This window comes from Ornithinibacillus xuwenensis (assembly GCF_039614845.1).
Taxonomy (GTDB): Bacteria; Bacillota; Bacilli; order Bacillales; family Amphibacillaceae; genus Ornithinibacillus; species Ornithinibacillus xuwenensis.
Map to the genome: position 1 here is coordinate 115,344 of NZ_JBDIML010000005.1, position 57,671 is coordinate 173,014.

Sequence of the window (57,671 nt, forward strand, 5' to 3'; positions counted from 1 at the left end):
TTTACGTATGCCTGCATATTTCCTTCTTCGTCAGTTAGTTTTATTAATTCATCAGCCAAATTGGAATCTCCTTGTTTAATCCTTAACTCCTTTTTCTCTATTAGCCCTTGGTATTCTACCTCACTGTTTATGACAGCACTTATTTTATTTTTCACTTCTTGAATCGATGTATGAATATCATCAAGTGTTTTATTAGCTTCTTCTAGCTGTAATTGAACCGTTATTACCTCTTGATTTTCTTTATCTAGTTTTTCGTATTTCGTACCTGTAATCGTGGAAAAAAAGTTATGGATACTGATTCCTTCCAATTTTTCCACATCAGCTTTTTCCTCCTTTAATTGTTTTCTTAATTTATCGATCACTATTAATAGTTCAGCTTTTTCGTTTTGATAATCTTCCAATTGCCTGTTTAGCTTCTTTTTCCTGCGAATATCACCTTTAACTTGTATGAGTTGTTCATTTAATTCATGTAACATACTACTCCCCCTTTGTCTCCTAACTATCCATACGTAAATACGATAAATAAGTTTCACATAGAAGTGAACATAAGTAAAAGCGCTATTCTATTAAAGAAATAGAATAGCGCTTTATTTATCATGTATCGTTATTGGATTTCTTCCAATAGCAAGTCATGTCTTTCCTTCGATAAATCCACTTTATCGATGGTAACGCCAAGTGATTGAAAAGCGGCGACAACATCCTCATATCCTCGTTCAATATGTTCCACACCAGTTATATAGGTTTGTCCCTTTGCAACCATGCCTGCTAGTATCAAGGATATTCCAGCACGAATATCGGATGCACTAACGACTGCTCCCTTTAACTCTGTTGCGCCTTTTATAAAGGCCACACCAGAACGTACTTTAATATCTGCCCCCATTTTTCGTAATTGCCCTACATGGTTAAAACGATTGGGGTACACTTTCTCGCTGACGATACTCTTACCTTGTGCTTGTGTAAATAATGTGGTCATTGGTTGCTGTAAATCGGTTGGGAAAGCTGGATACATGCCCGTTCTAATTCTTGATGCCTTTAAGGGTCCATTAGATGATGCTGTAACACTGCTATCACTTATGTCGATTTGAATGCCAACTTCCCTCATTTTTGCTATACAGGATTTAAGATGCTCTGGAATGACATCAGTTACGGTAACCTTGCCTCCAGTCACTCCAGCTGCAATTAGAAATGCACCTGCGATTAATCGATCGGGAATTACCTGGTGTGTACAGCCATTTAATCGTTCAACACCTGAAATTCGTATTGTATCTGTTCCTGCGCCAGTTACTTTCGCACCCATTTTATTAAGTAAAATAGCTGTATCAATTACTTCAGGGTCTCTTGCTGCATTAAGCAAAACAGTCATACCCTTTGCTCTTACTGCTGCTAACATCGCGTTTATTGTGCCACCAGATGTAATCTTATCAAAATAGATGGTTGCTCCCTTTAATTCGTTTGCTTCCACCGTATAATAATTTTCGTAAAATGAAAAGGATGCCCCTAACATTTCCAGTGCCTTTATATGCTGATCAATTGGGCGACTTACAAAATCGTCTCCACCAGGATAACCAACCGTCACTTTACCATACTTTGCAATTAGTGCTCCGACAAAGTAGTAAGCCGTACGGAATGACGATGACTTAATCGGGTCAAATTCAGTTGAATGAATATCTTCAGGGTTAACATAAACAATTCCTGATATATCACGATTAATCTTTAGACCAATATCTTCACCCATTTTACAGATAACACGAAAATCAGCGATATTTGGTATACCTGTTAATGTTACAGCCTCATCTGTAAGACAAGCTGCTGCTAACAATGCAAGGGCACTATTTTTCGAACCTGGAACTTGTATAGTACCATTGATTTGCTGGGAAAAATCCACACGAATAGCTTCCATTTTTTCACCCCTAATTCGTAATTATGCATCAGCAAAAATGATGTCTACGTTTCTTTTTTCTATTTCATTTACTATTTTTTCAGATGCTGCTTGATCTGTAATGATGATGTCAATTTGCTCCAATGGAACAGAAGTGATAAACATTTTCTGTCCGAGCTTTTCATGAGGTGCTAAACATACACTTTTTCCTGATATCTCAGCTACCTTTCGAGAAAACGCTGCTCCTTCAGGGGTTGCTGTACAAATTCCATTTTCAGTAATCCCCCCACCTGTAATAAAGCCAAAGTCTAATGTAAATTGACTTAGCATTTCAAGTGCAAGAGTATCAATCATGCTACCCGCTGAATCGGTTCTTAGTTTTCCACCAATTAAATAGGTGGTAATATTCGCTTGCTTTCGCACGGAATCGGCAATCTTCATCGAATTTGTCACAAGTGTAAATGAGAAATCAGTAGGCAAATATTTAAGCATTCCAAACTGAATGCCTGCTCCCCCTATAAAAATGGTGTCATGTTCTTTAATAAAACTAGAAGCTAATTTTGAAATGGAATCTTGATGCGATTCAGGTTCACCGTATCTACTTGCTTCAGGAAGTGGAAGGGTTCTAACTTTTCTTAGTGGACTAAGCAACATTGCGCCACCATAAGTCTTTTGCAGTAATCCTTGCTTTTCCATAATCGTTAAATCTCTTCGTACGGAATCAATAGAGATATTAAATTGTTCCGATAAATCCTTTGCAATTACGCGACCTTCCTGTTGTATCATTTCAAGTATTTGTTGCCTTCGTTCCTCGGCCAACATGACATACACCTCTTACTATGTAATAAACCTATAGTATGCTTTTTGTCTCATCTTTGTCAATCTTATATTCGTCTTTTTTCATGTTCATTCATTTTTATGCATTATCTTTCGATGAAGCACCCTGAACAGAAAATAAAAACGAAAGGATCGCTAAGAAAGTTGACCTCAGCAATCCCTATAGTTATTTAAAATGATACTATTAAAAGCTTATAACCATGCTGCTCCTACAATAATTAATAGAATAAACAACACAACAATTAAAGCGAAACCTCCGCCGTAACCTGCTCCTTCACTCATGCCACACACCTCCAAAAATCATTTGATAATAACATATGTGAATGAACTAATTCTGTTATGGGTGTTCATCTATTTTTACCTATAAATCTAACCTTAAGACCAGTAAGTTCCGATGTTTTCCATACATAACATGAAATATAAACGAACACCCTGATATATCTGTCCTTTATATCTTTTGTACCTACGCATATGATGTCATATGGCTTTATCATGCATGATGGGGGTGAACAAATGTCAGTTGGTCACTATTACGATTTATGCTGCCGACATAAAGGCAAAGCTGTCCAAATTAGAACACATGATGGAAGAATGCATAGAGGTATTATCCGCAATGTGAGTAACAATCGAGTATATTTACAGCCATTAGGGCCGAATAGAAACCTAGGTGGTTTTGGTTACGGGCTTGGCTATGGATATGGATATCGCGGATTTGGAGCTGGTATCGCACTTGGCGCAATTGCTACATTAGCGTTAATTCCATTTTTCTTATGGTAATCTAGTCATAGTGGATGAACAGATGGAGAACTTCCATCTGTTTTTTCATGTGCGATTTCTCTAGAAGAGTGCACCAGTAACTCGCTAGTACTAATGTTATTCGTTTCTAAATATCTAGTAACTAGATAATATCCGACACAATAACCTATCATCTTAGGATATTTGTTACTTCCAAATAGGAGTTCCTGATGTTTATAGTCATTCTTTCGTACATTTTGATTTGGATAAATGATTGTTTTCCATAGCTTTTCCAGCTCTACTTCAACATAGGCAGAAATCCAATTTGCCTGATAATTTCCTCCATATCTTTCCTTAACAGCATATTCTGCTAGCCCTTCCAAAATAATGGTATCTAATAATGTATAATCTTCTTCTTTTTTTCGATACTTCTCCAACCGGCACACATGATTGTATTCATGTGTGAATAATGCCCTTATCTCCAACTCACTATTCTCCTTCGAAAGAAACAAAAACAATTTATCCCGAAAAGCTAGACCAGATTTTCCTCCAGTATGCATTGTTAATTCCGAATCACTATCATTAAATGGAAAAATAAAAATGGGAATATCCGGTCCTCCCCATAATTCTTGTAGTGTATGGTATTCATCCTGTATCACCTTCCAGGGATTTGCTTTTAGTAAAGGTTTAAGGTGATTCATTCCATTATTCACAGGATGATACATTCCATGTACATATAAATAATCATAGATTTCCAACGCCGTTGCTTGAAAATAGTCTTCTAGTTTTTCACATACATGAAGTGGACTTTCATAATGCTCTAATAGCCACTTATCAGTTCGAATGATCCCCATCAACAACACTCCATTTTCAACCTTTTTCTTTATCCTATGTATCTATAACTAACGATTGCAACGATTTCCTTATATTTATTTGAATAGTAATCACCTATCCCTTATCAGGACAAATACCCTCGCTTTATGTATCCAATTAGAATAGTATGCAGTAGAATTCAATTAATGGAGGTGTAGGTATGTTTCCAGAAAGACCAAGACGACCAATGCCACTCTTACCAACTCGATCACAACGACCACCACAAAAGGCACAAAAGTCCATTTCAGGATTCATTGGAAACTTTCAGGATGCGGAAGGGAATCTTGATATTAGTAAATTAACGACTACAGGTAAACAAATCATGGATTTGTATAACCAGGTTAGTCCACTAATGACTAGGTTTATTAAAAAATAAGATATTCCTAACAATTACTGATTGCTTTTCATACAATGCAATATCACGTTTCACATGGGGGCAGGAGTTAAGTTGACTTATTCGTATCTTGATTGTCTAGCATATTTAGGTGTTGGTGGTGCCCATCCTGGAGGACTACTCCTTACCGAAAATATCTTATTAAAGGAAGAAATAGATGAAACAAAGTCATTACTAGATGTTGGATGTGGTACTGGGCAAACCGCCTATTTCATTGCCCAACAATATGGAAGTTCTATAACTGGTATCGATAATAATGAAATTATGATTGAGAAGGCCCGGAAAAGATGTATTTCCTCACAGGTGCCAATTTCCATCAAGCAAGGAGCTGCAGAAGCACTGCCCTTTCCTGATGAAGCATTCGATTATGTCTTATTAGAATCCGTCTTATCTTTTACAGATATGAAAACCGCAATTCTAGAGTCAAAAAGAGTTCTAAAGCCACATGGGGTCCTCTTGGCGATCGAGATGACAAAAGAAAATAATTTACCTAAAGAAGATGTTGATTTCATTATGGGTTTTTATGGGGTCTCACAGCTTTTAACCGAATCTGAGTGGAGGAACGCCTTTCAAGAAATAGGGTTCTCCTCAATAGACATTCTGAAGCAAGAAGTTATATTTGATCCACACGACCTGGAGCATGCTACTGACTTTATTATCTCTGAAAATTTAGATCAGGAATACGTTCAACTTCTAAATCAACATGAACAGGTAACCGAACACTATCGGAATAGCTTAGGATTTCGTATTATTCGTTGTGTAAAATAAGAATGTATGTAACAGTATTTCAAGCTAATCGTTATTCATGAAGAAGTGCTACCCTAAAAAAGGAGTAGCACTTCTTCCGTTTAATTTACATTTTCAATCGCTTCCAACAAACGACTCATTGCATCCATTTCTGTAGACTGATGCCATTTTGCTAATTCAGCTTGTTCCCCATTAAAATACATTTCCAATACCTGATTAAGCTCTTGTTGATACATACTAAATTCTGTACTTTCCGCAATTAATTGACTAACCATTGAAGACCAATCTGGATTATTTTCCCCGTAAGACCGCTCTGGATTTTCTTTTGCAATTTCTCTCGTCTTATCCGATATACCATTCCAATACAGTTCATTGGCAATCCAGTTCCCTACAAAGCGATGACTAGGGTCTTTCTTCATTGCCTCTTTAAATTGTTCATCAGCATCTTTAAACTTCCCTTGTTTCATTAAAGCACTAGCATAAATGGAATGAACATAGTCATTTAACTCTCCATTCCGGTCTACATATCTAGCAAACCATTCGTTAAAGTCTTCCCATTTTTGGAGTTCATAATAGTATTGTACAACATCAAAGACAGATTCTGCTGAAGTAGATTTTAGTGCAAAATCCTCCATATAGGGTAGAGCTAATTCACTACGTTTTTCAGTTGAGCCATCACCATTTAGTCCAATCAATCTGACAACCATCCGCAAGCTATGAACATCCTCTGGATTAGTAGTATAGTTTGTTTGATACAATTCTAATGCTTCCTCCGTTTTGCCTTCTAATAAAAGTCGGTCAGCTTTTGTAAGTTCTCTCTCCTTCAAGTAAAAGAATGGCAAATTCCCAATCGTATTATCATCTAAACGGTAGCCATTACTTTGCGTCATTAGTTCTCCAGAATCATTATAAGCAGATACATTCCAAAATAAACGATTTTCTGGGTTCGTATAAGCTAAAATAGAGTTCGGATCTACTGTATTATTTTGGTCAAACATGATTCCACTGCTGTGGTTATATATTTCTTCAATTGGAACATCCAGTTGGTTATCTGTTATTTTCGTTTTAAAAACGGAAGTGACGGATCCCCCTTCTATTTCATAGCCCAAGCTTAAGTTATAATACGATGCATCTTCCACCTCTTCCCATTTAAAATGGACAACATCCTCTGCTATTTCTTTCTGGTTAACAGGAGATTCAATTTCGATTAATTCATGCAGTGTAACGTCATAATGAATGTCCTTTTTACCAGTAACATCAATCCACTCATTTAAATCATTAGGCCAGGTCCAACCATCAATTTGGTCATAATAAAATCCTAGAAACAGTTGATAGCTACTTGGCAAAACACCCCGAAATTCAAATTTCCCTTCCTCGTCCGTTAAGACTTGATAAGGTTCATCCTCCATGACACTATGGTTCACATTACTTTCATCACGAAGAAATACACCAACGTTTTCCACTGGGGTTCCATCACTCCGAGTAACTTTACCAGTAACCGTCACGACATTACCTCCATGGTTCTCCTTCGCTTCATTTAAATATCGTTCTAATGTTAATAACTGGCTATATGCCATATTATAGTCTATTATTTCCTGATGATTGGAATTCCCTTCTTCGTCCTCTTCCCAATTTTCCTGCTCATTTGAGAAGCCTTCCTCATATTCGCTTATTGCTTGCGACACTTTCGTATAAGCCTCCTGAAAATCTCCTTGCTGCAAGATTATTTCAACCTTTAACTGTGCAAGTGCAGCTCTTAATTGGTAATTATCCTTTTCCATATCATCTAGTAAGCTTTCAATATATTGATCAGCTTCTTCTAGTTCACCATGATTCTTCGCAATTCTTATCCGTTCTAGAAGGAGCTCTTCTTTATTATAGGATTGGGTTGGAATAAAACGACTTGATGCATCATATAGTACATTCTTTGCATTCTCTAATTCTCCTTCTCTCTCATAATAAGAAGCTAATAATAATGCAGTAGTAACTAAATAACCATCTACAGGGCCCTCTTTCGCATAGGCTTGAATATAGGGAAGCTTTTCTTCCCAAGTAAAGTAGTTCTCTTGGGGTTCCTGTCCCCACTGCGTGAATGACGGTCCAATGTAAACATCAAACTGGGTGGTTAATCCATCTCCAATCATATAATCCCGAATAAGCTCCCATTTCTTCGTATCTAACGGAGTCGAATCTATTAATTCTAATATTTCCTCTTTATCTTCTACCTTTTCAGCGTTTAGTTTTTTCTCAGCAAGATATATCTCTACTCGAGGAATTATCATATAGGTGAACAGAGGGACTAGCAAAAATATTCCTACCAATGTCATGATTAGGTGTTTCACCTTCACCTTAATTTTCATGTTTTAACAACGCCCTTTCAAATTCATCTTCCCAATAATAATTTCCTGCAATATCTACTAGAACACGTTCTTTGTTATGTTCATCAATTGAATCTGTAGGACTATTTTCAAGGGAACCAACTGAAACCATTACTAATACAAATAATGCAGTAATAGGAATAATCGGTATCTGGATTTCTTTATTCCAAAGGGTAACTATTTTTTGTTTCCAAGTATGTGGATATACTCTTTTCAATACATCCTGCTGTTTCGTAAAGTGAGTGTGCTTTAATTCATTGTTGAGATGTGCCTTTATTCGTTCTTTCTCGTTTATCAATAACAGCATCTCCCTTCTGCAATAATTCCTTTAACATAAACCTCGCTCTTTTTAATCGAGATTTTATCGTACTTTCCTTAGATTTTGTATACAACGCGATTTCATTAATTTTTAATTCATTAAAGTAATAAAGTGTAATTACTTCACGATACTTGTAATCTAATTTTTGAATGGCTTCACTTAGATTCTGATTCCATACAAAATCAATTAATGCTTCTTCTGGTGTAAGCATTGACTCATCGACTTGTTCTTTGTCAACATTATCAAGATGGAGTAAGACGTTTTTCCAGCTCCATTTTCGCATACGTGAACGGCAACAATTTACCGTAATGGAAGTTAGCCAGCTTTTCAACTTAGTTGGATCTTCTAATTGCTTCATTTTTTCAAAAGCAATAACAAATGTATCCTGTACTACCTCTTCTGCAGTTTGATAATCTTTCAACAGTAATAGGGCGGTTCGCACTAAATAATCGCCATACTGATTCATGAGCTGAATAAGTGCGTTTTCCTCTTTATCTTTTAATCTATCCACTAGATGCAAGCTAGCTCCACCCCCTTCTGAATACTAAGATGCAATGTAACGTAAGAAAGTTGCATAAATGAGTAAAAAAATTCAATATGGATTCAATAAAAAAGCACGATCATTTCTGAAAGTGCATGAATCAATCATTGTATTATTAAACTTCTATAGCAGTTATTTACTTGATTTCCTTTAACTGCTCATCGCATATATTGATGAATATTTTCCAATATAGTCCGTAATTCAGCAATCGGAATTTGTCCAGGAGCCGAAGCCGAAACGCCTGATGCGAATGTAGCTGAAGATCCAGCTAACTCACCTGCTAGTCTACTAAATATCCCCATCTTAGCCATGGACATCGTAATGAGTGGCCTTTCTGCATATTTAGTTTTCATCATATTGGTGGCCTGTAATAATGTTAGTACATCCGCTTCACTATTTGGCATAACTGCAATCTTTAAAATGTCCGCATCGAACTCCTGCATTCTTTGAAGTCTTGCTATAATTTCTTCTCTTGATGGTGTTGCCTTAAAATCATGATTAGACATGATAACTGTTATACCGAATAACTTCGCCTTACCTATTAAATAGGAAAGAATATTATTAGTTGTAAACAATTCAAGATCAATTAAATCGACAAGTTGTGATTGAACTGCAAATTCATTTAACTCTTTATAATAGCTACTTGTTATTTTCTTTTTTCCACCTTCTTGATAGCTTCGAAAAGTAAAAAGTAACGGAATATCTTTAATTTCATTTCTTAATGTTTTTAGAATATTATGTACTGCCTGCATGTCATCAACATGACTATACTGATCAACACGCCACTCGATAATGTCCGGCCTTAACGCTATCACAGCACGCACTTCATCCATTAGCTCCAAATCTGAAATTCCAACTAATGGTACAATGATTTTTGGCATGCCTTCTCCTATTATCGTATTGCGAACCTGTACAGGCTTCATCTAATTCATCCTCACTTGCCACTCAAATTATTATTAAATATATTTTATCATACATTCGATTCGAAGCATTACGTGCTATATTCTTTAAATCAAAAGAATAGAAGCTGTTTTCCAGCTCCTACTCTGCTTTTGAATGCTCTTTTAATTTGTTTTTTTCTTCTTCAATACTGCTCAAATCAATTCTCTCAAACAACGGTTTCACATGTCTGACTTCCTTAGGAACTACTTTAACCATTTCCCATTTAAGTTGATCTAGTTGTAACATTTTCGCGACAGTATGACTAGAAAAAGGAAGAAAAGGATTCAGTAATTGAGCTAGATTTGCAATAATGAATACACAAGTAGTCATTGTATCCATACAATCGGATTTTGCATCTTTAATTTGAATCCATGGCTTTCTCTCATCAAAGAATTTATTAGATTCTCGTATAAAAGCAAAGATTTCCTCTATTCCTTTTTTGAACGTTGCATTTGAAACATAGTCACCAACAGTTTCATAAAGTAGTGAAATCCGCTTCAAAAACCTGGGTTCAATTTCCCCTTCAGGGATTTTGCCTTCGTAATATTTATCAATAAATTTTAAAGTCCTGTTTACAAAGTTCCCATAGGTCCCTAGTAATTCACTATTATGACTATAGATAAACTCACGCCAAGAAAAATCGGCATCCCTGTTCTCTGGTGCGTTCACTGTCATGAAATAGCGAATGGAATCAGGATGATATCGCTTTAAAATGTCTGGAACCCATATTGCCCAGTTTCTACTTGTTGATAGCTTTTTTTGTTCGATTGTTAAATATTCATTGGAGACGATATGGGTAGGAAGTGGTGTTTTTTTAATACCTTTGAGAATGGCTGGCCATATAATGGTATGAAAAGGTATGTTATCTTTACCATGTACATAATAAGAAATTGTATCTTCGTTCCAAAAATCAAAAGTCTCTCTTTTGTTTTCGATTGCCCATTTTTCACTTGCAGAATAATAACCGGCAACGGCTTCAATCCACACATAGATCTTCTTCTCCTCAAATCCAACAACTGGAACAGGCACACCAATCGGAAGATCTCGAGTGACAGCTCGGTCTACCAGTCCCTCCCTTAAATATCTCTCTGATAACTGAATGGCATTCTCTCTCCATAGCCCCTTTGATTTAGCATTGGATACATATTCTTCTAGGTCCTTTTGAAACAAGCTTAATTGAAAATAATAATGCTCGGTCGACTTAACGACCGGTTTATCCCCACAGCTTCTACAGATTCTATTGATTAATTCCAGAGGATTTAATAAGTTAGAGCAATAATCACATTGATCTCCTCTTGCTTGTGCATCACAATGAGGACATATTCCTTCTACAAAACGGTCAGGCAAAAACTGCTCACAGGTCTTGCAGTAACATTGTTCTTCTTCTTTTGTATATAGCCTTCCAGATTCAAGTAATCGCAAGAAAACCGCTTGAACAATTTCATGGTGTAAAGAAGTGTCGGTCCGCGTATAACAATCATACGTAAACCCTAATTGTCGAAAGCATTGTTGAAACTCTTCGTGATATCGATTCGCAATATCTTTCGCTTCCACCCCCTCCTGCTTTGCTTTAATTACAATTGGTGTACCATTACAATCACTACCAGATACATATAGTACCTCCTTTCCATTTAAGCGAAAGTATCTAGCTAAAATATCACCTGGTAACAGACTAGATAAATGCCCGAGATGTAGTGAACCATTCGCATATGGCCATGCACCACCAATAAATACACGCATAAATAATTCCTCCTTCATAATATATAAAAAACCTCGCCCTAAGACCGAAGTCAAAGGACGAGGTTCATATCTCGTGTTACCACCTTTATTCACTAATAACTCACATTATTAGCCTCATGAAGTACGGAGTGACAATCACCCTTATACTCTGACATTTATAACAAGTGCCAAATCTCGTCAAAGTCTAATCAATGAAGTCGACTTTGAAGCTCAAAGGCCATTTTCAATCAACAATTCTCTGCTTCTTCTCAGCTACCGAAGCTCTCTGGGAGAAAATTCTGTTCATCTACTTTCCTTATCATCGCTTTTATTAAATATTTCACTTATTATTGCATAATTGTGGAGAAAATAAAAGGAGTATCACTCATTTTTTGCTAACATCTAGCAATATTTTACCAATACTTCTTCTGGATTCAATCAATTCATGTGCTTTGTAAGCTTCTTCTAATGGGAACTCTGCTCCAACCATTATCTGTAGTTTGTTTTCTTTTAAATAGTCCATTATGCGTAAACTTGCATCGGCTAATAAATCTGGTCTTTCATTCCTAGTTGTCCCTAAGCTAAAACCTAATATGGATCTACAGCTTGTATGAAGTTGTTCCGTATTAAAGAAACCTATTTCTCCACTTGCATTTCCGAACTGGACTAATCTACCAAACTTTGCTAAACAATTTATGCTTTGCTCAGTTATTTTACCTGCGACTGCATCTAAAATTACATTTACACCTCGACCATTAGTTATTGAATTAACATTATCTGCAAAATTATTGTATAGCATGACATGACTTGCTCCAGCTTCTATTACTGTTTGAAATTTAGACTTATGACTTACAGTACCAATTATTGTTTTTGCCCCCATTAGTTTTGCTAGTTGAATAGCTGTGGTTCCAACACCACCTGCTGCAGCATGTACTAGTATAGTTTCATCTTTTTGAAATCTCGCAACATCTGTTAATAATTTTAAAGAAAGAAACGATACCGTAGGACAAGCAGCTGCAGTTTCGAAGCTAATGTCATCTGGAAGAGGAAAAGATAATGTATCATTAGCAACGACAAATTCAGCATAAGAACCATATTTGGGAAATGCAATTACACGCTGCCCAATATAGAGATTCTTAACTGAATCACCTATCTCTACTATTGTTCCTGCTGCATCTAAACCCAGTTCCATTGGAAAACTGCTTTTTCCTTTACGACCAGTTCTCTTCTTAATATCGGCATAATTAACACTAGTTTTCTCAACTTTAATTAATACTTCATTTCCTTTTACTAAAGGTATCTTCTCTTCAATTACTTTAAGTACTTCTGGTCCACCGAACCTTGTAATTACAATCTTCTTCAAATTTACCCCTCCCTAATATATTGTAATACAACAAAAAAGTAATTAATAATTGTATAAATTTATACAATTCAATAAGGAAAAGTTATGAACGTAAAAATAAAAAGTACATATTCGTTACAAATATGTACTTTAACTAGCTATAAAATTTTAATTAGCCTCCTCAACAATACCATCATCAAAATGAATACCAAATACCTCTGGTGACAAATCATTTGCTTTTGGTAATGTTCTTAATCTTGGGTGTAGGATCCAAACAATCGAAACAAATACAAGTCCAAGCCCAGTAAGAGCAAATATTAACGTACTACTTGATACAGTTGCAAAGTACCCACCTGCGAGAGAACCAATTGGCATGGCCATTGTCCCCATACTACTTGATACTGAATTTACTCGACCTAGGACTTTATTCGGAACAACCGTTTGGACAGCAGAGGCAAAAAGGACATTGGTACCACCAATCGGGATCCAGGCTAACCCAAATAGTAAAATACCTACGATTGACCAAGGTACTAGCGCAGCAATTATCCAACAAATCGCCGAGCCAAAAAATGAAATGATACTAAAATAACCTAATTTAAATTTGCCCATCCAAGGTGACAATACTGCCCCGATTAAGGCACCAGTAGACATTGCAGCAAGATAAAACCCATAAATCTCCGATCCTCCATTTTGATCAGCAAAGGCTGGAAGAACAGCCAATGCTCCCCCTATTGCAAAATTTGCTACGACAGAACCAAATAAGAAAGTACCCATAATCGAGCCAAATACAATTGAAAATCCTTCCTTTAATTCCGAAAAATAAGTAACAAGCCCACTCTTTATCCCTTTTTTTCGCTGGACTGCTATTTCTTTAGAAGTCGGTAGCTATAATAAACTAAAGCAAATTGCTGCCAACGCAAAGGTAAAGGAATCAACTAAATACAACGTGACAGCACCAAAGAAAGCTACGAGAATTCCTGAAAGTGCATTAAATACTAAATCAATCCCTTGATAAGCAAAAGAAAAATAAGCGTTTCCTTTTACTAATTCCTCTTTCTTTACTATTAATGGTAGTGCCTTTGATTGCGATGGATACGCAAATTGCTCAATAAAAGAAACAATTGGCATCACGATAAGCACGATATGAACGGTTAATACATCCATATAATATGCAATCGGAATGATGATAATTAGCCCAGCTTGTAAGATTTGAGTAATTAGAAGTGTGCGTTTAATCGGCCAGCGATCGACGAATGGTCCCGTGATAAATCGCAAAGCTGCTGGGAGTAGTGTGAGAAAACCTGCTAAACCTGAATAAAAGGCATTACCACCTAAACTATATACGAGCCACATGGCAGCAACATAATAGATACTATCCCCTATATTCGTTACAATTCTACCAATGAGTAGAAAGAAAAAGTTTTTATTCTTCAGTATTCCCATGTTTTCCCCTCCGTAAGGATTATGAATTTTTTTTATTATCCTAACAATAGCAATTAGGCCAGTCTTGAACAACCATCTTTAGAATGAAACAATCTACATTTCTGGACCTACTCAAAAATGAATGAAGAAATCATAGCTTCATTCCATCTAGTAAATACTAAAACGAAAGGAGGGGATATCAAAAAATGAATAAAAAAAAGACAAAAACAGAAGAAGCAAATATCAAGCTTAATAATACCTTTTATGGTGAAGAAGAAAACACTCAAGATTTAGACCGACTCGTTAACAACAACAACAACATTTCACTAGTTCTTCAAAACAGCAAGTATGACGATAAAGATAATGAAGATATGTAGACCTACTCCCTACTTTTATAGTAGGGATATTTTTCGCTTTCAATGACAGTTTTTGATAGATTTTAAATGTTTTTGAATGATTTTGATTGACATTAAATGTGTAATCAACTAAAATAAAAACATGAAAGCGCTTCATAGGAGGTAGTTATGTTAGAGGCAGACCGTCATAAATTAATTTTAGAAGCATTAAAGGAACAAAACACGATAAAAATACAGGACCTAATCAAGTTAACAAACGCTTCTGAGTCTACTATCCGACGTGATTTAACACAGCTTGAAAAGGGTAAATTTCTAAAAAGAGTACATGGTGGCGCAGCCAGATTACAAGGAAAGCTAGTAGAACCAACCATGGATGAAAAATCATCCATAAACACGCAAACAAAACGTCAAATCGCTCAATTTGCTTCAAATCTTATTGAAGAAGGTGATTGTATTTATTTAGATGCGGGTTCGACTATTTTTCAAATGATTGACCAGCTTCCATCCAATATCGTTGTTGTAACCAATGGACTTATGCATATGAATCATCTTCTAGAAAGAAACATTGAAACCTATCTGATAGGTGGATTTGTTAAACCAACAACAAAGGCTCTTATTGGTAGAGGAGCAATGGAAAGCTTGGAGCAGTACAGATTTGATAAAAGCTTTATCGGAGTAAATGGAATCCATCCACAATTTGGCTATACCACGCCAGATCCAGAGGAGGCCATGATTAAGAACTTAGCGATATCGTTATCTAGAGAAGCCTATGTGTTAGCGGATGATTCGAAATTTCTAGAAACAGCCTTTGCAAAAATATCTGACATAGGTGCAGCAACCATTCTAACGAATAAATTGAACACAGATACAGAAGAGCACTTTCAAAATCATACAAATATAAAGGTAGTGACATCATGATTTACACACTAACATTAAACCCCTCCCTCGACTATATTGTCGAACTAGATAAGTTTCATGTTGGAGAATTAAACCGAACAAGAGCAGAGTCAAAGTTTCCAGGTGGGAAAGGAATTAATGTTTCACAAGTATTAAAAAGACTTGATGTTGATAGTCACGCACTTGGATTTACAGGTGGATTCACCGGAAACTATATTGAAGAATTTCTTCACCAGCAACAGATTCACACAGACTTTGTAAGTGTACAAGAAGATAGCAGGATTAACGTCAAGCTTCGAGCAGCAGAGGAAACAGAAGTTAATTCGAGTGGGCCAACGATAACAAATACTGATTTTGAACAATTAAAGAATAAAATAGCCAAGCTGACAAGTGATGATTTACTTGTCTTAGCAGGAAGCATTCCCACTACATTGCCTGCAAGTACGTATGAGGAGTTAGTAAGTATTTGTATCCAAAATGGCACAAAGTTTGTTGTAGATGCTGAAGGAGATTTATTGAGAAAAGTAGTTCCATTAAAACCATTTTTAATAAAGCCAAATCATCATGAACTTGGAGATTTATTCAATACGAAACTAACATCCTGTGAAGAGGTAATTCCATATGGGGAAGAACTTATCGGCATGGGGGCACAAAACGTCATTGTTTCACTTGCAGGTAAAGGGGCTGTGCTTGTTAATCAACATATGGCCTATATCGCATCGGTTCCAAAGGGAGAACTAAAAAGCTCTGTTGGTGCTGGTGATTCCATGGTAGCCGGATTTATCGCGGTTTATGAAAAAACAAAGAATATCGAAGAGGCTTTCCGCTTCAGTGTTGCAGCAGGTAGTGCAACTGCCTTTTCAATGGGATTATGCACAAAAGAAAAAGTAGAAGAATTACTTCCTCAGGTTACGATAGAAAGAAAAATTATAAAGGGGAGAAATTAACATGAAAATCACAAAATTGCTTACAAGTAAGACGATTAATCTATCTTTAACAAGCCATGCAAAAGAAGATACGATTGATCAGCTTGTCAATGTATTAGATAACGCAGGCATACTATCAGATAGAACTGTCTTTAAACAAGCTATTCTAAATCGCGAAGAGCAAAGCACAACTGGTGTTGGTGATGGTATTGCCATCCCTCATGCGAAAACAAACGCAGTAAAGCAGCCAGCCATTGCATTTGGTAAATCGATTGACGGAGTTGAGTATGAATCATTAGATGGTCAGCCTGCACACCTATTCTTCATGATTGCAGTACCAGATGGTGAGAATAACACACATTTAGAAGCATTAGCACGATTATCGTCTATGCTAATGAAAGAAGAAGTACGTAAAGAGCTTCTTAATGCTACATCTGAGGAAGAAGTTATTCAAATAATCGATAGTCATGATCAAGATGATGATGAAGAAGAACAGTCCATGGCTGGTAAGAATCAATTTATCGTTGCTGTTACGGCATGTCCAACTGGAATTGCACACACATACATGTCAGCTGATTCCTTAAAGGCAAAAGCAGCAGAGATGGGTGTCGACATTAAAGTTGAAACAAATGGTTCAGGTGGAGCAAAAAATGTTTTGACAGCTGATGAAATCGAAAATGCTACTGCTGTAATCGTCGCAGCTGACACAAATGTAGAAATGAATCGCTTTAGTGGGAAGCACGTTATTGAAGTGCCAGTAGCAGATGGTATCCATAAGCCGCAGCAATTAATTGAACGAGCACTAAAACAAGACGCCCCTATTCATCGCGGTAGTGCGAATCGTTCAGACGATCAGAACACTTCGCAAAAAGGTAAAGGCGTTGGTGCTACCATTTACAAACACCTCATGAGTGGTGTTTCTAACATGCTTCCATTTGTTATTGGTGGAGGAATCTTAATTGCTCTTGGTTTCCTATTTGGTATTAAGTCACATATTCCGGACGATCCAACTCATAATATTTTTGCCGAAGCATTGAATACAATCGGTGGCGGAAATGCTTTTGCCTTAATGATTCCAGTACTAGCTGGATTTATTGCTTTAAGTATTGCTGATAGACCTGGTTTTGCTGCAGGTATGGTTGGTGGTATGATGGCCGCTACTAGTGGTTCAGGTTTCCTTGGTGGTATTGTAGCTGGTTTCTTAGGTGGTTATATTGTTGTTGGGTTGAAAAAATTACTTTCAGGCTTACCTTCATCATTAGAAGGAATCAAAACAATCTTATTATATCCTTTATTAGGAATTGCCTTCACTGGATTTATTATGTTCTTTGTTGTCAATACACCATTAAGTGCTTTAAATACAGCAATTTCGGATTGGTTAACAAACCTTGGTACAGGAAACGCTATTTTCTTAGGCATTGTCCTAGGCTTAATGATGTCATTTGATATGGGAGGGCCAGTCAATAAAGCAGCTTATTTGTTTGGAACTGGATTAATTGCAAGTGGAGTATACGGTCCGATGGCGGCAATTATGGCTGCTGGAATGGTTCCACCATTAGCAATCGCGCTAGCAACTACTTTCTTTAAAAATAAATTTACTAAGCAAGATCGAGATGCTGGTAAAGTGAACTATATCATGGGATTATCCTTCATCACAGAAGGCGCTATTCCATTCGCAGCAGCTGATCCGCTTCGTGTCATTCCTTCTGTAATGGTTGGTTCAGCTATTACTGGTGCTCTAACAATGATGTTTGATATCGGCCTCCGTGCTCCACACGGTGGAATCTTCGTCTTCCCACTTGTTGAAGGTGGATGGATGCTATATCTATTAGCCGTATTGATTGGAGCAATTGTTTCTGCTATCCTGTTAGGATCATTGAAAAAACCTGTAAAATAAGCAGTTAAAAAGCAACATGAGAATACTCTCTCATGTTGCTTTTATTTACATTATGAAGACAAATTCACTAGGAAACCTTAAATTTATATATCTCCTGGTTAAGCTCATTAGCCAGCAGATGTAAATCCCTAGAGGATTGTGAAATAATCTCTGTTGAGGCAAGCTGCTCTTGCCCTTTCGCCGCTATTTGTTGTGTACTTGCTGCAAATTCTTCTGCTGTTTTTGTAATGTCTTGAAGCTGATTCGATATGCTTTTTGACTTCTGATTAATCGATTCAATCGTTGAAGCTGTATCTTTAAAGCTTCTCACAATATTATCATAGGTTACTTTAATTTTCTCAAACGCAGTTTCTGTTATTTTCATGGTGTCTTTTTGCTCATCTATGAGAGTACTAGTCTTGCTAATATTTTGAACTGCAATAGTTGATTTCTCTGTTGTACTTGCAATTATCTCACTAATTTCCTTCGCTGCCTTCGTAGACTCTTCCGCTAATCCTCTTACTTCATTTGCTACAACTGCAAAGCCCTTACCTGCATCTCCAGCCCTACTCGCTTCAATAGTTGCATTTAGAGCTAATAGCTTCGTTTGTTCTGCAATAGAATCAATAACGCCTACAATTCCCGTAACATCCTGAATCATATGGCTTAATTCCATAATAGACTGATGGGCTTCATTTGAAACCGCAACGTTTTGATTCATTTTTTCTATCTGCAAATTAACTGCCTTTTGTCCCTCAGCAATTGACTCTAGCGAGGACACTGCGTGATCAGATCCAAACGCAGCTTCCTTGGAAATATTCTCTATCAAGGTAACTACTTCCTGCAATGTTTGGTTTATTTCACTTACCGTTTCAGCATAATTACTATTCCCTACTGCAATATCATCAATCGTTTCGACTATTTGATGAATTGCTTCTTCATTCTCATTCGTATTCTTGTTCAGTCGGTTAGAATGTGAGGTAACATCAGAAGAGAATTCCTTTAATTTTATAACGGTATTACGAAGTGCACTTCTTGTTTCCCACAGCGCTGTAGCCATTTGCCCAGTTTCATCCTTATACGTTTTTGTATCCATGACCGAATCCTTACGTAAATCAAGGTCAGATGTTTGTTTTGCAACCTCTGTCATTTGAATGATTGGTTTGGAAATAATTCTTCCTAAAAAATAAGAAAGAATAACCCCAATAATAAGAGAAACAATTAAACCAATTAGGATAGGTATCGGTATCATAAATGACGATTGCTCTACCGCTTCTCCGCCAGATGTTGCATTAGGAGACACATTTTCACCGCCCCCCTGCATAAAAATAGCTCCACCTACATTGATGACAGCCACTAAAATAGAATTAATTAATGATAATAAAATAATTTTAGTAGATATTTTTTTCATATGTATTTTCCTCCGTATCTTGTAGTAATATATTTGGTTAGTTGGAGTAAGTAATGAAAATCCATTTTACTGAGCATTTATGAAATAATACGATGATACCCTAAAATGCGATGTTATTAAGCAATAAGAATTAATATAGATATGATTCCTTAATATTTCCCTTCCGAATTTCCTACCCTTCTATTAAAATTTCACAATATCCAACTAATTTAACTCTATTAAATCCTTTTAGTGTGTCAGGAAGATGTCAAAAGAATTCTCATTTTTTATTCCAAAAACAAAAAAAACGACTTCAGCAATACTGAAGTCATTTTTTGTAGACTATCCTTTTAGGTAGTAAATCTATTATAGAAAAACCACTACTTTAGTCTTTCATGAATTTCATCAACTTCTTGAATAATAGTCCTCATCAAATCATGCACAGTTTGATTTTTTGCTAGTCTAGGACTTTGTCCAGACCAAAGAGACATATGCTCCCGATCATTATGTGCTTTGGCAGCCTGTCTCAATCCCTTTGTTAATGTATTTTGTACAGGGAATACTGGTAAAGCCGCTTCATGCTTTTGCATAGACAACGTGAAAGTATTTCGAATCGCTCTTGCATATTTGCCAGAAAACGAACGAGTAAAGATTGTCTGGTCCTCATGAGATTGGAGAATTGCTTCCCTATGAACATCACTTGCTCCACTTTCTACACATGTTAAAAAAGCTGTTCCCATTTGTACACCTTCTGCACCTAAGTGAATGGAAGCCATTACTCCTCTTCCATCCATGATGCCTCCAGCAGCAATAACGGGAATAGCGACCTGATCAACAACCTGGGGAATTAGTGACATTAACCCTACTAAACTTTCTTTATGTCCTTCTAAAAAGTTTCCCCGATGTCCACCAGCCTCACTACCTTGAACAACTACCATATCCATGCCACTTTTCTCAATTTCTATCGCTTCTCGTACCGTTGTTGCTGTTCCAATTACAAGTATTCCACACTGTTTTAGATTCTCAATCACTTCTTTAGAAGGAATACCAAATGTAAAGGAACAAACTGACACCCGTTCTTCCATTACGACTTGGACTTGTTCATGAAATGTTTCTAAAGCCTGCTGATAATATGGAATTTCTAAGTTTTCATTTATTTGTACATTAAGTTGTTCATAGTGTGGTTGCATAACACGCTTTGCATGCATAATTTCATCTTCTGTCACCTCAAATTCACTTGGGACAAATAGATTTATTCCAAAGGAATGATTCGTTAGCTGTTTAATTTCTCTAATCTGTGTACAAATCTGATCAGGTGACATATACCCAGCACCAATCATACCTAGACCACCATAATTCGAAACCTCTGCAACCAATTTCGAAGTAGTTATGCCACCTGCCATAGGCGCCTGAATAATTGGATATTTAATTTCTAGTTGTTTCATGATACTAGTATTTAACATAAGATACACCTCAAATTTTATCAGTTTCTATTACTTACTATTCTTTGCTAAATCAAATATTCCTTTAATTTACAAAAAAAAATTGTATGAATCTCTTTGTCTTCTCCCAAATCGCTTTATAAAACATAATATTGAAATAAAAATAACCTCATGTAATGTAACCGATATCTGTTACAATTTCACTTCAATTTATCTGCGTACCAATTTCCAATAATAGCTATGTGCAAATGATCAACAACCTTGCTTTTCGGTTTTACATGTGGTGGTAAAACTAATAATCCATCCTGCACAAATGTTGCTATCTTTGTCCTAGATACACCCAAAATTTCTGCTAGTAGTTTATCAAGTCTAAGTCCAAATTCGTATTGACTACGAATAGAAATGGTAGTATTTTGCATCATTGACTGAAGTTCTTTTTCTTTTCTCAATTCGTAACAAATTTCCGTATTTACATCACTACACAAATTTCGTAATCTGCTGATTTGAAAAGCATAATGCCAGATGGTTGATTTATCATTTCCCATAAACTTCTTGTGCAGTTCGGAATTAATTTTATTGACATGCACTCGTGAATATATTGGATAATTCCATGTACTTTCACAGCATACACAGTTATAAATAAGCCAAACATCTACCATCTTTTGATTTGCATTTACCCTGAATTTCTCACTACAATAGAATTCTGTATTCCTTTTGCATTTGCTACAATTTCGTATCACACTCGGTATTTCCCGAGCAATAATTTCATATGAAATATTTTTCGAATTCATACGCTCGCTCCTCCTAATTATATAGAGGAACGCCAATAATGGTTGAATGGAGAAAGACTTCCAATAAAAAAAGCAGAATACCCTATAGGTATCCCGCTTGGATTTAAAACAACTGATTATCCTGCGTTCCCTGTAATGGCTAAAAATGGCACACTTCTCCCGTAATTGAACAGCTATGTTCAAAAAGAAATGCACTATTTAGTTGCTTAACCATTACAAGTATGCTGGCAAATCGAATTCCACCTTCCATATTTCTCCTATTTATAGGATACCACCTCGAGAAAAATTGTCAATATATTCCGTTAGTTTCAGCTTAACAAATGTATGAATCCAACCTAAAAGAAAACGACTGGTTTACATGAAACCCGTCGTTTCTTACGTAATCTTTATGAAAGATTAACACGCTCAGCTTTTCGAGCCTGACTTACATGTAATTGCTTCATTGCAAATCGTGCTACCGGCTGCGCAATCAATATTTCAATCCAAAACGCAATCCCAAAATTTCTTGGCCAAACATGAAGGAATTTTTCAAATGGTGCCAGGCTTATCTGTTTCATACCAATCCACGTTCCAATAATTGTTAGTAAAATAGATAATATCGTTACATTCAGAACAATATTGAATAATACTCTTGCATTAAATCCATCTGTCTTCCCGACGAATATTGGTAACAGCTTACCTACAATCGGGCCTGCAATTAACCTCACTGTTAGAACTACTACTACCCACATAAATGGTATAATTTGTAGCGTTTCAAAGTAAACCGCTTTACTAAATCCACGTTCCAAACCAACAATAATAGGTGCTATCGTATTGACTGAAATGATTGAAACAATCAATAAAAATATGAGACCTTCTTTACCGTTTCTAGGAAGTCTTGATTCTACATACTTACTATTTTCCATCTCCATTATCACCTCTAATTTTTATAACACCTTATTATAGCGATAATGAAACTCCCTTCATAAGTGAACATTTTGTGAACGTTATTAAGTGATACAGGAAGAACTAGAAATGTCTTTAGACATCGAAGAAGTAAATTCCCCTAAATAATAATATGATTTCACCAATTATTCCTATGCATAAGAATACAAAATAGTAAGTTGCATCTGTTACTTCCTTATTAAATAGTTCTTTAATAGCACGAACGAACAAACAAAGCATTAACGTTAAACCAACTTAGAAACCAGGCAACCAACAGAAAGCTAACGATCGACATTTTCAACTTCATCCCTTCTAATAGGTCTAGTATGACTAAAAATAAGAATTGCTGTTTAGCCTTCTTCCCGAAAAATTTATTATGATATTAGAAATTATTCAGGGTTAGTACCTAATGTATTTGACAATCGATTTGCTAAGTATTGAAAGCTATAAGGCTCGCCACAAAGACTCTCTACTCGTTGATTCCAAGAGAAGAGCTGATTAGGTTTGATGAACATATTTAAAAGTTCTTGAAATACAGCAGTTTTATTATATAAGCTCTCAATGGAAAATTTCTCGCGAATCATGTCACGAATAGCTAATGCATAGTTATAATCTTGAAAGAATGCTGGATTTTCAATATAAAACATTTCACTGGCTGGATGAAAGGTTTCCCCCTCCTCCCCAAACACCTGTTGATAGCAATGATTAGCTATTTCTTCAAAGCAACGGTCAGGATTATCATACAACTCAAGTTCTACAAGGCTATAATAATAATTCATTTTTACCATTTTAATATCAGTCAACTGGTACTTGTCTCTAATTTGCGAAAGTATTTCATCATTAATATCGAAGTTCTTTCTCAAAAATTCCCCGTCCGTTATTATGGTTTGGAATAATTCTGCCACTGCTTCTGCCGCTATACTAGAATAGAAGCGATATAGCTCTGGGTATTGATAAGAACTGAAATAACCATCTATTGCATGCCCCAATTCATGAATTCCTGACAAAAATGCTGAATATGAATCTCGTCTGTTGACAACTAATCTAATGTCAGTTGGGTTAATATTTATACAGAATCCACCATAGGGTATCTCCATAGTCTTTATATCAACTGGGACATGATCCATATTGATTCCCAAGCTATTGATTATATCACCTAATACTTCCTTCATCCGAATTGATTTGAATGCTTCTCCTTCAATTCTATGAAAATTAAATGCTGTGTAATACTGGTCATAGAGATGTATTCTTTTCCACCCAAACTTATCTTTAATCCTATTATTCCAGTATGCAACTACAGATTTTGACTGTTCAATTAAATTTTGCATTTCATTCCTATATGTATCCATATTAACTTCTCTTAGACTACACCTAAGCGAATAGTAGTTATTATACCCTTGTTCTTTACTCAATTCATTTCTTTTTTGAATCAATTCTCTGAATAAAGCCTCATTACCTCTACCAATTTTCTTCATTTCTAATAAAAGCTGCTTTCTCAATTCCCTGTCTGAGTTTTCCATGATAGTGGAATGTGCTTTACCAATATTGTATTCTATCCCGTTGTATGTAAACTTGCTTCCCATTAATTTTGACTGTAATTTCTGTTGTAGCTTGACAAGCTCTGGATGACTATCCAGTCTTTCTAAATTTATTTTTGCCAAAAACACATCTAGACGTCTTTTCCAGACAACATGATTTTGAAAAATTTCTCTCCAAGCTATTAACGTATTATAAAGCTTTTGATTTGTCATTATCTGATATTTTATTTGAGATATTTCAGCAATTCTTGTCGATTGGTTCCCGGTTGAGTACAGCTCATAATATAAACGTTCCTCTTCTTGATATAAGTGATCGAGCTTCTCAATTTCTTCGTTATATGTTTTTTTCCATTGATCAATCTCTGTAATTCTAGTTAATTTATCAACATCGATCATCACTTTTCACCTCTTTCTATTTATTTTTTCTTTCATGTTGCAAAAATGATTACTAGAAAAGAAAGAACACATTAATACAACGCTGTATATTCAAGGATTTCATTATCTCTATCGTATGCTTTTAAGTTTGCGTACACCCGATGCTTTATTTCAGATGGTAGTTTTTCAAACTTAAGAAACCACTCATCATTAGAGACATCGAAATGAAAACTTATTGATTCATCAACTATTGGTGCTATAATATGGTCAATAATCGAGTTAGGATTATAACCTAAAACAACTCCATACTTACCTTCATTTGTGTTTACTTCTTCGAAGATAAGTTTATCAGTCCCAAATTTATAATTAATCGGTTTTAATTTACCATTCCAACCTTCATGATAATGTGCATAGCCTATACTATTTCTATCTTTCGTTTCAAACAATACTAAATAGGAATTTGATTTCCCGAGTTGATAAACGTCGAGAACAGTGAAGGAATCTTCTTCATTATCATGATTAATCCATTCTACTAATTGCGACTGAATCACAGATTTATGATTATCTAGATAATATTGCTTCATCGTAAAAAATGTAATGAAACCACCACTACATAACACGGTTACTAATAAAGATAACATTATTTTTTTCCGCATATAATCCCCCCTTCTTTTGTCCATTCCCTAGCTTGGAAGATCCTCAATTAACTACCATCTACTAAACTAGAAAGCATATTATTATCTCTATCCTTTATAATAATCTTCCTGAAGAAATCCCCAAACAGCACAGTCCTTATACTGATTTTTTGCATTACGAATCATATGACGAATCACCCCTTCTTGCTTCATACCAACTTTATGCATGATTTTTCCGGATGCAGGATTATCAACATTATGTGCAGCAGAAATTTTGTGTACATTCATTTGCCTAAATGCAAAGTCTACAACTGCTTGTAAGGCTTCCGTCCCATAGCCCTGATTCCACCAGTTAAACCCAATTGAATAGCTTACTTCACAATTATCTGTTGCATAATCAAAATTATATAAATCAATCTCTCCAATAAGTATATTAATGGTTTTTAGCTCCATTCCCCAGTAGCAAAACTCCTTATTACTGTAATCTCGTATAATTTTATCTAACCGTTCCTTCGATTCTGAAATATTCGTATGTGCTGGACTAATTCGATTGTCAGTTACCCGTTCATCTGAGAGCCAATGGTTATAAACACTTTCAATATCAGTAAGCTCTAATCTTCTTAAGATTAGTCGTTCCGTTTCAATTTTGGTAGTTCCAACGAAATTTATCATTATGTCACCTTCTATTTGCTTATTCGAGTTTTAACAGGCAGACTCACCACATAATTTAAATAATAACATAATATTCTAATTAATATTTACAATTTTCTCAAAGATCTTACACAACAAGATTCTGCTAGTTATCAAACAAAATAATTAACACAGCCTACATGCTTTTTTCATACAATTCTTGTAGAGGTGATAAAAATGCCAAGAGTGAAATATACGGATAAAGACGTTGATTTAATGGCAAGGATGATGCGGGCAGAGGCAGAAGGTGAAGGAAAACTAGGGATGCTAATGGTCGGAAATGTAATTGTAAATCGACTAAAAGCTAATTGTGGAGATTTTGAAGGACTAACGTCAGTTAATGATGTGATTTATCAAGTCCAAGGAGGAAATTACTCCTTTGAAGCCGTGCAAAAAGGGAATGTATTTTATCAAAGAGCAAGAGGTGTAGAGAAAAGATTAGCCAAACAGACTTTGGACTATTGGAGACAGCATCCTTCTAAGTTTGCGCTTTGGTATTTCAACCCTTATGGGGAATGTCCACCAACCTGGTATGGTCAACCATTATCCGGACAATTTAAACAACATTGCTATTACGAACCACAGGCAAATACATGCGAGGGTGCCTATCGATGGTGAAAATCTCCACAATGTGGGGATTTTTATTTTTCCTTTTTCAACCAACTTAATCTCCCTTTTGTTAAATTTTTGCTAACATCTTTAAAACGAAGCGTTCAAATTTATGATCGCTTCGTTTACCTTATCTTTATTCAATAATATTTTTATAGAAATCTCCTTATTCAAGTGGAGCTCTTCCCCTTAACCTGCTTCAATGTTGCCACGATGAGGAAGCTTACAATCACTAATAATAACCATGAGCTCACCTTCCCTAAATGAACGAGACTCCATGCATTGGTTTGATTTGGATATTCCCATGCACCAAAGAACGTCGCAATATTTTCAGCAATCCAAATAAAGAATCCAATAAGTACAAAGGAAAGTGCAAGTGGCATCCGGTAACGGGTTCCACCAATCTCATAACTGACCCATGCCCTCCAAAAGACGATCATAACTAGACCGGATAACCACCAACGAATGTCAATCCAATAATGATGGGTGAAAAAATTCAAGTAAATTGCGGCAGCAAGAGGTACCACAACCAAAAAAGGTGGCCACTTAATTAAATCTACCTTCAATCTTCTCCAAGCCTGACAGAGATAACTCGCAACACTTGCATACATGAATCCACTATACAAAGGCACTCCAAATAGTTTGGAATACCCGTCCCCTGGATATGACCATGAGCCCATATGAACCTTAAATAGTTCAAGAGCAAGTCCGATAATGTGAAAAACCGTAATAACCTTTAATTCATCTCGTGTTTCTAGGCCGGAACGAAGCATCCACCACTGCATAAGAAGACAAATAATGAGGAGCCAGTCATATCTTGGTAGAAAGGGTAGTGGAATGAGTTGTGTCATTGCCAAAGAGGCAAAAATGACGACAGGAAACAAACAAGATAGCGCTTGCTCCCATCCAAAGCGTACGAGTTGTTTTATTGGCCTCATGACTTGCGATTCCATTTTTTGAATGGGTATATGCATGAGTAATTCCCCTTTAAAAATTTATTTCTATCTGTACTACGTAAATCCACTACTTTAATCTTGGTTTTCTTCATCCATTTGGTACTCTAAAATATCTCCCGGTTGACAATCTAATGCTTTACAAATACCTTCTAAAGTAGATAATCGAATCGCTTTTGCTTTGCCATTTTTCAAAATTGAAAGATTCGCCATCGTGATTCCAACTCTCTCGGAAAGTTCTGTTACACTCATTTTCCTTTTCGCCAGCATTACATCAATATTTATTATAATCGCCATGTAATTCACCTCAGACCGTTAAATCATTTTCTGATTTTATATCGATTGCTTCTTGTAAAAGTTTTTGAAGAACAGCTGCAAAGACTGCGATCACCATAGAAGCAAAAGGAACAACTAATCCGACAAAAATGACGCCTGGAGCATCATCCAATTCTGCATAGAAATAGAAAAGCGGTAAAACAAACACATGCAATATACTGATTGTGATTGCACAGTTCTTAATAATCTTTAAAGCATTAACAGACAATACCGAGAAGGCATTATTCTTGTCAATGAAGCGCAATAAATTGAATGCTTGATACAAAGAAAAATAAAAAGGTATAGCTGATGCGTAAAAAATAATAGAAACAAGAAAATTTATATAAGTAATCTCTGGTAGTAATTGTTCCGCTAGCTCCCCTAATTCAGGTACCAAAAAAATGCACAATGCAAGTACTGGAATTCCCATTAAGATAACAGCAATCTTTAAAAACAATGTTGTTACTTTTTTCATAAAAAGCACCTCACTTATTTGATGTCATATTGAATCTAACATAATTTTTATCGTTTTACAATAAATATATATTGATATAAGCAGATTGAATGATAATTTTATTCTATGGAACGCAAAACGAATGAACATCATGAGAAGTGTATCTATTCACAAAATGACAAACAAAATTGCTTGCTTGAGCACAGAAAAAAGCTGCTATAATAGCAGCTTTTTTTCTTAGTTTAGTATAAAGTTTTTATGCTGTGCTTAAACGATTTACAGTTAACCTTTGCCCTATTTTTTCTATTCATCAATTTTATGCAAAAAAATTCTATTTTTCCCTGTGCGTTTCACATTATACAATGCTTCATCAGCACGTCTAATAACTTCACTTATATTTCTTCTAGAATTCCATATTGCACCACCGACACTACAGCCAACAGAAACCGTTTCCCCTTCAATGCTATACGGCTCATTGATCATGGAGATAATTCGCTCTCCAACTAACTCCCCATATTCTACTGGATTATTGCTTGGAACTAATACAAGTACAAATTCATCTCCGCCTATTCTTGAAACTAATTCATCACTTCGTACATTTTTCTTTAAACGTGAAGCAACTTCAATCAGAAGTTTATCACCAGCATCATGTCCCAATGTATCATTAACACCTTTAAAGCCATCTAAATCAAGATAAAGAATTGTTAAAGCATTATAGTCATGAGTTGCCTTATCTAAATAAACTTCAAGCGCATTTCGGTTCGGCAATCCTGTTAAATGGTCACGATGTGCAACATCTTCCATTTTCTCTAGTTTAGTTTCTGTTTTCATTAGATTTGTTACAAGATTCCTTAATGAATCGGATAATATTTCTATTTCCGTGATTCCTTTATATTTTGGTATCTCTACTGTTTCCCCTTCTCTTAAACGATTAGCAACCCTAGTAATCTTCTGTAATGGATAGGTAATTCTCCGAGCAACAAACCAACCGCCAACAGCAAAGACAGCAACTAATACCAAGCCAGTAACAATGAAATATAATAATAAATCTCTAGTGGATGAGTATGCAACCTCTACAGGCTGTCTTACTAAAATTGTCCAGCCTAATCCTGGATAATCTTTATATCCCTCTGCTGAAACATATCCTGTTAAATATTGCTTTCCATCCCCCCAGGTTTCAATCGTCCAGCCTTTTTTATTTTCTCTTGCAATCTCGATACTATCTAAATCCAATGAATGCCCTACCATATTTTCAGGTCCTAATATTACATCATTGTTATTTTTACTAACAATAAAAAATTCTATATCACTTCGTTTATGTAAGGTATTCTTCATGGATTCTTCTACTTCTTTTACCCATTCCCAGCTCAAATGAGTTGCCAAGACCCCAATAAATTCTTCATTACGATCATAAACAGGTGTACTAATATCAACAAATTTCATTTCTTCACCAGTAGGATTAGGTAGTAAATCAGCTAATAACACTGCTTCATGAACATCCCCAATAAATACGTTATCTAAGGCTTCTGTATATACTGGACGAGAAGAAATATCAGCACCAGTAAGAATACCATCTGTTGATGCCATAACGATTCCATCTTTGTTGGTTAACCCGACCCAAGCAAAAGAAGGAAATCTTTCTTTTAATTTATTCAAAAGTTTTTCTACATTATTTACATCTTGATAATCCTTAATCTCTTCCAGTTCACTGAGAACGGAAACCTCTCCATATCTAGACCACATATATTGATCTAGATTTTCACCCATTAAATAAGCAGTTTCACCCAATGAATAACCAATTTCTGATTGAACCTCTTTTATCGAACGTTTACCTATAATGATACTTAATACTAAAATTAATATAATGACAATTATGGCAAATGTTATCGATAATCGCGTTCGAAGACTACTAGAAATCCCCATTCAACACACTCCATCATTATCCTCTAAGTACTATTATCATAGCATACTGCATCGACATTAATATACAAAAACCGACAAAAAATCAACATGTATTCGTATTACAGCTTAGTTAGCCTTTTATATAAGAAAATACGAAAGGCGACCTAATTGGTCGCCATCCGTTACCTACTTTGGAACAACAACTCACAAACTTCATTCATACACTCAGCTTTAGGCCTATTGTTGTTATTCCTCAATAAACATATGTTCAAACTCGTCTAAATTGATCGATTCATCTACACCCTGTCCCTATTATAAAATCTGACTATTTTAAAATAATAGAATCAATAGTCCCGTAGTATATTACAGCACCTGTTATGTTCAATATATATATTATCTATCCTAAAGCTATATAAGAAAAAGAGGACCCACTATGAAAAGCAAAGAAGAAGTGGTACAGCTTATTGATGAGAATGTGGATCAAATCCATATACTTATTCAAGAGAAAATAGAAATATGGTCTAATGATGTTCTTTATACACCCTTATGGTGGTTTGGTGTCTGTTTATCCGTTATCCCATGGATTATCTGGATTATTCTTCGAAAAAATGACAGTACAGATAGACTACTATATGCAGGTTTCTTTGTTATGACGATTTCGATAGTCCTAGATGTATTGGGTGATCAATTAGGACTGTGGCATTATAGATATAACGTCATTCCTGTCCTTCCCACGTATTTTCCTTGGGATATTACTTTGATGCCTGTTACAATTATGCTGTTAATACAATATAAACCGAATATTAATCCATGGGTCAAAGCGATATTCTTTTCAATCGTCACTTCTTTTGTGGCAGAACCTATCATTGAGTGGATGGAGATTTACCAACCATTAACATGGAAATATATCTACTCCGTCCCGATTCAACTCATCATTTATTTAACCGCCCATTACATAACTAGACGAGACCAATTTTCAAAATTATATTAAATACTTTACCCTGCTCTTCAGACACTTTTTATGTGTCTCTTGAGCAGGATTTTTTTAGTTACAAACTAATCTACATTACAAATCTTTTTGGCTGGGCGTTTGGAATTTCACTTTGTATTATACTGTTGTTATTTATTATGCGAATCTTGATGAATGCATTTAATACAAAGGATCTTTTTGGAAGATTAATCGTAATCGGAGGTGCGGTACTTTTTATAGTACCAACCATATGGAGCATCCTAATGGGACTTGGGATTCTACCAATTATAGGAGTATATATTCCGTTTATAAGTTACGGAAATACTATTTTAATTGTTTATTCCGCAATTCTTGGCCTCATGTTAAGTGTTTATCGAAGAAAAGATATGGTAGAGCCGACGGTCGTTAACAATCGTTTCGAATAAAGGATGGTAAAAAAATAATGGTTAGGCTGTATCGTCGTTAGAAGTCTTACGTGATATAGGCTAACCATTATTCAATTATGCAAGGTTCCATTCATAAAGAATATCTGGTAATTTCTCCTCGTTTTCATGCCCTCTACCTATTATTTTAAATCCATTCTTTTCATAAAACCGTTGAGCATTTTTATTAACTTCAAAGGTATACAAAGTTAACCTACCATTCGACTTTGCTTTAGCAAATTCTAATAGTCTCTGTCCAATGCCCTTTGCCTGATAATTAATGTGAACATATAGTTGGCTTATTTCTGCTTCATTGTAAGCAATCATCCCAACCACCGTATCATCTATTACTGCTAATTTTATTTCGAATTGGTCAGATAAGCTATGATTTAAGAAAAACACATGATTATCAAAGCTATGTTTTTCTGGTTGACCAATTGCATCCTCTTTACTTGCACGCCACATCCTGACTGTTTGTTCACCGTATTTTGGATCATAAGGCACAAATATAAGTTGCTGTTGATTCACCACAAATCTCCTTTCGCATAATTAATCTGTTAGGTAGACAAAACCATATCACAATTATTAGTCGAGTGACTACAAAAGAAAGGCATTTAAAAAATCATCACGCTAACAAGTAACTGTTCAGCTACTCATCAATCTGATAAATTAATGTATCGGCTTATAATCACTTGATTAAAATCTGAATTTCTTTTTCATTTTCTTTTACTAAATCATTTAATAATTCATTTGCCTGTGCATCATAATCAACATTCATCTTCGGTTCGCCTAATAATTCCTCAAGATAGGCAACCAAATAAATACTGGTTTCCTGCGTTATTTCAAAGTATCTATCATAGTATTCTTCTGGATCCATCTCAAGCTTTTTAGACTGTGTATCAACAAACTCGCGAAAATCATTTCCAGATTCATGATTGTCTTCGTTAAATGGGTACGTACTGTTTTCAATTACTATTTCTTGAACTTCCTGAAGTTCTTGTGATACGTCAAGATTCAATTTCTTTGCTTCTTGAACAGCTAACCTAGCCTTAATAGTTCCATCTAAATAATCAACTATTTTTTCATCAGGATATAAAAAACGTAACTCACCAATTGTAATTTCTTCTCCTCTTACAATTGCTGCGACTTCTTTGTCATCATATTTTGAATAACTATTACAACCAACTATGAAAAGTAAACAAGTAAGAATGATAAAAACTACTTTTCTAGACATCTAGTCACCCCCAAAAATGAAATATTTATAGAGAGGATAATTATGTTTCGCTTATAAAGATAGTTTAATTTTTACTCCTTATGAGCAACAGCTTCAAACGTAATAACCTGACCTGATTTTGTTGGGTATACTCCGTACTGATAGTCAGCTGATATGACGATTTCTTTAAATCCTATCTGTTCAAGTATCATCTTAAACTCTTCAATTCCATACCACCGAAGGGGAAAACGTTCTAATTCTGTTTGAATTAGTTCTCCATTACGCCATTTCTCATAGCGATTATGCGATATTGTGTATTGGTTAATATAGTCGACTTCCACAACTTTCTTTTCTAACGTGATCATATCACCGTTAATAGTCTCCCAAGTTCGTGTTGAAACTTTATCCATCGAAAGATCAGTTTGCAAAAAAGTATCTAAAATTAGCCTACCACCATTGGAGATGTGGTTGTAGAAGTTTTTCAAAGCTTTAATAGAATCTTCTCTTTGATACAATAAGAGAAATGTCCCTGTTGGCACGATTATCGTTTCATACATTTTATTTAACGCAAACGATTCCATTTCATCTATGAAAAGTTCCGGACTTAGTCCTCTTGTTTCACAGTTATTGCGACATATTTTTAACATTTCATCTGACACATCGAAGCCCTCCACATGCAAGCCTTTTTCTAGAAGTGGAATTAGAAGTCGACCGGTACCAACTCCCGGTTCCAGAATACTGCCCTTACAAGAAGCTAATCTATCCATATAAAACTCCACGTCACCAAACGAGTGACCAATATATTTATCTAGATTATATACTTCTGATGAAAGTTTACTATAATACCCCAGCATATACTTACCATCCTTTCTCTATAAAATGTGTTATAAGTATTGGAATTTAGATTCTTTAATTTCTATACTCCCAATCAAGTTCAACATTCTCTAACATTTCATATAACCCATTATCACCTACAACTTTATAATAATCAGAGTCGATGACAATATATTCTTCGTAAACTATAATATAATAAATTTCCCTATCTCTGATCATTAGAAAGTAATTATTATGTTGTTCTACTTCATTTATTAAACTATTTCGAACTTCTACCATAGAAAGTTGAGAAAATATTTGTTGAATTATCTTCTTATCTACCGTTACCGAATCCCTTAAATAGGTCAATTCTTCTTTATTCCATGCATTATTTTCTATTTCAACTTGTTCAATATTCTCGATTTTAAACGACTCAAATTTTCTCAAGACCTCATCCATCGTTCTAGTTGAAAATAATATGTATACTAAACCAGCAGCGATAATTAAGCATCCTACCAGTCTAAGAATGTGAATTAAATAGATCTTTGCTTCTCGGTCATATTTATATTCCATATAAGCACTTAGACCATTACCAATTGTAGCAAGGCCAATAAGTAAAAATAGATAAACCTGAAGATTGAAAGAAAGGAATGCCCCTACTACACACATACTCATGAGTATTAAAAGGATTCTATCTATCCATTTATGCGTGTTATTAACTGGTCGGCTTCCATAGTCAATGTCAATTGAAAATTTTCTCTTCATAAAAAATGATATGAGAAACATCACGATCGAAACTGGTAATATAAAAAGCATAATAAAATTAAACATCTATAATCCCCTTTAGAAATAATTACTGTGTTTTCTCCTATATAGAACTAATATATACAGTTCTCAGTTAAGTATATCTATAACTCTATATTAACATAATATTCCAATTGTATTTCGAAAGTTTCACACATAAAAATCTTAAACCATTACCTATATATATTCACACAAGAAAAGACGATTACTTCAATAATCGTCTTGATAAAATAATGCATTATTAACTACAATAAGAATGCAAATTATTCTTCTATTTCTATAATTAAACTAGCAGGATTATGACCAACTACGACACTATCTGGGACATCTTTTACCATTACTGCACGATGCAATTACGACACTGTAATCTACTGTTATTCCTCGTTTTATGTTTGCACCTCCACCAATCCATGCATTAATTCTATAAGAGTAGTCGGATTTGTGGATTCTTTTCCATAATAACGTTCTGTGGGAAGGATTATATTACAGATGAAGTTGTATCTTTTCGATTTAGAGAACTCTTCCTTTTCAATACTTTATTTAATTTCTCTGAACTTAGTAGCATTGCTGCAATAAAAAGAACAACACAGAATGGAAAGATTCCTATCGATGTTTGTGATGCTATGAATCCAAGAAGTGGGGGCATAAATGTACTGCCTGTATATGCGACAGCCATTTGATAACCCATAATAGTCTGGGAATGATTTTTTCCAAATCGTGTAGGTGTTTCGTGTAACATACACGGAAAAATTGGTGCTAATCCCAATCCAACCATAACAAAACCTACTAACGAGAAAGTGGGAGGAAAAGGTAATACAAGAAGTACGGCACCAATCAATGCTAGTAATTGTCCCATTCTAATGAGCGTACGATTACCGAGTTTAAAGGTAATAAAGCCTGTTATAAATCGACCAATTGTAATTCCACCATAATAAAAGGAAACCCATTGTGCTGCAACTGCTGCAGGGATGTTCTTGACATCCACTAAGTAACTACTACCCCAGAGCCCAACAGTAGCTTCAACTCCACAATAAAACAAAAAAGAAGTTAGTGCCAATTTAACTCCATTGATTTTTAAAGGGCTTATATTAGCAGTATCCCCATGAGTAGATTCAAGTGTCGAACTATCAATCTCTTTGTTTAGTGATGTATTGCTAGGAGCTTTGACTTTACTCCATAAAGGTAAGGCAAACAATAGAATAATCACTAGCAGAAATTGAATTACTGAGATTGTAAGATATCCATTATTCCAAGAGTTTTGGCTAGTAATAAACTGTGCCATTATGATTGGACCTAGCGTAGCTCCAACACCCCAAAAGCTATGTAACCAACTCATATGATGCGCCTTATAATGCGTAGCTACATAATCATTTAATCCTGAATCAACAGCCCCTGCACCTAATCCAAGTGGTATTGCAAAAAGAAACAACCAAAAAACAGAAGGAGCAAAATAAAAACCAAGTAAAGCTCCAGCGGTCATGAAAGTACTAACAAATGTAACCATCCCAGTTCCAAAACGTTTCAGTATCATTCCACTAGCTAAACTGGAGACAATTGTACCCCCTGCAATTGTCATAAAAAGCAATCCTGCCGTTTCAAGTGGAGCTCCTAAATCTGTTTGCATCACTGGCCAGGCTGCCCCTAACACCGAATCAGGTAACCCTAACCCAATAAAAGCCAAATAGATGATAATTAAGAGAAATGTTGCCATGATTAAACCTCCCTTATATAATTTTTCCTTACTTAATATTCATTTGTTCCATTCATCATAAGCTCAAGTCCGAGCGTTTGTAGTCCAAATAAATAGTCCTGCTTCCAATCACTCACCGTAAGCTCTGGCAAGTGTTCTGAAGGGATATATGTTGAACTGACGGAGATAATTTTGTCTAGTACCACTTCTTCTACTTCATCATGACAAAAAATAACGCGATGAGGATTGATAATAGCTGTAAACGAAGCGATTAATCTGCTAATGGCATCAATCTGATAATCCTCATTAATTACTATCTTTTTTGATCCATTTCCACTCTCCAGTACTTCACGGAAATTACGGTCATGATACTGGGGCACAAATGAAATCTCCCCTGCAAAAAATGTGCTGCCTCGCACCACATCTCCATTTATCATGAAGCCTGCACCCGGACCATTTTGCCCAGAATACAAATAAACCAGAGATTGATTATCCTTAATTCGTTTATCATTGTGATACCCAAGTACCGCAGCATTCATATCGTTTTCAACTGCTACAGGTATTGAGAAATGTTCCTCATAAAATCCTTTTAAATCAATATTTTGAAACTGCTCATATCCCGGTATGTAAAATACTCTCCCTCGATCAACAGATCCCGGAACACCTATTGCAATAGAACTAATTCTTTGGTTTAACGTGATTATTTTTTCAATGTACTTGGTTAAGTTAGTTAAACCATCATCTTCTAGTACACTAGGAACAGTACCTTGTTCTTTAATTTCTCCTAAACAATTAAATATTGTATAATTCGTTTCTGACTTCTCTAAAAAAATCGCGAGCCCAAGCATATGCTCAGCATTATAGGTATATCTTTTTGCTCTTCTGCCACCACTAGATTCGTCTAATCCTACTGAAAATATTTCTCCACACTTCTCCATTTGGGCAAGAAACTTACTAATGGTTGGGAAACTGATCTCTAACTGTTCACTTAGCTCAATCTTTGTTGCACTTCCAAGCTCTATAATAGATTTACGAATACTGCCAAGAATCGTTTTTTTCATTGATTTTGGATGAGGGTTCAACTAAATCACCACCAATAACGTTCTACTTATTAAAGAGATTTAATAAGTACCAAATAAAAAACTTATTAAACTTCTTTAATAAGTGTTATGGATACTATAACAAATAAAATTTCAGAATACAATAAGATAAGTAATCTTATCAAAATAAAATTAATTTATAGGCTTTTCAAGAAACTAGTTGTGCATATTTATAAAAGGAAATCAACATGAATGGTCGATTTCCTTTCATAAATTTATCTACTCTTTAAAGCACGAATCATTTGGAAGATTTGTCCTCTATGATGGGATTCATGTTCCAGAAGATGGTAAATTACCCACTCTGGGGTTACATCATAGCTTGCTAGACTCCTTACACGTCGCCATTCGTCAATATCCATTGAACAATAATGGTAGTGTAAATCCTCTCTCACTGCTCGTAACCGATGAACATGCTCATCTAAAGACATTCCTTCGATATGTGTCAAAGTTCCATCAGGATGACGATCCTCATATGGGAACAATGCTTTAATAGTAGAATTCCACTTTCCTTCAAGCACTTCCTCGTATAGCCAATCCGCTTCAATTAATGCAATGTGATATAACAATGATCCTATAGATGGTTGGTCATCTATTCTCTTACCTATGACATCGGGACTTAATTCACATACTTTTTCAAGAATGGTTTTTCTTATATCTTCTAGGCACCATATCCATCTGCCAATTTCAGGTTCAAATCCTGGTAGTGATTCTACTACTAAACGATTTCGTTTCAAGTTATCGTCTCCTAATTTGAATATTATTGGACCCTATTTCGGGATAGACATCTTAGACTATTGCTATTACTTGATTAATTGTGTAAGAAATTGGTATCAACTTTAAAAGGACAAACCCTAATCGGTCAATGTACTATCTCGAGGTTATAATTCTAGTTTATACTGTTTTAATTCCTCTGTATCATTCGGGAGGGTTTTATAGCCGTCGAATTCCATACCGAGTTTCTCCAGAAGTCTAGAGGAAGAATGATTATCCTTGGTGGTAATAGCAACAATGCGTTGCAAACCGATTTCCTTAGCAAACGCTACTGTCTGTCTCGCTGCCTCAAACGCATAGCCCTTTGATTGATAGTCAGCGAGAAAAGCAAATCCAATATCCACATCCTCAAGTCCGTCACGATTTATCAATCCACACAAGCCAATTGGAATATGATTATCCTTCAGCTCCGTCAGGAATAAACCAAAACCTTCCTGCTTATACATGGCTCGCGGTCCACTTTCTATATAGGCTACAGCATCATCCAATGAATGAATCCCTTTGTCGCCGATATAATTGATCCAACTGGGTTCATTTAATAACTTTAAAATAAATTCGGCATCTCTGACTTCAACCCAGCGTAAATTTAGCCTCTCTGTTTCCATCACGAACATGTGCACGACACTCCTTCTCAGGGATCTTCGAAATATATAAGACTATACTTGTATATAACTTTACTAAACTAACAATCTAGTACTTTAAATAAACTCAACTTTTCCTTTAGCATTAACTTATATGTTTCCATGTCATATGTCGAGTTATTTATCGTTGTCTTTGAAATCGTTAACAAATCAACTATTTCTCTTTCAATTGTTCTCCTAGCCTCTAACACCTTAATTGTTCCATCTAAGCCTCTATAGTCATTCATTTTTCCAAACCCTTGATTGGTATAGTACTCGATAAAGCCATCTGACCAACTTTTTGGCCTATCCTTAACTGCCTTTCTAAAAGAAAACTCCAGATCATCCTGTTCAATATAAAATAAAACTGGGTTTAATTTTTCTATGATTCTCGCTAGTGCATGTACATAATTGACAACCTTCTCTTTTTGCTCGCCATACTTAACCATTCCAATTGTGATTGGATTTTGTATGAAGCAGCATTCAAAGATATAGATTTTATTCTCTTTATTAGCTTTTTCCGTAAAATCTCTCCATCTATCCGTGATTAACTCAATGTTTTTCTCTAGTGGTAACTCATATATGTCATTCTTAACTATCGAATTTAGAAGATTGTCAGGAAATTGAGATCCATAATCATCTTTAATCTTGATATATGGTACGAAATAATTGTTCCCTTTCTTCACAGTTCGATCTTCAATGACAGCTTTAAAATCCCCACTATTTCTCAATAATCCCTCGAATTCATTCTTATTAAAACAAGATACCCCATCATAATCAGCAGGGTGATCTAAATTTCCTTCAAGGATTAGTTCAACATCCATATTGTGTTCGGTTAAACTATCATAGAGTAATTTTGCAGTGGTCGATTTCCCAAACCCCGGAAGTCCTTCTACTAGTATTAATTTTGTACTCAAATAATTTGCTCCTTCTTTTTATGAAATATAAGCGTTAATCTATCATTTTCCACTGCACTCACCCCCAACATTCATTGATTATGTAATTCTACGATTTATATAAAAATCCTTATTTTTAAAAAACTTACTAACAGATAGAGCTTCTGTTAGGAGAGATAACTATTTCCAAAAACGAATTATGAGTATAAAAGCGTAATCAATCGCCATGATCACGCTACTAAATAGTTCTACACATTATATTTTCAATTAAAAAACATTAATCATTTAACCCTTTTCCATCAAGGATTTTCTGTACATATTTTTCTACTCTGGATTCCCGGGTTTTAGATTGTTTGGCTTTTGAAACATAAAGTGTATATGCCCTTTGACGTCCTGGTGTCAAGGCCTCAAATGCAGATTTCAATTCAGGTAATTCATCGAATTTCCGTTGAAGTTCTTCAGGAATTACGATTTCTGTATTCTTCTTAAATTCCACTTCCAAGCCAGCTTTTTCAATCTCTATCGCTTCTCTGATATAACTTTTTAAGATTGTTTCTAATTCTTCTATTTGCTGAACATTGGTGAACCGAATTTGCCGTGCTGCTTGTACATTCTCCGTCTGTTGAATAAGTATCTTATGCGTATCCCTCAATAGAGCACCCTTGTGAAACAGAAGTGCACAATATTCTTTGAACCCATGAATTAATACGATGTTTTTATTCTGAAACGTATAACAGGGATGCTTCCACTTAAATTCCTCAGTCAGTTCACAGTCAAGCATGATTTTTCTCAACTTCACAAATTCTTCCCGCCACTTACTAGCTTTACTTAAGTATTCATCAACCTTAGAATTCAATCTACTGTCTGTCATGGAGAACCTCCTGGCAATCATCTATTAATTACATTATTATCCTTCAATTGTACTTTGAGCTCTATCCTGTATTAAAAGTATAGGTAGCGATTCATCATCACTAGATTTCCATAAAATCGATTCAATATGAATATTATTATTTATTCGAGGTAATTCCACTATTATTTCTTCAGCAGTATCAAACATAATTTTAACTCTTTCATCGTCAAAATAAGCTGAGCTATTCTTAAAAACTTCATCAATTTCCTGTCCATACGCTTGGGTGTCAGGAAGAATACCCACGATAAATTCTGTCCTTCCAGTTTCTTCATTTTCCCATGTATCTGTAATCGTATAATACATGTTTTCAATTGAATAATTTTCGTTTAAATACCCTACTACATCAAAGTCTTCTTGATTATTAACGGAATCTTGATCGGTTGTATTGTCATCATGTTGTTCCCCTGTAGAATCTTCTGTAGCTGCGTTATGATTGGTATTTGTATTTGTACGATCCCCAGAACCATCTGTAGCCGAATTGTCCTGACTTTGATCAGAAGGTGAGGATTCTGTTCCCTCCACTTTTTCCCTTTCATTTGTGCTTGATGCTGTATCAGATGAACTAATTTTATCTTCTGAAGGAGAACAAGCTCCGATAGTTATCATTAATACCGTGAACAAAATGACTAAAATCGTATTTCTCAATGTCTGCGCCTCTTTCTCTCTAGAATCTAAATAATGACTAGATGCTTTACCAACACAATTCTAACATAATCTTCCAAACATCTTAAAAAGAATCCCCCTAAAAAAAGCGATCATCATGATGATCGCCTTTTATACACATCCACACTATAGTTGTATAGCAAATACTAGTATCGTTTCATAAATTAGAGAACTCCCTAAGATCCACATTGTTTCTAAACGAATAAAAGAACCCAATACACTTCGACGTTTCATTTCTGCCATTCTTTTCGCTACCTTAAGATTAATTGGTAAAAAGAATAAGGAGAAGAGTAATCCGCCTGAAACAGCAATGAAAAAGTGAATAATTACTAAATTTGTCGTTAAGTTAGCTATTGAACTCCCAATAATAAATATTGGAAAACCAGTCCAAATAAAAAACGTTAACACAGCTAGAAAAGCTGCCATAATTAGTAACATAAAGTTCTTCTTTAAAACAAATAAATAGCTTTGGAGATACAATTTTTTCAATCCTCCAACTGATCATTCTCTCTCAATCTATCTGTACCTTTATAGCTCTAGTAGCAATAAAGGTTTTAATATATTTATCTATAATCCTTGTTCCACCAAAATCATCTTCATAAAAACCAGTAATAACTAGACCCGCATCAATCTGACCATGAATTTGATCCTCTAATGTGTGTGCATATTCAATCGTTTGATTGGACTGGATGTAATCTTGAACCGCTTCCTCAGCCAAATAATCTAGGGTTGATGAGGGGATGGAATGTTTAACATCAAGAATACCTTTTCGTTCTTGGTTATCATCAAAAATCCATAATAAAGGGTTGGTAAAACCAGCTATTAGAATACCTCGATTCTTTAATACCCTCGATACCTCATTCCATACAGGCTGAACATCTTTTACAAACAAATTCGAAACAGGGTTAACGACAATGTCAAAATATTCATCCTCAAAGATACGAAGGTCTGCCATATCACCTTGTACTGTCTTTAATGTTAATCCATCACGATTAGCCACCAATTCATCTTGCTCCAATTGCTTTTTCGATATGTCTGTTACCGTTACATCTGCACCTGCTGCTGCCAACACTGGTGCTTGCTGACCGCCACCTGAAGCTAAGCAAAGAATCTTTAACCCTTCTAAGGATTTTGGAAACCAATTCCTTGGCACTGATTTTTCAGTTGTAACAGTGATTTCCCATTCACCTGATTTACTCATTTCAATGACTTCACTACTAACAGATTTCGTGTATCTAGATCCCTCTTCAACCTTCTGATCCCATGCATTACTGTTTTGTTGTGTGGTATCCACTGATTTCTCCTCCTGATTAGCTATTAAAATATCCCATTCTCATTCGGTGAATCAACTGGTAAAGGCTGACCTACATCCCATAATTCAATAATTTGATTCTCTTGAAAACGAAAGATATGGATGACGACTGCTCCTAGGTCCTCTCGGTTTTGTTTTACATGTGAATGAACTGCAACATGGTCATTCTCTTCGATAGCACGCTTTACCTCAAAGACCTTGTTAGGGTTGTCGGCAGCATTCTCTTCCATTGCTTTCATTAGCGAATCTGCATCCCCACGGAAGTATGGATTGTGGTGGGAAAAATTAGGAGCTACAAACCTCGAATACGCTTCTTGAACCTTTCCGGTTGCGACTAGTTGTAGAAAAGTTACTGCTATTTCTTTTTTTGACATCGTATTATTTTGTTGGTTGGGATTCATCTGAAAACATCCTTTCATCCTATCAAAAATAATTTACCGTATTAATTCTTACCAAACTTTTTGGTTTGGCGCTAATCACCATTTATGTATGTATTCACCTTTGTGATTCATAAGCTTTGTTACTAATGCTTTTGATTCCTCATCTATAACAATTAAATCCTTGTACTCCGACTTAACAAACCCTTGTTCAATCATATGGTCAAAAAGCGATAATATTGGTGAGTAGTAATGGTTAATATTAAGTAATGCACAAGGTTTATTATGATAACCTAGCTGAGCCCAGGTAAATACCTCAAACCATTCTTCTAACGTACCAGTACCACCAGGTAATGCAACAAATCCATCAGCATAGTCAGCCATTAACGCCTTTCGTTCATGCATACCTTTCACAACATAAAGCTCAGATAGTGTTTCATGTGCTATTTCAACGTTTTTTAGTTTCTCTGGTATAACACCGATTACTTTTCCGCCTGCTTCCATTACGGCATCAGCAACTGCTCCCATACAACCAACTGTTGCTCCTCCATATACAAGGTCTAATCCATTATCAACCAATACTTTCCCAAGATTTTTAGCTTCTTCCATATAGATTGGGTCAATCCCTTTACTTGAACCACAAAAAACAGCAATTGTTTTCACATCTATCTCCCCCTACAAAAATACACAGTAAATTTTATAGCTTCATTTTCTCAAAAATTGCATAGCAACTTACCATAAACTAAAGCAATAACATGATTATTCTAAAGAATAATCCCTCTCAACCTTACAGACCCGAACTTTATAGTCCGAATACCACTCTTCTTTCCCTTTTTCTTGAGCTACTTGATGGGCTGAATTTTCTTTCCATTTTTTAATGTCCTCCAACGATTCCCAAAAGGATACCGTAATCCCTAAATCATTATCTCTTGCACTTTCAATCCCTAAAAACCCTTGTTGATTGGATGCCAAATCTACCATTGCTTGTGACATTTTTTCATATCCATTATCAGCTTTTGTTCTTTGAGAGGTAAATATAACTGCATAATACGGTGTTTGTAATTTTTTCTTATTACCGTTCACTAAATCCCCCCAATAAGTGGTTAACATTTATTTACATCATATACTTTCAAAATCTTCTTCTATTTATTTTATTTCACATCACACTAATACTAACATAATATTCCAACTGTTTTTCACAAAAATTACATATAAATGGCGATCATTTAGTTGACCGCCATTTATATGTAATATCCAGTTATGATAACACTTAACATTCCTTCAGGATTAATTTACTAATGGTTATGTGGTACACTGACGTGTATTCTAGAATGCTATATAAGTTAAAGAAACAGCTTGACCAATTCTTATTTTATACAGCAAATGCCCAAACAATAGATAAAGAGGGTGCTTTATCATAACACCCCCTTCTACATTTATCGTATTTCTTTGTTTTATGATGATTTTTGAATCGTCATGAAGAAATTACTGTGGATCCATGGTTAATATAATCAGTTGTTTCGGTTATTTGATTATTCTCCCCTAACAATACAACATTAGGCTTATGTGTTGCAGCCTCTTCTGCGGAAAGCTGCACATAGCTCATTATAATAATTTTGTCTTCAACCTGTACTAGTCGAGCAGCAGCACCGTTTAAACAAATCATACCGGAATCCCGTTCACCTTTAATAACATACGTTTCAAATCTACTACCATTGTTTATATTAACAATCTGTACCAATTCATATTCCAATATACCGGCAGCTTCCATCAACGCTTCATCAATTGTAATACTACCCACGTAATTAAGATTGGCCTGCGTCACAGTTGCACGGTGAAGTTTTCCCTTTAACATTGTTAATTGCATATTTTAATCCTCCAATATAATATTATCTATTAATCTTGTCTTTCCAATGAAAACAGCAACAGCACAAAGAGCTGCATTATCAATTTTTTCAATAGGTTGCATACTGTCAGGATCCACAACTTCCACATAATCGACACGTGCCAGTGCTTCCTGCGATATTCGAGCAAGTACGGCTGTTTTTATAGCATGAGTATCCCTTTCACGATTTTCAAACAGGCTCTTTCCTATATTAAGACCAGCTGAAAGGCAATGTGCGGCTGTTCTCTCCTCTTCATTTAAATATTTATTTCTGGAGCTGAGCGCCAGTCCGTCAGGTTCTCTGACGATAGGACAACCGATTATTTCAATCGGAAAGCTCAAATCTATCGTCATTCTGCGAATGATAGCAAGCTGCTGAGCATCTTTCTGACCAAAAAAAGCACGATCTGGCTGCACAATATTAAATAATTTTGTTACTACGGTACAAACACCGCGAAAATGCTCTGGTCTACTTGTGCCACAAAGCCCGTTGGTTAGTCCATCCATATTCACAAAAGAACTGAAACCATCCGGATATAGTTCGCTTACCTCTGGAAAGAAAATGAGCTGTGCACCATTTTCTAGGCATACTCCTTTATCATGATCAATATCCCGCGGATAACTAGCTAAATCCTCAGTTGGACCGAATTGCATCGGGTTCACAAAAATGCTAACAACGACCTTGTCGCATTCTTCAGCAGCTTGGCGAATCAAGCTTGCATGGCCTTCATGAAGAAAGCCCATTGTAGGGACAAAGCCAATGGTGAGATTAGCCGCTTTCCATCTTCGAACTTGTTCGCGCATTTCTTTAATCGTTGTTACGAGTTTCATGTTGTGCCTCCTCATAGCTACTCTTCACTTCATCCATGATGGCTTTATCAATCTTGTAAGTATGTTCCTTTGCAGGAAAGATTCCTGCTTGGATTTCTTGTATATAAGCTTGAAAGCTAGCTTTCATCATATCACCAATAGAACCATATTGCTTTACAAATTTCGGGGTTATATCATTATACATGGCGAGCATATCCTGATACACCAATACTTGCCCGTCACATCCAGCACCCGCCCCGATGCCGATTGTTGGGATGTTCAATAGTCCAGTCAACCATTCAGCAAGAGGAGCAGGTATACACTCGAGAACAACTGCTGAGGCACCTGCTTTCTCAACCGCTAATGCATCATCCACTAGCTTCTGGGCCGCTTCACGCTCACGTCCCTGGACTTTATATCCTCCTAGTGCATTCACTGATTGTGGGGTTAAGCCTAGATGCGCAATTACAGGTATCGATGCCCTGGTGATAGCCTGGATTTGCGCACATACTTCCTTACCGCCTTCCAATTTAACGGCGTGCGCACCACCCTCCTTGATAAGCCTACCAGCATTCACAACTGCATCCTCAACCGAAACCTGATAGGACATGAAAGGTAGATCAGCTACAACGAATGCATTTTTCGCCCCACGTGTAACCGCTTTCGTATGATGCAGCATATCATCCATTGTAACAGGAAGGGTACTGTCGTATCCCAGCATAACCATCCCAAGGGAATCTCCCACTAATAGACAATTTACACCTGCTTCATCCATCAGCTTTGCTGTCGAATAGTCATAAGCAGTAAGCATTGAAATCTTGTCACCATTTCGTTTCTGTTGTGCCAATGTTAAAATGGTATTCTTCATTTCATAAGTACCTCCTCAATTTTCGAATAACTTCTATCAGGATTCTTCGTCTTTGCTAATGACAGCAACTCCTGAGATAACAATAAATAAACATCTCGTGCTGCTCCTTGTAATTGGTTCATATGTAACATGACTGTTTTCTCATCACCTCGTTCAATTGGACCTGTTAATGAAGCAAGTAATCCTGTGTCTATTATATTTTGAGCATTGCCTATGAAGAGTGAACGCCATGCATGGTCGGAAAACTCTTCACTAAGACCACTTGACTGAAAAAGATCAGAACCGATTTTAGCTATAGCAGTTACCAGATTACTGCAAAAAACTGCAGCAGCATGATATTGGACCTTGCTATCTGCGCTAATCTGCTCAACAGGGTTCTTCAAAACAGATAGCAATTTAGGTAAGTGCTTTCCTCTTTGTGGACCTTCTAGGGTCAGATACACATTCTCCATATGCTGGTAGGACGATAGCCGGTCATGAATCGCACTAAGCGGGTGCAAAGAAAACCCTAACGCTCCAGTTGTTTCAATACCTTGGAAGACAGTTGATGAGAAAAGGCCACTACAATGACATATTTCTTTACCATCTAGTGGAAAGCTGCGCACAGAATTCCACACCTCCTGTAACAAGGAATCGGGAACTGTTAAGAAAAGCAAGTCACTAGTCCGGATAACCTCTTCAAGCGTTAGACTCTTAGACCCCGTAAAATCCGCAGCCTCTTTAGAACTGTTAATTGATTTACTGTAGTATCCAGATACCGGAATATGATAACTTGCAAAATACCGACCGAGTGTAAAACCCACTTTCCCTGCTCCTATAAAACCTATCTTTGGTATTGGCATCTTTTCACCTCACAGATATCTTGACTAAATGACACACGTGTCATATATTTATTAAAAAGATTTTACCACAAGATGACGCATATGTCATTAAGTTCTTTGGAGGTTGAATAGATGGCAAGGACACCGAACGTAGCACGTCGTCAAAATAAGAGAGAAGCAATTTTAGAAAGCGCTAGAAATGTTTTTTGCCGCAAAGGGTTCAATAATGTAACCATGAAGGACATCATTGAAGAATGCGGAATAAGTAGAGGTGGTATTTATTTATATTTCAAATCAGTGGATGATATTTTTATAGAAGTTGTTAACCAGCGGAACAGTCATAAATTTGAGGATATTCGGAAATCTGTCAAAGAAGGAGTATCTTTTCCGGAGTTACTAGATTCTTACTTTGTCACACAGAAGAATCGCCTGCTTCATATGGAAGAAAGCATGTTGCGCTCTATGTATGAATACTTCTTTACACATAAAAGTGCCGAGGACAGGAAATTTCAACAGGCCCAATTAGAGCATGTCAAGTCTACTATTATGGAGATTTTAACGCTTGGTGTTCATCAGGGTATCTTAAGGGATGAAAACATCAATTCACTCGCAGAGAATTTTATGTTTCTAATTGAGGGATTAAGTGTTCTCGCACTCATTGGCAGCCTAACAGAGGATCGTATCGATGCACAATTTTCACTGATTAAAGTAATGCTTCCTCTTAAATCGAAGTAACTATCCTAAGCTACAAGGCTACGTACATTTATTGGTATAAGAACAGTTATTTGTGTTATTTGTAATAAACCCTAGAGAAGAAAACTAGAGTTTATTGCACCAAATAAAAGAAATAGTTTCCTGTATTAGACTATAATCCCCGTTATTCAAAGAATATATAAGCCATCTATTGTTCATGATAACTGAATAAGGCAATGTTAGTATAAGGAGTTATCATATAGTGGCAGTTTATTTTTTAGTCGGCAATTCTGAATGGCAAGACATTATTCAATTACGTAGACAAATTAGAGATATGCTTATAGACTACTGGCATACATATAGTTTATTTTCTATTAATTGGTGGCTCCTTTTAACGTCTACTATTATCTTCTTTATAATATGGGTCATCATTCTTGATAAGAGGAGAATTATTGAAATAGCTTCGTTTGGTCTTATAATAGGGACTACCACTTTTATCATGGATATAATAGGTAATTCACTAGTTTTATGGTCTTATCCGGACAGAATAATACCGATGATAACTCCAATATTAGAAATTCATCATGCTCAACTACCAATTATTTATATGATAGTTTATCAATACTTTAGTACGTGGAAGTCATTCTTTATAGCACTATCTACCACTTCGTTTGTTTTCTCATTTATGTTAGAACCATTAACGATGTGGTTAGGGATTTATGAAATTTATCACTGGAAATACATCTATTCCTTTCCTATTTACATTTTAATTGGCTGTGTTTTTAGATTAATCCTCCTTAAGGTCAAACAGATTGAAAAAGCAGAATAAAGCTTCTGTAAAAATTCAAAAAAACAAGGCGATCAGTATCATTGATCACCTTGTTTAACTCTTCTCGTTACTTCTTCAATATTTCTTCTATTAGCTCTATAGCACCTTTAAGACGATTCTCATAATTACCCTTTAACATTTTATACTTAATATTGTGTTCGTCCAATAATGTCTTCAAATGAGTATTATTTTTTAGTCTTTCTTCTTCTGTTCCATGATTTCTTAAACCATCATTAACCCATTTCACATCTGGCTCAAGAAAAATCCATAGGTCATAATCTTGTAATTTTGCAATTTCATCTAGCACCTTTTGATGCTTATTATTGTATAAATTTGAATAAAATTGAGTCACGATAGCTTCCGTATCTAGAAACAATAGCTTGTTTGCCTTTTCTATTGCTTTAATCTCTTCCACCTTGTGACCATAGGCAATTTGCTGATAATCTTCTTCAATAATTATCCCTTCACAACCACCAAGTTCCTCGCAAACTGTCCTTCCATACTCAGCCACATAGCTTGTGTTATATATTTTCGCAAGATTTTTTACTAATGTTGATTTTCCGCAGCTTTCTGTTCCAACAACTACAACTCTCTTCACAAAGTAAGGCTTAACTATGTCAGGTATATAATCCCAATTACGAAAAACTCCTTCATTTCTAATTTTTGTAGCGGAAATAGAAACATGTTTGCGGTTAGAATCAATTAATATATGTTTAGAATCTGGATACAAATCTGCAAAAATACCTTCATAGGAAGGTTCTGAACTAAATATATAATCAATTGGTTTGCCAATTTTCTTTTTTATTAATTGACTCCCTTCCTTCCAATCATACTCACCATTTCTGTTGTTATCTTCTATTAAGATTACTTTTACATGTGGCATATCTTTAGTTAATTTAGATAGCCAGCGCACTCTAATATACTCGGGGACATATTTCATTTTGCTACCTACACATAATTCTTTGTCACGTTGTTGGCTATGAGATAAAACAATATACAATTCATCTACCATAGAGGAAGCATGGATAATAGCATAAACATGCCCAAGATGAAGTGGAAGGAATTTCCCACCAATAAAACCAACTGTCAATTATGCCACCTCCAGACTTTGTTTAATGTGCAGTTTTCTCCAATTGAAATAGCCATAAATACTATTTACTAGAAATGCTGACCACATTACAAGCATTGACAGATCATTTCCACCTTGAGAAATCAATGCGCTTACCCAAAGTAAAATAGAAAGAACATTTACTGATATCCACAGAAGCCATTGTTCGGCAAATCGTTTTAACATAAGAATCTGGGCCGATACAGATAGTACGTTTGTTGCTGAATCATTCCAAACATTGTTGCCACCTAAATATTTCAAGAAGTATCCATAGGCAACTGTCATTACTAAAACGATTAATAAAGTGTACAGCCAGCCAGCTTTTGTAAGACGTTTAATTCGAACATCTTCCCCTTTTACATCATGTACTGTTTTGTTTTTATTCCATAAATAAATTCCGATAAATTGTACCGGGAAATAAAATAGAGCGTTTAGCATTGCCTCTCCATAAAGTCCATAACCATAAGCAATATAAGCATATGTAGCTGTTTGGACAATACCGAAGTAGTAATTTGAAATTTTACCCTTTGCAACTAACACGACACATAACATTCCACTTATAGATGATATTAATCCAATCAAGGAGTCCGACCATGCAAAGAAAAGATAGATGTTAATCAATGTAAATGCTAGTAACCATAACTTTTCAAAAAGTGTCCAATCTTTAAAAATTGCCATACAATCTCCTCCTATACTACTAACCTTTAAGCTTATTACTATATACAGATGTTATTGGCTGAAAATCATTAAACCGGTAAAGCTGAGCTGGAGTTTTAGAATAGCGATTTGACTTTTTGAGCTTTCCATTTTCTGTTACAGCCTCAAGAAAAGGCAGTGTAGGCGCTTTTCTGAAGAAGGCAGCATCTGCTTTTATCGATGGGTCATCCAAAACTGTTAATAACACGCCTTGAAGCTCCGATAATACAAATTCTTTAGGTAAAAAGTGTTTGGCAAGAGTGGTTAAGGCCATGTCCTTTTTGATGAACCAAATTGCGTCATCAATAATTTGTCGATGGTCAAAAGCAAGATTAAGTTCAAGAGCATCTTCAATTGTAAATAGCTGAATATCGGAAGCATGCTTAGTAGTTTTACGACTCTTAAGGAACTCTTCATTCGCAATTACATAATGAGCATTTGACAATATCCAGCCTCTTTCATCTCGACCAGGTGAATCATAGACTCCAAAATGCTTAATCCGCAATCCGCTAACTCCAGTTTCTTCATAAAGCTTTCGCTCAGCAGCTTGGATAGCTGTTTCACTCGAACGAACAAATCCACCAGGTAATGCCCATTTTCCAGCTTCTATGTTTAATTTTCCTTCATGGTCACGATCACTTCGTTTTATTAACATAATTTTTAAATTTTTCTTCAGGGGTTTATACTGCCCGTTACTCTCTGAGGTTATCGTAAAAACTGCTATATCACTTGTATAACCATCAGGTGTAATAAATTTGTTTGAAACCATTTTAACCACCTCTTTTAATTAACAAAATGTTAATTGTTAATTAAAGTGTATTGTATTAATTATTTCTAGTCAAGCAAATTTTGGAAAAACATTTTTTAACGCAGAAAAATACACGACCATCAATACGTATGGTCGTGCAATTTTTTTCAACCTGCTATAATTCATTTTAAAGTCCAATTATTGTTCGCCAATTATTTATTGAAAGTATTCAGTAGTTTTTTACCTGCCAAACTACATGATACGATTAATCTTGCTCCAAGAATTCTTTTACCAGATTAATGGAACTCTCTCTTTTATAATCTGTATATAACTGATTCGCAAGTCGAACAGGATCCCCAAAAAAGAATCTTTCATATAATTGTTGTCTTGAACCAAAAGCACTCATAGACAAATCCCATGCTAAACGAAACAATTTAACCTTGTCATACCCATCCTGATTTGCAGATTGTAAATGCTTTTTTAAGTCATCACCTATGTCTGCTTGAAAGTCCTGTTCATTCGGAATAGCTACTAACCCACTTGCACTCATTAGCTGGATAATTTCCATTAATCGAGGATAGATTTTTGGATAATAATTAACTGCAGCTAGCAATGGGTTAGGATCTGGCATCATGCTTCCCCATTGATTAATTTTGGCATTTTTTTCAGACTGGTATAGAAACCCCTTCATTGTCTCTAAGGCAATCGCTACCTCTGAAAATTTTTCTTTTATATGCTGGTATTCACTAATATTAATGCTTTTAATAATTAACTCAATTGTCCCCAGAATAAACTCTGTTTTAATTACATTTTTAGAAACAACTTGATGTGCTATATGCTCAAAAAAATGGCTTTGCGTATATAAAAGGCTATTTACCACCAGATTACCATGCAAAAATACTCGTTCCCATGGAACAAGTACATCATCAAAAAGAACCACGGCATCCATTTCATCGTATCTAGAGCCGAGTGGGTGATCATAATGAGAATCCTTATAGGCAAAGGATTCACGACAGATAAATGTTAACCCAGGAGTATCACATGGAATAGCAAAGGCATAAGCAAAAGCATCATCGTTTGCATTTGAACCGATTGGATAAACAAGAATCTCATCCGTCATTCCCGCTTGTGTTGCTAAAATTCGTGATCCATTAATAATAATTCCTTCTTCTGTTTCTTTTATCATTCGTGCCGCTATGTTCTCACTAGCTACGCCCTTTTTAGAACGGTCGTTTTGAGGCTTTACAAAGACATGAGTTAAGGATAAGTCATTTTCTCTGATGTACTCATAATAGTTTCTCATGTTTTCTGCACATTGGTCATCTTCGACACTAAAAAGGTCAGAAGCCGCATTTAAGACCATTAAGATAGTATTCATATAATCAGGAGATCTTCCCATCATTCCTGCATGAGCCTTTGCCCATTCCTGAATCATGAGCCTTCTTTTCTCTAAATCTTCCTTTGTCTTCGGATCTAGAAAGGAGGTACCGATAAGATTTCCTGACTTTGGAGATTCAAAAGTCATCAAATCTTTTAGTTCTTGCTTGTGCTGAAGGTCATATAGCTTAGCTTGGCTAGCCATTACTCCCTTAAAAGCTGGATGTTCTGAAATATTTCCCGTTATACGGTTTCCATCTATCCAAATATTTGTATTTCGTTTATTGATTCGATCAATGTATTGCTTCCCAGTTGAAATACCCATCATAACATTCTCCTTTTACGAGAAAATTTCTATAAATTATAGGTATGACCATAAGCTAAATGGGTGCCTTTTCTTCTTTCATTTTTAACAAATAAATGAAATTAATTTGTTTCTCCTTGGAAATCTAAGTAAATAATATTCAATAAAAAAAGACATAAGCTTTCATTTTTGAAAACTTATGCCTTAATCGGATAAAAATAAAAAAACCACCAACATATGTATTGGTGGAGACGGTGGGAATCGAACCCACGTCCAAAGGTATCGGCACTCAGGCTTCTACACGTGTAGTTGGTATATTATCCTTCGCTATCTCTTCAGCGTACCAACACGCTTCCGAGTAGCTAGTCTGATTAATTTCAACGCTCATCCTCAGACTGCGGATGACCGTATAGCCCGCTTAAGTTGAGACCCTTCAATCCACTCCACGGGCGAGAGTGGGAAGGATCCTTTAGCTAGTGCTTACGCAGCTGCTAAAGAAAGATTGTTTTGTTTGCCAGTTATATTTAGGCGAATAACGTTTTACGAGTCGTAACCTCGACGCGCAACCTGAGCTCGACCTACCCCTGTCGAATCCGTAACGTCCCCATAAAAGGAAAACGCTCGGGAATATATCGAGCACTTATTAGATTTAATTGTTTATCGCTTATCTGCGACATGTTTTATTATAACATATCACCATACATTTTCAAGGTCTCTTCTATGGGATGTTTTCCCAAAGACACAAGCGTTTTCCAATTAATACTTAATTTGAGTCAAGTATATGTTCAATTACAAGCTTGGTCAGGTTTGGTACAGTCTCCATCGAATAATCTATTTCGACTCGTTCAAGCTTTTTATGTGCGTCCATTCCATACGGACCAATATTAATTACGGGAACATCAATTTCACGAATCGCATCATAATCCACGTAATGCTTTGTACCCCATCCTGGATTATTTGTCTTCACTGCTTCAATTGCTTCTTCATCATCACTTATTGCCAAAAAGCTCATATCGGATATATATGGGAAAAAGTTCTTTACGACAATGGGATGTTCATAGGAATCCTTCATTCTTATGACCGCTTCTTGAAGAGCGTCATCTAAACGTCGTTCTTTTTCTGTTTTGCCAGTTAGTTGAACACGCGGATAATATAAGGATGAATAGAACAAGATAATAGCTGGATTTTTATCCTCCATCCATTTCCAAGCTTCTTCAACAACCTTTATGGCATACATCCGTGTATCAAGTGAATTATCATGCAATAAATCTTGTTTAAATGACTTCATGGATTCGATATAGTCATCACCATGTGCTTTTACTAACATATGATTCATTTCTTCAAAGGTATAAACACGCGGATTCCAAGGAACCCCTGTATAAGAATCACCTGTTAACTTGCAATATTCCTTGTAGCTATTAGCCAATGAATCCAGTGCACGCTGAAATGCGATGTCTGCTTGCTCCTTTAAAATAGAAAGTGCTTCTTTTGGTGTCCAGGAATGAAGAAAAAAATTGTAATACACAAATGCCCCTAAAGCTGTTTGTACAGTGTAAGTAGTTTTTAAATCGGATTGCTTTAACGCGACAGGCGGCAGTGTGTATTCTCCATATGCTTCATTACAGAGCGCAGGATTATAGCTTATTTGCTTCGTTAGTTCAGCAGCAAGATAGTTTGGATCGATTCCTTCAAATGCCGCTCCTACATGCGTTTCCGCTCCTGCAATATAAAAAGTAGGGAGTAGCTTTCCAACTGTTCCTTTATAAATATAACGATTTGGATCCCCTTCGTAAAGTGGTGCAACAAAATCTGAATTAATCGATCCGACATAATCAAACTGATGCTCCTGCTTCCACCTTTTTAATGTGGTCAATGCGGAAAGAACCCCGTGAGATCCGTCTTCTTCATCACACTCAGCAACGAGCACAAGATTACCATCCAATTGATCTGGATGATTGGAAAAGTAATTCAATAGAAATAAATTACTCGCAAGCCCGCTTTTCATATCTAAAGCTCCACGACCAAATAACCATTTATCAGGGTTTAGATGATTTTGGGCTGACTTCGGAATTTCTTCAGACTTCAATAATTCCATCCACTCATCTGGAAGAAATGCATACTCTTCTAATTGATTAAAATCATCTACTCCTACCGTATCCATATGACCGAGCATAATAACGGTTCGATTACTTGTACCTTTCGTACCTTTTACAAAGGCTAGTACATTATAGCGTTCCCTCTCATCATCCTCTGTTTGTTCAATAACGACATGGTTAGGATTCTCTTGAAAATATGGATAAGAAGAGATCAGTGTATATAGCGAATGAGCAAGTACGCTTTCCCCTTCTGTATTAACAATGCTTCGAATCGTTATTAACTGCTTCGTAAGGTTCAAAACATCATCCCGGCAATTCAGCATAAATGAATTTTCCATTAGACATTCTCCTTTTTTAGAATAGAATATAACCCTCTTACACATAGTTTACATATTCAGGGGATAAATCAAATCCACCAGCTAAGGTATCGCTTAACTGATGGAATTTTGATTAACGATTATAATCTTTGATAGCACGGTCAATATCCCGCTTCATCTGCTTCTTCTTTAAATCCTCACGTTTGTCGAATTTCTTTTTCCCTTTACCAAGTCCAATTAACACCTTAGCAAACCCATTTTTAATATAAATCTTCAATGGTACAAGCGCATATCCCTCTTGCTGGGTTAAGCCAATCAATGTATCTATTTGCTTACGGTGTAGCAGCAACTTTCTTGATCTTGTTGGATCGTGATTAAAGCGATTCCCTTGCTCATATTCAGAAATGTGCAAGTTAATCAGTTGAACTTCACCACGTCTGTCAATTCTTGCATGTGAATCCTTTAAATTGACACGCCCAGCTCGAAGCGATTTAATCTCTGTTCCTTGTAAAACAATACCTGCTTCATATGTATCTTCTATAAAATAGTCATGTGACGCTTTTTTATTTTGTGCAATAACTTTACCTTCACCTTTAGGCATCTCTAGCCCTCCTACAACTTCCGTGACCTCAATTTTAACAAATTTCGAATGGTTATTCCAATGAGAAATGTAAAAGTGGAACTCCGAAAAGGAATCCCACTACTGAAATACTACAACAATAATAAACTTAAAGCCATTAATGCCATCCCACTGATTAAACCATAGATGGAAACGTGGGCCTCATCATACTTTTTCGCAGCTGGAAGCAGCTCATCTAAGGATATGAATACCATTATCCCCGCTACACTAGCAAAGATTATTCCAAACATTATATCCGATAAAAACGGCATCAGAATAAGAAACGCCACAATTGCTCCAATTGGTTCTGCAAGTCCCGATAAGAAGGAAAATTTAAAGGCTCTCTTTTTATCATTTGTAGCAAAATAAATCGGAACGGAAACGGCAATCCCCTCAGGTATGTTATGGATTGCAATAGCAACTGCTATGGCAAAACCTAATGCTGGATCTTCAATGGCAGAAATAAATGTCGCAATTCCCTCTGGAAAGTTGTGAATGCCAATTGCAAGAGCCGTAAACACTCCCATTTTTAATAGCTCTGGGTTTTTAGAATCTAACCCATTGGTTTTCATATCTTCTACTTTTTTCAGTTCGTGCGGATTCGATTTAGAAGGAACAAACCGATCAATTAATGCGATTAACAGCATACCAGCGAAGAAGGAACTAACGGTTAGCCATTGTCCTCCTTCTTTCCCTAACTCTGCTACCAATGAATCCTGCGCTTTTACAAAAATCTCAATCATTGACACATAAATCATCACACCAGCAGAAAAACCTAGTGCAAACGATAAAAATTTCGTGTTGGTTGTTTTAGCAAAAAATGCTAACAAACTTCCAATTCCGGTTGCTAAACCAGCAAATAATGTGAATAGGAATGCAACTATCACATCATGTGACATTTCCTTCTCCCTTTCTATGTTGTGCTACCTAATTTGTTTTTCCTAAAGGAAACTTTTTTAGTTATAGATATATACTATTCGATAACCCAAAAATGTGCAATAAAAATATTTTAAAAATTATGATGGTTACACTATCGATAAAAAATAGACTAACTCTGTTCAACAACGAGACAGAATTAGTCTATGCAGCTAGCACAACTACTGCGCTTACTTTCTTTTACGAGTCTTTGGTTTTTTAGACTTCGAACCAGGCTTATTTGACTTTGGTGCGGGCTTATTAGAATTACCACGAGCCCCTTTATTATTTTCCTTATTTGGCTTTGGTTTGCCAGGTTTCCCTTGCTTTCCTCCACCAATGATTTCAAAGTCAATAGCATGCTCATCCATGTTAACCCCAGTAACACGAACCTTGACTTCTTGCCCAATACGGTATACTTTACCGGTTCGTTCTCCAATCATTGCATAATGACGCTCATCAAAATGATAGTAATCATCGGTTAAAAAGCTAACATGAACTAGCCCTTCAATGGTGTTCTCCAATTCAACAAATAGCCCGAAGCTTGTCACAGAGCTAATGACACCTGTGAATTCCTCACCAATACGGTCCTGCATATATTCTGCCTTTTTTAAATCATCTGTATCACGTTCTGCATCTACAGCAGTCCGTTCTTGTTCAGATGAATGCCTTGCAATCTCCGGTAATTTTTCCTTCCATGCACCAATAGTTTTTGCATCCAGACTTTTTTCAATCAAATACGTACGGATTAAACGGTGGACAATTAAATCTGGATATCGCCTGATTGGTGATGTGAAGTGAGTATAGAATTCTGTTGCAAGCC

The 57,671-nt window shown here is 35.8% G+C and carries 63 protein-coding genes, 1 other RNA gene, 1 pseudogene and 1 other annotated feature (2 of these 66 cut by a window edge); of the genes and pseudogenes, 13 read left to right on the top strand and 52 right to left on the bottom strand.

Annotated elements, in window-relative coordinates:
- The 4 genes from ABC228_RS14680 to ABC228_RS14695 all read right to left on the bottom strand — a co-directional run.
- On the bottom strand, nt 1-476 hold the 5' portion of the coding sequence (locus ABC228_RS14680; RefSeq protein WP_345825912.1) for a hypothetical protein. The gene continues 463 nt to the left of window position 1, outside the view; only the first 476 of its 939 coding nucleotides appear in the window; its start codon is at nt 474-476; its stop codon lies beyond the left edge, outside the window.
- A gap of 128 nt (nt 477-604) precedes the next feature.
- Nucleotides 605-1,900 carry a UDP-N-acetylglucosamine 1-carboxyvinyltransferase gene (gene murA, locus ABC228_RS14685; protein ID WP_345825913.1) on the bottom strand — a complete coding sequence of 432 codons (1,296 nt, stop codon included), beginning with the start codon at nt 1,898-1,900 and terminating at the stop codon, nt 605-607.
- Between the two features lie 21 nt (nt 1,901-1,921).
- Nucleotides 1,922-2,701 carry a DeoR/GlpR family DNA-binding transcription regulator gene (locus ABC228_RS14690; protein ID WP_345825914.1) on the bottom strand — a complete coding sequence of 260 codons (780 nt, stop codon included), beginning with the start codon at nt 2,699-2,701 and terminating at the stop codon, nt 1,922-1,924.
- A 207-nt stretch (nt 2,702-2,908) separates the two neighbouring features.
- Entirely contained in the window at nt 2,909-2,998 is a 90-nt protein-coding gene (locus ABC228_RS14695) for a YjcZ family sporulation protein (RefSeq protein ID WP_345825915.1), read from the bottom strand.
- Between the two features lie 231 nt (nt 2,999-3,229).
- On the opposite strand from ABC228_RS14695, the gene ABC228_RS14700 reads away from it, so the two are divergent.
- Nucleotides 3,230-3,493, top strand: coding sequence for a hypothetical protein (locus ABC228_RS14700; RefSeq protein ID WP_345825916.1), 264 nt, complete (start codon nt 3,230-3,232; stop codon nt 3,491-3,493).
- Nucleotides 3,494-3,498: 5 nt separating this feature from the next.
- On the opposite strand, the gene ABC228_RS14705 is transcribed toward ABC228_RS14700, so the two are convergent.
- On the bottom strand, nt 3,499-4,305 hold the full coding sequence (locus ABC228_RS14705) for a DUF2268 domain-containing putative Zn-dependent protease (RefSeq protein WP_345825917.1): 807 nt from the start codon (nt 4,303-4,305) through the stop codon (nt 3,499-3,501).
- A gap of 179 nt (nt 4,306-4,484) precedes the next feature.
- Here ABC228_RS14705 and ABC228_RS14710 point away from each other — a divergent pair, with 179 nt between their 5' ends.
- Both ABC228_RS14710 and ABC228_RS14715 read left to right on the top strand, forming a co-directional pair.
- Nucleotides 4,485-4,700 carry a YppG family protein gene (locus tag ABC228_RS14710; RefSeq protein ID WP_345825918.1) on the top strand — a complete coding sequence of 72 codons (216 nt, stop codon included), beginning with the start codon at nt 4,485-4,487 and terminating at the stop codon, nt 4,698-4,700.
- Between the two features lie 72 nt (nt 4,701-4,772).
- Complete coding sequence (locus ABC228_RS14715) at nt 4,773-5,486, top strand: class I SAM-dependent methyltransferase (RefSeq protein WP_345825919.1); 714 nt, start codon at nt 4,773-4,775, stop codon at nt 5,484-5,486.
- Between the two features lie 80 nt (nt 5,487-5,566).
- Here the strand turns inward: ABC228_RS14715 and ABC228_RS14720 are convergent, their stop codons facing one another.
- The 7 genes and pseudogenes from ABC228_RS14720 to ABC228_RS14750 form a co-directional block, all read right to left on the bottom strand.
- On the bottom strand, nt 5,567-7,825 hold the full coding sequence (locus ABC228_RS14720) for a carboxypeptidase-like regulatory domain-containing protein (RefSeq protein WP_345825920.1): 2,259 nt from the start codon (nt 7,823-7,825) through the stop codon (nt 5,567-5,569).
- Nucleotides 7,815-8,141, bottom strand: a complete 327-nt coding sequence (locus ABC228_RS14725) for a hypothetical protein (protein WP_345825921.1) — start codon at nt 8,139-8,141, stop codon at nt 7,815-7,817. The genes ABC228_RS14720 and ABC228_RS14725 overlap by 11 nt, the downstream gene beginning before the upstream one ends.
- A complete protein-coding gene (locus ABC228_RS14730) occupies nt 8,098-8,673 on the bottom strand; it encodes an RNA polymerase sigma factor (RefSeq protein WP_345826015.1) in 576 nt (191 codons plus the stop codon). Before ABC228_RS14730 ends, ABC228_RS14725 begins: the two co-directional genes overlap by 44 nt.
- A 188-nt stretch (nt 8,674-8,861) precedes the next feature.
- Nucleotides 8,862-9,626, bottom strand: coding sequence for a type I 3-dehydroquinate dehydratase (gene aroD, locus ABC228_RS14735; protein WP_345825922.1), 765 nt, complete (start codon nt 9,624-9,626; stop codon nt 8,862-8,864).
- Between the two features lie 118 nt (nt 9,627-9,744).
- Nucleotides 9,745-11,385: a methionine--tRNA ligase gene (metG, locus tag ABC228_RS14740; RefSeq protein WP_345825923.1), complete on the bottom strand. Its 1,641-nt coding sequence runs from the start codon at nt 11,383-11,385 to the stop codon at nt 9,745-9,747.
- A gap of 50 nt (nt 11,386-11,435) precedes the next feature.
- Nucleotides 11,436-11,696, bottom strand: a binding site (T-box leader).
- A gap of 53 nt (nt 11,697-11,749) precedes the next feature.
- On the bottom strand, nt 11,750-12,727 hold the full coding sequence (locus ABC228_RS14745; protein ID WP_345825924.1) for a quinone oxidoreductase family protein: 978 nt from the start codon (nt 12,725-12,727) through the stop codon (nt 11,750-11,752).
- Between the two features lie 147 nt (nt 12,728-12,874).
- Nucleotides 12,875-14,149 (bottom strand): annotated as a pseudogene (locus tag ABC228_RS14750) (MFS transporter).
- A 185-nt stretch (nt 14,150-14,334) separates the two neighbouring features.
- Between ABC228_RS14750 and ABC228_RS14755 the strand changes: the two are divergent.
- The 4 genes from ABC228_RS14755 to ABC228_RS14770 all read left to right on the top strand — a co-directional run bounded on the left by ABC228_RS14755 (nt 14,335) and on the right by ABC228_RS14770 (nt 18,204).
- A complete protein-coding gene (locus ABC228_RS14755) occupies nt 14,335-14,505 on the top strand; it encodes a hypothetical protein (protein ID WP_345825925.1) in 171 nt (56 codons plus the stop codon).
- A gap of 147 nt (nt 14,506-14,652) precedes the next feature.
- Nucleotides 14,653-15,402 (top strand): DeoR/GlpR family DNA-binding transcription regulator, encoded by a 750-nt coding sequence (locus ABC228_RS14760; protein ID WP_345825926.1) that lies wholly within the window; start codon nt 14,653-14,655, stop codon nt 15,400-15,402.
- Complete coding sequence (pfkB, locus tag ABC228_RS14765; RefSeq protein WP_345825927.1) at nt 15,399-16,328, top strand: 1-phosphofructokinase; 930 nt, start codon at nt 15,399-15,401, stop codon at nt 16,326-16,328. Before ABC228_RS14760 ends, pfkB begins: the two co-directional genes overlap by 4 nt.
- 1 nt (nt 16,329) lies before the next feature.
- Nucleotides 16,330-18,204: a PTS fructose transporter subunit IIABC gene (locus ABC228_RS14770; RefSeq protein WP_345825928.1), complete on the top strand. Its 1,875-nt coding sequence runs from the start codon at nt 16,330-16,332 to the stop codon at nt 18,202-18,204.
- A 67-nt stretch (nt 18,205-18,271) separates the two neighbouring features.
- Here ABC228_RS14770 and ABC228_RS14775 read toward each other — a convergent pair whose 3' ends face one another.
- The 7 genes from ABC228_RS14775 to ABC228_RS14805 form a co-directional block, all read right to left on the bottom strand.
- A complete protein-coding gene (locus ABC228_RS14775) occupies nt 18,272-19,594 on the bottom strand; it encodes a methyl-accepting chemotaxis protein (protein ID WP_345825929.1) in 1,323 nt (440 codons plus the stop codon).
- A gap of 359 nt (nt 19,595-19,953) precedes the next feature.
- The gene (locus ABC228_RS14780) at nt 19,954-21,036 is read right to left on the bottom strand and encodes an NAD(P)H-dependent flavin oxidoreductase (RefSeq protein WP_345825930.1); all 1,083 of its coding nucleotides are present in this window, start codon (nt 21,034-21,036) and stop codon (nt 19,954-19,956) included.
- Nucleotides 21,037-21,215: 179 nt separating this feature from the next.
- A complete protein-coding gene (locus ABC228_RS14785; RefSeq protein WP_345825931.1) occupies nt 21,216-21,806 on the bottom strand; it encodes a DUF1062 domain-containing protein in 591 nt (196 codons plus the stop codon).
- A gap of 386 nt (nt 21,807-22,192) precedes the next feature.
- Nucleotides 22,193-22,711: a hypothetical protein gene (locus ABC228_RS14790; RefSeq protein WP_345825932.1), complete on the bottom strand. Its 519-nt coding sequence runs from the start codon at nt 22,709-22,711 to the stop codon at nt 22,193-22,195.
- 408 nt (nt 22,712-23,119) lie between these two features.
- Nucleotides 23,120-24,667 (bottom strand): gluzincin family metallopeptidase, encoded by a 1,548-nt coding sequence (locus tag ABC228_RS14795; protein WP_345825933.1) that lies wholly within the window; start codon nt 24,665-24,667, stop codon nt 23,120-23,122.
- A 68-nt stretch (nt 24,668-24,735) separates the two neighbouring features.
- The gene (locus ABC228_RS14800; protein ID WP_345825934.1) at nt 24,736-25,299 is read right to left on the bottom strand and encodes a hypothetical protein; all 564 of its coding nucleotides are present in this window, start codon (nt 25,297-25,299) and stop codon (nt 24,736-24,738) included.
- Between the two features lie 87 nt (nt 25,300-25,386).
- Nucleotides 25,387-25,950 carry a GNAT family N-acetyltransferase gene (locus ABC228_RS14805; RefSeq protein WP_345825935.1) on the bottom strand — a complete coding sequence of 188 codons (564 nt, stop codon included), beginning with the start codon at nt 25,948-25,950 and terminating at the stop codon, nt 25,387-25,389.
- Between the two features lie 195 nt (nt 25,951-26,145).
- On the opposite strand from ABC228_RS14805, the gene ABC228_RS14810 reads away from it, so the two are divergent.
- On the top strand, nt 26,146-26,586 hold the full coding sequence (locus ABC228_RS14810; RefSeq protein WP_345825936.1) for a cell wall hydrolase: 441 nt from the start codon (nt 26,146-26,148) through the stop codon (nt 26,584-26,586).
- Nucleotides 26,587-26,747: 161 nt separating this feature from the next.
- Here ABC228_RS14810 and ABC228_RS14815 read toward each other — a convergent pair whose 3' ends face one another.
- The 4 genes from ABC228_RS14815 to ABC228_RS14830 all read right to left on the bottom strand — a co-directional run bounded on the left by ABC228_RS14815 (nt 26,748) and on the right by ABC228_RS14830 (nt 30,222).
- Nucleotides 26,748-27,515, bottom strand: coding sequence for a DUF817 domain-containing protein (locus ABC228_RS14815; protein ID WP_345826016.1), 768 nt, complete (start codon nt 27,513-27,515; stop codon nt 26,748-26,750).
- A gap of 90 nt (nt 27,516-27,605) precedes the next feature.
- Nucleotides 27,606-27,827, bottom strand: coding sequence for a helix-turn-helix domain-containing protein (locus ABC228_RS14820; RefSeq protein WP_345825937.1), 222 nt, complete (start codon nt 27,825-27,827; stop codon nt 27,606-27,608).
- A gap of 10 nt (nt 27,828-27,837) precedes the next feature.
- Nucleotides 27,838-28,320, bottom strand: a complete 483-nt coding sequence (locus ABC228_RS14825; protein WP_345825938.1) for a DUF2975 domain-containing protein — start codon at nt 28,318-28,320, stop codon at nt 27,838-27,840.
- 282 nt (nt 28,321-28,602) lie between these two features.
- Nucleotides 28,603-30,222: a diguanylate cyclase domain-containing protein gene (locus ABC228_RS14830; RefSeq protein WP_345825939.1), complete on the bottom strand. Its 1,620-nt coding sequence runs from the start codon at nt 30,220-30,222 to the stop codon at nt 28,603-28,605.
- 412 nt (nt 30,223-30,634) lie between these two features.
- Here ABC228_RS14830 and ABC228_RS14835 point away from each other — a divergent pair, with 412 nt between their 5' ends.
- Together ABC228_RS14835 and ABC228_RS14840 are read left to right on the top strand one after the other, a co-directional pair.
- Nucleotides 30,635-31,192 (top strand): CBO0543 family protein, encoded by a 558-nt coding sequence (locus ABC228_RS14835; protein WP_345825940.1) that lies wholly within the window; start codon nt 30,635-30,637, stop codon nt 31,190-31,192.
- A 32-nt stretch (nt 31,193-31,224) separates the two neighbouring features.
- Nucleotides 31,225-31,596 (top strand): FtsW/RodA/SpoVE family cell cycle protein, encoded by a 372-nt coding sequence (locus tag ABC228_RS14840; RefSeq protein WP_345825941.1) that lies wholly within the window; start codon nt 31,225-31,227, stop codon nt 31,594-31,596.
- 75 nt (nt 31,597-31,671) lie between these two features.
- Here the strand turns inward: ABC228_RS14840 and ABC228_RS14845 are convergent, their stop codons facing one another.
- From ABC228_RS14845 to ABC228_RS14920, 16 genes are all read right to left on the bottom strand, one after another.
- Complete coding sequence (locus tag ABC228_RS14845) at nt 31,672-32,121, bottom strand: GNAT family N-acetyltransferase (RefSeq protein WP_345825942.1); 450 nt, start codon at nt 32,119-32,121, stop codon at nt 31,672-31,674.
- Nucleotides 32,122-32,281: 160 nt separating this feature from the next.
- Entirely contained in the window at nt 32,282-32,827 is a 546-nt protein-coding gene (locus ABC228_RS14850) for a hypothetical protein (RefSeq protein ID WP_345825943.1), read from the bottom strand.
- Nucleotides 32,828-32,898: 71 nt separating this feature from the next.
- Nucleotides 32,899-33,660 (bottom strand): class I SAM-dependent methyltransferase, encoded by a 762-nt coding sequence (locus ABC228_RS14855; RefSeq protein WP_345825944.1) that lies wholly within the window; start codon nt 33,658-33,660, stop codon nt 32,899-32,901.
- Nucleotides 33,661-33,715: 55 nt separating this feature from the next.
- Complete coding sequence (locus ABC228_RS14860) at nt 33,716-34,450, bottom strand: DUF4181 domain-containing protein (RefSeq protein WP_345825945.1); 735 nt, start codon at nt 34,448-34,450, stop codon at nt 33,716-33,718.
- A gap of 451 nt (nt 34,451-34,901) precedes the next feature.
- The gene (locus ABC228_RS14865; RefSeq protein WP_345825946.1) at nt 34,902-36,134 is read right to left on the bottom strand and encodes an MFS transporter; all 1,233 of its coding nucleotides are present in this window, start codon (nt 36,132-36,134) and stop codon (nt 34,902-34,904) included.
- A gap of 32 nt (nt 36,135-36,166) precedes the next feature.
- The gene (locus ABC228_RS14870; RefSeq protein WP_345826017.1) at nt 36,167-37,174 is read right to left on the bottom strand and encodes an ROK family protein; all 1,008 of its coding nucleotides are present in this window, start codon (nt 37,172-37,174) and stop codon (nt 36,167-36,169) included.
- A gap of 254 nt (nt 37,175-37,428) precedes the next feature.
- Nucleotides 37,429-37,947, bottom strand: coding sequence for a DinB family protein (locus ABC228_RS14875; protein WP_345825947.1), 519 nt, complete (start codon nt 37,945-37,947; stop codon nt 37,429-37,431).
- Between the two features lie 144 nt (nt 37,948-38,091).
- Nucleotides 38,092-38,598 (bottom strand): GNAT family N-acetyltransferase, encoded by a 507-nt coding sequence (locus ABC228_RS14880; protein ID WP_345825948.1) that lies wholly within the window; start codon nt 38,596-38,598, stop codon nt 38,092-38,094.
- A 68-nt stretch (nt 38,599-38,666) separates the two neighbouring features.
- Nucleotides 38,667-39,521: a P-loop NTPase family protein gene (locus ABC228_RS14885; protein ID WP_345825949.1), complete on the bottom strand. Its 855-nt coding sequence runs from the start codon at nt 39,519-39,521 to the stop codon at nt 38,667-38,669.
- 256 nt (nt 39,522-39,777) lie between these two features.
- Nucleotides 39,778-40,371: a YdeI/OmpD-associated family protein gene (locus ABC228_RS14890; RefSeq protein WP_345825950.1), complete on the bottom strand. Its 594-nt coding sequence runs from the start codon at nt 40,369-40,371 to the stop codon at nt 39,778-39,780.
- Nucleotides 40,372-40,407: 36 nt separating this feature from the next.
- A complete protein-coding gene (locus tag ABC228_RS14895; protein ID WP_345825951.1) occupies nt 40,408-41,055 on the bottom strand; it encodes a hypothetical protein in 648 nt (215 codons plus the stop codon).
- Between the two features lie 144 nt (nt 41,056-41,199).
- The gene (locus ABC228_RS14900; RefSeq protein WP_345825952.1) at nt 41,200-41,553 is read right to left on the bottom strand and encodes a hypothetical protein; all 354 of its coding nucleotides are present in this window, start codon (nt 41,551-41,553) and stop codon (nt 41,200-41,202) included.
- 31 nt (nt 41,554-41,584) lie between these two features.
- On the bottom strand, nt 41,585-42,367 hold the full coding sequence (locus ABC228_RS14905; RefSeq protein WP_345825953.1) for a class I SAM-dependent methyltransferase: 783 nt from the start codon (nt 42,365-42,367) through the stop codon (nt 41,585-41,587).
- Between the two features lie 23 nt (nt 42,368-42,390).
- Complete coding sequence (locus tag ABC228_RS14910) at nt 42,391-42,786, bottom strand: nuclear transport factor 2 family protein (RefSeq protein WP_345825954.1); 396 nt, start codon at nt 42,784-42,786, stop codon at nt 42,391-42,393.
- Nucleotides 42,787-42,861: 75 nt separating this feature from the next.
- A complete protein-coding gene (locus tag ABC228_RS14915) occupies nt 42,862-43,425 on the bottom strand; it encodes an LOG family protein (RefSeq protein WP_345825955.1) in 564 nt (187 codons plus the stop codon).
- 96 nt (nt 43,426-43,521) lie between these two features.
- Nucleotides 43,522-43,872, bottom strand: a complete 351-nt coding sequence (locus ABC228_RS14920; RefSeq protein ID WP_427902235.1) for an antibiotic biosynthesis monooxygenase family protein — start codon at nt 43,870-43,872, stop codon at nt 43,522-43,524.
- Between the two features lie 188 nt (nt 43,873-44,060).
- On the opposite strand from ABC228_RS14920, the gene ABC228_RS14925 reads away from it, so the two are divergent.
- Nucleotides 44,061-44,183, top strand: a complete 123-nt coding sequence (locus ABC228_RS14925; protein WP_345825957.1) for a hypothetical protein — start codon at nt 44,061-44,063, stop codon at nt 44,181-44,183.
- A 53-nt stretch (nt 44,184-44,236) separates the two neighbouring features.
- Here ABC228_RS14925 and panD read toward each other — a convergent pair whose 3' ends face one another.
- Genes panD through ABC228_RS14945 form a run of 4 tightly spaced genes read right to left on the bottom strand, consistent with a single transcriptional unit; the run spans nt 44,237 to nt 47,167 of the window.
- Nucleotides 44,237-44,629: an aspartate 1-decarboxylase gene (gene panD / locus ABC228_RS14930; protein WP_345825958.1), complete on the bottom strand. Its 393-nt coding sequence runs from the start codon at nt 44,627-44,629 to the stop codon at nt 44,237-44,239.
- Nucleotides 44,630-44,632: 3 nt separating this feature from the next.
- Nucleotides 44,633-45,493 carry a pantoate--beta-alanine ligase gene (gene panC, locus ABC228_RS14935; RefSeq protein WP_427902236.1) on the bottom strand — a complete coding sequence of 287 codons (861 nt, stop codon included), beginning with the start codon at nt 45,491-45,493 and terminating at the stop codon, nt 44,633-44,635.
- Nucleotides 45,456-46,325 (bottom strand): 3-methyl-2-oxobutanoate hydroxymethyltransferase, encoded by an 870-nt coding sequence (panB, locus tag ABC228_RS14940; protein WP_345825959.1) that lies wholly within the window; start codon nt 46,323-46,325, stop codon nt 45,456-45,458. Before panB ends, panC begins: the two co-directional genes overlap by 38 nt.
- Entirely contained in the window at nt 46,322-47,167 is an 846-nt protein-coding gene (locus ABC228_RS14945) for a Rossmann-like and DUF2520 domain-containing protein (RefSeq protein ID WP_345825960.1), read from the bottom strand. The genes panB and ABC228_RS14945 overlap by 4 nt, the downstream gene beginning before the upstream one ends.
- A gap of 111 nt (nt 47,168-47,278) precedes the next feature.
- Between ABC228_RS14945 and ABC228_RS14950 the strand changes: the two genes are divergently transcribed.
- Together ABC228_RS14950 and ABC228_RS14955 are read left to right on the top strand one after the other, a co-directional pair.
- The gene (locus ABC228_RS14950; protein ID WP_345825961.1) at nt 47,279-47,881 is read left to right on the top strand and encodes a TetR/AcrR family transcriptional regulator; all 603 of its coding nucleotides are present in this window, start codon (nt 47,279-47,281) and stop codon (nt 47,879-47,881) included.
- 220 nt (nt 47,882-48,101) lie between these two features.
- A complete protein-coding gene (locus tag ABC228_RS14955; protein WP_345825962.1) occupies nt 48,102-48,668 on the top strand; it encodes a CBO0543 family protein in 567 nt (188 codons plus the stop codon).
- A 67-nt stretch (nt 48,669-48,735) separates the two neighbouring features.
- Here the strand turns inward: ABC228_RS14955 and nadR are convergent, their stop codons facing one another.
- The 9 genes from nadR to rnr all read right to left on the bottom strand — a co-directional run.
- Nucleotides 48,736-49,758, bottom strand: coding sequence for a multifunctional transcriptional regulator/nicotinamide-nucleotide adenylyltransferase/ribosylnicotinamide kinase NadR (nadR, locus tag ABC228_RS14960; protein WP_345825963.1), 1,023 nt, complete (start codon nt 49,756-49,758; stop codon nt 48,736-48,738).
- Nucleotides 49,759-50,454 carry a nicotinamide riboside transporter PnuC gene (gene pnuC / locus ABC228_RS14965; protein ID WP_345825964.1) on the bottom strand — a complete coding sequence of 232 codons (696 nt, stop codon included), beginning with the start codon at nt 50,452-50,454 and terminating at the stop codon, nt 49,759-49,761. It abuts the gene before it with no gap.
- A 19-nt stretch (nt 50,455-50,473) separates the two neighbouring features.
- Nucleotides 50,474-51,241 (bottom strand): NUDIX domain-containing protein, encoded by a 768-nt coding sequence (locus tag ABC228_RS14970; RefSeq protein WP_345825965.1) that lies wholly within the window; start codon nt 51,239-51,241, stop codon nt 50,474-50,476.
- Nucleotides 51,242-51,485: 244 nt separating this feature from the next.
- Complete coding sequence (gene hpaB, locus ABC228_RS14975) at nt 51,486-52,925, bottom strand: 4-hydroxyphenylacetate 3-monooxygenase, oxygenase component (RefSeq protein ID WP_345825966.1); 1,440 nt, start codon at nt 52,923-52,925, stop codon at nt 51,486-51,488.
- A 219-nt stretch (nt 52,926-53,144) separates the two neighbouring features.
- Nucleotides 53,145-53,507, bottom strand: a transfer-messenger RNA (tmRNA) gene (ssrA, locus tag ABC228_RS14980).
- A 157-nt stretch (nt 53,508-53,664) separates the two neighbouring features.
- A complete protein-coding gene (locus ABC228_RS14985) occupies nt 53,665-55,320 on the bottom strand; it encodes a M20/M25/M40 family metallo-hydrolase (RefSeq protein ID WP_345826019.1) in 1,656 nt (551 codons plus the stop codon).
- A gap of 127 nt (nt 55,321-55,447) precedes the next feature.
- Nucleotides 55,448-55,915, bottom strand: a complete 468-nt coding sequence (smpB, locus tag ABC228_RS14990; protein ID WP_345825967.1) for an SsrA-binding protein SmpB — start codon at nt 55,913-55,915, stop codon at nt 55,448-55,450.
- A 110-nt stretch (nt 55,916-56,025) separates the two neighbouring features.
- Complete coding sequence (gene zupT, locus ABC228_RS14995) at nt 56,026-56,832, bottom strand: zinc transporter ZupT (protein WP_345825968.1); 807 nt, start codon at nt 56,830-56,832, stop codon at nt 56,026-56,028.
- Nucleotides 56,833-57,039: 207 nt separating this feature from the next.
- Nucleotides 57,040-57,671, bottom strand: the 3' end of a protein-coding gene (gene rnr / locus ABC228_RS15000; protein ID WP_427902237.1) for a ribonuclease R. It continues 1,642 nt past the right edge of the window; 632 of the gene's 2,274 nt are visible here — the last part of the coding sequence; the start codon falls outside the window, past its right edge; its stop codon occupies nt 57,040-57,042.

Coding starts and splice junctions, on each gene's coding strand:
- murA (WP_345825913.1), bottom strand. CDS start 1,900: ATGGAAGCTATTCGTGTGGATTTTTCCCAGCAAATCAATGGTACTATA.
- ABC228_RS14690 (WP_345825914.1), bottom strand. CDS start 2,701: ATGTTGGCCGAGGAACGAAGGCAACAAATACTTGAAATGATACAACAG.
- ABC228_RS14695 (WP_345825915.1), bottom strand. CDS start 2,998: ATGAGTGAAGGAGCAGGTTACGGCGGAGGTTTCGCTTTAATTGTTGTG.
- ABC228_RS14700 (WP_345825916.1), top strand. CDS start 3,230: ATGTCAGTTGGTCACTATTACGATTTATGCTGCCGACATAAAGGCAAA.
- ABC228_RS14705 (WP_345825917.1), bottom strand. CDS start 4,305: ATGGGGATCATTCGAACTGATAAGTGGCTATTAGAGCATTATGAAAGT.
- ABC228_RS14710 (WP_345825918.1), top strand. CDS start 4,485: ATGTTTCCAGAAAGACCAAGACGACCAATGCCACTCTTACCAACTCGA.
- ABC228_RS14720 (WP_345825920.1), bottom strand. CDS start 7,825: ATGAAAATTAAGGTGAAGGTGAAACACCTAATCATGACATTGGTAGGA.
- aroD (WP_345825922.1), bottom strand. CDS start 9,626: ATGAAGCCTGTACAGGTTCGCAATACGATAATAGGAGAAGGCATGCCA.
- metG (WP_345825923.1), bottom strand. CDS start 11,385: ATGCGTGTATTTATTGGTGGTGCATGGCCATATGCGAATGGTTCACTA.
- ABC228_RS14755 (WP_345825925.1), top strand. CDS start 14,335: ATGAATAAAAAAAAGACAAAAACAGAAGAAGCAAATATCAAGCTTAAT.
- ABC228_RS14760 (WP_345825926.1), top strand. CDS start 14,653: ATGTTAGAGGCAGACCGTCATAAATTAATTTTAGAAGCATTAAAGGAA.
- pfkB (WP_345825927.1), top strand. CDS start 15,399: ATGATTTACACACTAACATTAAACCCCTCCCTCGACTATATTGTCGAA.
- ABC228_RS14770 (WP_345825928.1), top strand. CDS start 16,330: ATGAAAATCACAAAATTGCTTACAAGTAAGACGATTAATCTATCTTTA.
- ABC228_RS14775 (WP_345825929.1), bottom strand. CDS start 19,594: ATGAAAAAAATATCTACTAAAATTATTTTATTATCATTAATTAATTCT.
- ABC228_RS14780 (WP_345825930.1), bottom strand. CDS start 21,036: ATGTTAAATACTAGTATCATGAAACAACTAGAAATTAAATATCCAATT.
- ABC228_RS14785 (WP_345825931.1), bottom strand. CDS start 21,806: ATGAATTCGAAAAATATTTCATATGAAATTATTGCTCGGGAAATACCG.
- ABC228_RS14790 (WP_345825932.1), bottom strand. CDS start 22,711: ATGGAAAATAGTAAGTATGTAGAATCAAGACTTCCTAGAAACGGTAAA.
- ABC228_RS14800 (WP_345825934.1), bottom strand. CDS start 25,299: ATGCGGAAAAAAATAATGTTATCTTTATTAGTAACCGTGTTATGTAGT.
- ABC228_RS14805 (WP_345825935.1), bottom strand. CDS start 25,950: ATGATAAATTTCGTTGGAACTACCAAAATTGAAACGGAACGACTAATC.
- ABC228_RS14810 (WP_345825936.1), top strand. CDS start 26,146: ATGCCAAGAGTGAAATATACGGATAAAGACGTTGATTTAATGGCAAGG.
- ABC228_RS14815 (WP_345826016.1), bottom strand. CDS start 27,515: ATGAGGCCAATAAAACAACTCGTACGCTTTGGATGGGAGCAAGCGCTA.
- ABC228_RS14820 (WP_345825937.1), bottom strand. CDS start 27,827: ATGGCGATTATAATAAATATTGATGTAATGCTGGCGAAAAGGAAAATG.
- ABC228_RS14825 (WP_345825938.1), bottom strand. CDS start 28,320: ATGAAAAAAGTAACAACATTGTTTTTAAAGATTGCTGTTATCTTAATG.
- ABC228_RS14830 (WP_345825939.1), bottom strand. CDS start 30,222: ATGGGGATTTCTAGTAGTCTTCGAACGCGATTATCGATAACATTTGCC.
- ABC228_RS14835 (WP_345825940.1), top strand. CDS start 30,635: ATGAAAAGCAAAGAAGAAGTGGTACAGCTTATTGATGAGAATGTGGAT.
- ABC228_RS14850 (WP_345825943.1), bottom strand. CDS start 32,827: ATGTCTAGAAAAGTAGTTTTTATCATTCTTACTTGTTTACTTTTCATA.
- ABC228_RS14855 (WP_345825944.1), bottom strand. CDS start 33,660: ATGCTGGGGTATTATAGTAAACTTTCATCAGAAGTATATAATCTAGAT.
- ABC228_RS14860 (WP_345825945.1), bottom strand. CDS start 34,450: ATGTTTAATTTTATTATGCTTTTTATATTACCAGTTTCGATCGTGATG.
- ABC228_RS14865 (WP_345825946.1), bottom strand. CDS start 36,134: ATGGCAACATTTCTCTTAATTATCATCTATTTGGCTTTTATTGGGTTA.
- ABC228_RS14870 (WP_345826017.1), bottom strand. CDS start 37,174: ATGAAAAAAACGATTCTTGGCAGTATTCGTAAATCTATTATAGAGCTT.
- ABC228_RS14880 (WP_345825948.1), bottom strand. CDS start 38,598: ATGTTCGTGATGGAAACAGAGAGGCTAAATTTACGCTGGGTTGAAGTC.
- ABC228_RS14890 (WP_345825950.1), bottom strand. CDS start 40,371: ATGACAGACAGTAGATTGAATTCTAAGGTTGATGAATACTTAAGTAAA.
- ABC228_RS14910 (WP_345825954.1), bottom strand. CDS start 42,786: ATGAATCCCAACCAACAAAATAATACGATGTCAAAAAAAGAAATAGCA.
- ABC228_RS14920 (WP_427902235.1), bottom strand. CDS start 43,872: ATGTTAACCACTTATTGGGGGGATTTAGTGAACGGTAATAAGAAAAAA.
- ABC228_RS14925 (WP_345825957.1), top strand. CDS start 44,061: ATGGTTATGTGGTACACTGACGTGTATTCTAGAATGCTATATAAGTTA.
- panD (WP_345825958.1), bottom strand. CDS start 44,629: ATGCAATTAACAATGTTAAAGGGAAAACTTCACCGTGCAACTGTGACG.
- panC (WP_427902236.1), bottom strand. CDS start 45,493: ATGAGGAGGCACAACATGAAACTCGTAACAACGATTAAAGAAATGCGC.
- panB (WP_345825959.1), bottom strand. CDS start 46,325: ATGAAGAATACCATTTTAACATTGGCACAACAGAAACGAAATGGTGAC.
- ABC228_RS14945 (WP_345825960.1), bottom strand. CDS start 47,167: ATGCCAATACCAAAGATAGGTTTTATAGGAGCAGGGAAAGTGGGTTTT.
- ABC228_RS14950 (WP_345825961.1), top strand. CDS start 47,279: ATGGCAAGGACACCGAACGTAGCACGTCGTCAAAATAAGAGAGAAGCA.
- pnuC (WP_345825964.1), bottom strand. CDS start 50,454: ATGGCAATTTTTAAAGATTGGACACTTTTTGAAAAGTTATGGTTACTA.
- ABC228_RS14970 (WP_345825965.1), bottom strand. CDS start 51,241: ATGGTTTCAAACAAATTTATTACACCTGATGGTTATACAAGTGATATA.
- hpaB (WP_345825966.1), bottom strand. CDS start 52,925: ATGATGGGTATTTCAACTGGGAAGCAATACATTGATCGAATCAATAAA.
- ABC228_RS14985 (WP_345826019.1), bottom strand. CDS start 55,320: ATGCTGAATTGCCGGGATGATGTTTTGAACCTTACGAAGCAGTTAATA.
- smpB (WP_345825967.1), bottom strand. CDS start 55,915: ATGCCTAAAGGTGAAGGTAAAGTTATTGCACAAAATAAAAAAGCGTCA.
- zupT (WP_345825968.1), bottom strand. CDS start 56,832: ATGTCACATGATGTGATAGTTGCATTCCTATTCACATTATTTGCTGGT.